This is a genomic window from Caldimonas hydrothermalis (assembly GCF_056746695.1).
In genome coordinates, this window is sequence record NZ_JBWQXA010000001.1 from 501,603 (window position 1) to 554,698 (window position 53,096).

A 53,096-nucleotide genomic window follows, 5' to 3' on the forward strand; every position below is an offset into this window, starting at 1 on the left:
CGGGCATCGACCCACAGGCCGTCGGGGTTGGCGAAGGCGTCGCCGCGGAGATTGCCTTGCGCTTCGGCCCGCGCATTCGCCGGGTCGCCGGCCAGGAGGAAGACGTCCCAGGTGAAGGTCTCGCCGTCGAAGTCACCCTCCTCGCGCCAGCGGATGATGTGGCCCATGCTGTTGCGTGCACGCGGGTGCGCGGCGTCCACGCCGGGGTGACCCTCGGTACCGCGGCGGGTGTTGTTGGTGAGCGAGCAGAAGACCTCGCGCGTGGCGGGGTTCACCGCCACCCATTCGGGACGGTCCATCGGCGTGGCCTGCAAAGCGTCGCTGGCCTGGCGCGCCTGGATGAGCACCTGACCCTGGTCGGCGAAGCCATGAGCCGGCGTCAAGGGTGCGCGGCCATGCACCAAGGGCAGCCAGCGGCCCCGGCCATCGGCATCGAAGCGGGCGACGTAGAGGATGCCGTGGTCGAGCAGTTCGGCATTGGCCTTGGCGCCACCGGGACGGATCGCGTCGCGCGAGACGAACTTGTAGAGGTATTCGAAGCGGGCGTCCTCGCCGCTGTAGACGACGGCACGGCCGTCGCGGGTGACCGCCACGGTGGCACCTTCGTGTGCGGCGCGGCCCAAGGCCGTGCGCTTGACCGGGGTGGACTGCGGGTCGAAGGGGTCCACCTCGACGATCCAGCCGAAGCGGTTCGGTTCGTGGGGGTGGCGCGCGGCATCGAAGCGTTCGTCGAACTCATGCCAGCGGTAGCCCCAATTGGCACCCAGGCCCCAGCGGCGCTGGTGGGCATCGAGCCGTTCTGGTGCGGCGAAGTAACCGATGAAGTTCTCTTCGCCGCTGAGATAGGTGCCCCAGGGCGTGAGGCCGGCGGCGCAGTTGTTCAGGGTGCCCCGCACGGTGAGGCCGGCCGGGTCGGCCGCGGTGCGCATCATCGGGTGGCCGGCGGCCGGGCCGCGCAGCGTGAAGGGCGAGAACACCGTGAGGCGGCGCGCATACCGTGAGGGGCGCATCAGTTGCCATCGGCCATCACGCATTGCCACCTCCACCACCGAGATGCCGTGCGCGGCCTGGCTCTTGCGCACCTTCTCGGCTGACCAGTTCGCCATGCCGTCGGGATGCAGCAGGCCTTCATCGGTGTATTCGTGGTTCATCACCAGCAGACCCCGGTCGCTGCGGCCGTCGAGCGGGAAGAAGTGCAGGCCGTCGTGGTGCATGCCCAGTTGTGCGGCCTGGTCGTCGGCGCTGTGGCTCGCATCAGGCCGCCAAGGGGGCATGTTCCCCACCAGGCCCACCGGCTCGCCCCACCGTGCGATCACCTGGGCCACGTAGCCCTCGGGCACCACCACGGCATCGGCGGTGGAGGGCGGCACGCCCCGAAAGCCCAACAGCGGCGATGACGACACCGCCGAAGCCGGCGCGAGGCCCAGAGAGACCAAGGCCGCCACCGTACTGCCTTGCAGCACACGACGCCGCGAAAGATCGCACAACGAACGCAGGTCCGCACGCTCGCTGCGGTTCGACCACTCCATCCGTTCGTAGTCCTTGGGCATGGTGATGAGGCTTGCTGAATATGTCCTGAAGAAGTGCACGGCCGTCCGAAAACCTAGGGTGGACCCTGGGATTGTCTCGTGCGTGACTGACCCTGATGTGCGGCCTGCCTACCTTGCGAACCCAGTATCAGAAGGAGACAGCGGATGAAGCTTTTCCGCCTCGACAACAAGGTGGCCATTGTGACCGGCTCCAGCCGCGGCATTGGCCGATCCATCGCCGAAAACCTCGCGCGCAGTGGGGCCCGCGTAGTGATCTCCAGCCGCAAGGCCGACGCCTGCGAAGCCGTGGCCCAGGCCATCCGCGACGACGGCGGCCAGGCCCTCGCGATCCCGGCCAACATCTCGTCCAGGGACCAGCTCGAAGCCCTGGTGAGACGCACCCGCGAGCACTGGGGACCGATCGACATCCTCGTGTGCAATGCCGCGAGCAACCCCTACTACGGCCCCAGCACCGGCATGAGCGATGAGGTCTTCGACAAGATCATGCACAACAACGTGCTGAGCAATCATTGGCTGTGTCAGATGGTGCGCGAGGACATGGCCGCCAGGAAGGACGGCGCCATCGTCATCGTCTCGTCGATCGGCGGGCTGCACGGCTCGGCAACCATCGGCGCCTACAACATCTCCAAGGCGGCCGACATGCAGTTGGCGCGCAACCTGGCCGTCGAGTGGGGGCCGGACAACATCCGCGTCAACTGCATCGCCCCTGGCGTGATCCGCACCGACTTCGCCAAGGCCTTGGTGGACGACCCGCGCGTGCGCGCGCTGATCGAAAGCCAGTTGCCGCTGCGCCGCTTCGGCGAGCCTGATGACATCGGCGGCATCGCGGTGATGCTGGCCTCGGCCGCCGGCCGCTACATCACCGGCCAGACGATCGTGGCCGATGGCGGCTACATGATCCGCTGAGCCTGTGCCGTTGCCTCTCACACGGAGTTTCGCCTTGGACTTGTTCTTCCAACAAGTGCTCAACGGGCTCACGCTCGGCGGCATCTACAGCCTCGTGGCCTTGGGTCTCACACTCGTCTACGGCATCTTGCACGTGCCCAATTTCGCGCATGGCGCCTTCTACATGGCCGGCGCCTACGCGGCCTTTTGGCTCATCACCGCCCAGGGCTTCAACTACTGGGTGGGCATGGCGGGGGCCGCAGTGGCCGTGGCGCTCATTGCCGTGCTGGCCGAGCGGCTGGTGTTCCACCCGCTGCGCGATGCGCCGGGGCTGCACCACATGATCGCGGCCATCGGCCTGCTGCTCTTCCTCGAAGCCGGCGCCCAGGCGGTATGGGGGGCCGACTTCCACCGCCTGCCCACGCCCTACACCGGCATCGTCGAGATCGGCGGTGCCACCGCGCCGGTGCAGCGGCTGATGATCGTGGGGGCGGCTTTTGCGCTGATGGTGGCGTTGCACCTCTTCCTGAAAAAGACGGTGATGGGCTCGACCATCATCGCGATGGCACAGAACCGCCAGGGCGCGGCGCTGGTGGGCATCGACCCCAATCGCGTGGCGATGCTGACGTTCGCCATCTCGGGCGTGCTCGCTGCAGTGGCCGCCACGCTGTATGCGCCCATCAACCTCATCTACCCCGCGATGGGCCACCTGGTCATCACCAAGGCCTTCGTGATCATCATCCTGGGCGGCATGGGCAGCGTGCCCGGCGCGATCGTGGGCGGGCTGATCATCGGCTTCGCCGAGAGCTTCGGCGCCTTCTACATCTCGCCCGACTACAAGGACATCATCGCCTTTGCGCTGCTGGTCGTGATCCTGTCGTTCCGCCCCGAGGGCCTGTTCACCAAGGGAGTGCGCTGATATGGACCGCGTCTTCGACCTTCTGCATGGCAAGTTCGGCTGGAGTCTGCTGCTGGCCGCCGGCATCGCTTTCCCCTTCGTGGCGGGCAACGACTACCACCTCACGGTGATGTCCACCGCCTACATCTTTGCGCTGGCCACCGTGGGGCTGAACCTCATCACCGGCTACACGGGCCAGTTCAACCTCGCGCACGCGGGCTTCATGGCGGTGGGCGCCTACACGGTGGGCATCCTCACGGTGGACCACGGCGTGCCCTTCTGGGTGGCGTTTGCGCTGTCGGGCGGGGTGGCCGCGGTGCTGGGCTTGTTCATCGGCATCGTCTCGCTGCGGCTCAAGGGCCACTACTTCTCGATCTTCACGCTGTGCGTGGGTTACATCATGTACCTGGTGATCGAGAAGTGGGAAAGCCTCACCCACGGGACCGTGGGCATCATCGGCATCCCCTCGCCCTCGCCCATCGGCCCGTTGCAGTTCGAGTCGCCGCGCGAGCTGTACTACCTGGTGCTGTTCTTTCTGGCGGTGGGCATGTGGGCCATGCACCGCATCGTCAACTCGCTGATGGGCCGCAGCTTCGTGGCCGTGCGCAACAGCGAGGACCTGGCCGAGGCGCTGGGCATCAACCTGATGCGCACCAAGGTGACGGCCTTCGTGCTGTCGGTGGTCTATGCCGGCCTGGCCGGCGGCCTGTACGCCGGCTTCGTGCGCTTCCTGGGCCCCAGCGTGGCCGGCGTGGAGCACACCTTCGACATGACGATGTACATGCTCATCGGCGGTATCGGCACGATGTTCGGCCCGCTGCTGGGGGCACTGGCCATGCCCTGGCTCACGCAGTACCTGCAGTTCCTGCAGGAGTACCGTTTCGTGGTGTTCGGTCCGCTGCTCATCGTGCTGGTCATCTTCCTCCCGCACGGCCTGGTGGGCAGCTTGCTGCAGTGGCGCGCGCGGCGCCTGTCGCGGCGTGCGGCGGCCGCCTCACACGCGGCCGGCCAGCGGGCCACCGGCACCTTGTCCACCCAGGAGGGCGGCCATGCTTGAGATCCAGCAACTGACCAAACGCTTCGGCGGCCTGGCGGCCGTGCGCGAGGTGAGCACCACCATCGAGGCCGGCAAGATCAACGCGATCATCGGCCCCAACGGCGCGGGCAAGACCACCTTCTTCAACCTGATCAGCGGAGCGCTGGCACCCACCAGCGGGCGCATCGTCTACGAAGGCCGCGACGTGGCCGGCCTGCGCGCCGACCAGATGGCCGCGCTGGGTGTGGCGCGCACCTTCCAGACCACCGCGCTCTTCGACCGCGCCACGGTGCTGGACAACCTCATCGTGGGCCACCGCCTGCGCACGCGCTCGGGCCTGTGGGACGTGCTGGCGCGCACGCGCCGCCTGCACGAAGAGGAAAAGCGCTGCCGCCGCAAGGCCGAGGAGGTCTTGGAGTTCGTGGGGTTGGCCCACGCCGCCCACCGCATGGCCGGCGACATCTCGCAGGAAGAGCGCAAGCGCGTGGCCTTTGCGCTGGCGCTGGCCACCGAACCCAAGGTGGTGCTGCTCGACGAACCCGCCGGCGGCGTGAACCCCGAAGAGACCGTGGGCCTGGCCGCACTGATCCGCAAGATGCGCGACAGCGGCCTGACCGTGTGCCTGATCGAACACAAGATGGACATGATCATGAGCCTGGCTGACAAGATCATGGTGCTGAACTACGGCGAGAAGATCGCCGAGGGCAGCCCGGCCGAGATCCGCAGCAACCCTCAGGTGATCGAGGCCTACCTGGGCAGCGACGGCGCCCACGACATCAAGGAGGCCGCCGATGCTGCAGCTTGAGAAGGTGAGCCTGCAGTACGGCTCGTTCCGCGCCCTGCACGAGGTGTCGCTGCACGCGGACGACGGCGAGTTGGTGGTGCTGCTGGGTGCCAACGGCGCGGGCAAGAGCTCGATCTTCCTCACTGCCAGCGGACTGCTCAGGGCGGCCGGCGGACGCATCCGCCTGCGTGGCCAGGAGGTGACGGGAGCCAAGCCGGCCCGCCTGGTCGAGCAGGGCCTGGTGCTGTGCCCGGAGGGCCGCAAGCTCTTTCCCGGCATGTCGGTGCTGAAGAACCTGATGCTGGGCGCCTACGTGCACCGGCGCGACCGCCAGGGCAATGCCAGGCGGCTCGAAGAGGTCTTCGAGATGTTCCCCATCCTGCGCGAGAAGAAGGACGACGCGGCCGGCTCGCTGTCGGGCGGGCAGCAGCAGATGGTGGCCATCGGCCGCGCGCTGATGGGCCGGCCCAAGGCCTTGCTGCTCGACGAGCCCTCGCTGGGCCTGGCGCCGCTGGTGGTCAAGCAGGTGCTGGAGGTGATCCAGCGCATCAACCGCGCCGGCACCACCGTGCTGCTGGCCGAGCAAAACGCCTATGCGGCGCTGCAGATCGCCCACCGTGCCTACGTGCTCGAAGGCGGGCGCATCGTGATGGAAGGCCGCCGCGACGAGCTGCTCAACAACGACACGGTGCGTCGGGCCTACATCGGGGCCTGATCGCGAGGCGGTTTCCTTTTCTTTCTTTGGTTCCACCACACGCCGGCCCTGTGCAGGTCGGCTTCACTCAGGAGAGCACAGACATGTTGCATTCATCCTCTTCGCGCCGCTTCGTGCTGCGCAGCATGGCCGCCGCCGTGGCCCTGGCGGGCCTGGGCAGCACCGCCTTCGCCCAGGAGGTCGTCAAGATCGGCTTTTCCGGCCCGCTGAGCGGCGGCGCTGCGCTGTACGGCAAGAACGTGCTGTCGGGCATGGAAATGGCAATCGCCGAGATCAATGCCGATGGCCTGGACGTGGGTGGCAGAAAGTACAAACTCGAGCTGGTGGCGCTGGACGACAAGTACAACCCCAGCGAAAGCGCCATCAACACCCAGCGCCTGGTGCAGGAGCACAAGACACCGGCCGTGCTGATCCCGCATTCGGGCGGCAGCTTCGCGGTGCAGACCACCAACGAGCGCCTGGGCGTGCTGCTGCTGTCGTACACCAGCGTGCCCACCATCACCGCACGCGGCAATCAGCTCACGCTGCGCATCCCGCCGGAGTTCACCGGCTACGTCGAGCCCTTCACCCGCTATGCGATGGGCAAGTACGGCAAGAACCTGGCCATTGCGAATGCCGACCACGACTACGCCAAGGCCTGGACCGCGGCCTTCAAGCCCGCCTGGGAAAAGGCGGGCGGCAAAGTCGTGGCCGAGAACCCGATGTCGTACAACCGCTCGACCGACTTCTACAGCGGCGTGAGCCGCGTGCTGGCGGCCAAGCCCGACGTGATGTTCATCGGCGGCGCCTCCGAGCCCACCGGCCTCGTGATCAAGCAGGCGCGTGAGCTGGGCTTCAAGGGCGGCTTCGTGATCATCGACCAGGCCAAGATGGACGAGATCGCGAAGGTGACGGGGGGCTATGGCCCGCTGGAAGGCTCGATCGGCGTGCTGCCGCTGGTGGAGGACACGCGAGCCCATGCCCGTGACTTCGTCGAGCGCTTCCGCAAGCTCAACCCGGGGCGCGATCCGAGCTCGGAGGTCTCGCTGAACTACACCGCCGTGCACGCCACCGCGCAGGCCATGCGCCTGGCCGGCACCGTCAGCGATGCCAAGGCCATCCGGGCCAAGCTCAACGAAGCCTTCAAGGCCCTGCCCGACAAGTACAACCCCAACGACATCGAGGGGGTGGACGAAAAGGGCGGCTCGATCGCGAACACCTACGTGGCCGTGGTCGAGGGCGGCAAGGTCCGGCAGGTGACGCTGCGCGAGCTCGGCAGCAAGTAAGCGCCGTGCCCGCCAACGCACCAGGGGCCTTGCGGCCCCATTTTTGCCTGGCGGGCGCTCAGCGCCAGTGGGCCCCCGGCATGATGCGCTTCATGAACTGATCGAACATCGGCACGGTGAAGGCCGTGTCGCCATGGTTGGGACTCCAGATCATGCCCTTCTTGATGAGTGAGCTGCGCACGGGCGCAAGCGTCGTGACTTTCTCGCCCAGGGTGTCGGCAATGTCGCCAGAACGATGGGGCCCCGCCCCCAGTTCAGCCATGGCGCGCAGGTAGCGCTTTTCCTTTGGGGTGCAGCGGTCGAAGCGCACGCGGAAGAAGCTCTCGTCCAGCTCCGCCCGCGCTGTGATGGACGCCCGCTCCACGTCGGCCAGGGTGATGGGCGATTGCGAGGCGGCATTCCAGGCATGGCTGCCCCAGGTCTGCAGGAAGTAGGCGTAGCCCTGGGTCACGTCCAAGATGCGTTGCACCGCGTCGGGCCTGATGGCCGCGCCCTCGTCCTCGATGGGTTTGACGATGGCCAGGCGTGCCGCATCGGGTGGCAGGGCCCCGATCTCGGGGAAGTCGAACATCCGTTCGGCATAGGACTTCGCATTGCCCATGCGGCCGCGCAACTGCGGCAAGCCCGCCCCCACCAGCACCACCGGGAGCTGGCGCTGCGAGGTGCGATGCAAGGCGGTGATCAGCGCGGCCAGCTGGGCTTCTTCGACATACTGCAGTTCGTCGATGAACAGGGCCAGCGCTGTGCCCGCGGCCTTGGCCGCCAGGCCGGCCTGCTCCATGAGGGCCAGCAGGTCGTGCTCGAGATCGCCGTTGTCGGCCAGGCCGGGCTCGGGCTCATAGTCGAGGCCCACCTCGATGTCCTTGTAGGTGACCTTCAGCTTGCGGGCAAAACCCGCCAGGGCGCGCAGGCCGCGGATGGCCAGGTCCTTGGCGTTGTCCAGCGCGCTCAGGCGCAGCAGGGCCTGGCGCAACTGCGGCGCCAGCAGGGCCGGCAGGGACCGCTCCTCGGGCGCTTCGACGCGGATGGTGTGGATGCCTGCGGCCTCGGCGTCCTCGCGCATGCGGTCGAGCAGCACGGTCTTGCCCACACCGCGCAGGCCCACGAGCATCACGCTCTTGGCGGGCCGCCCCAGGCGCACACGCTCCATCGCAATGTGCACCTCCTGGCGCAAGGCATCGCGGCCCGCCAGTTCGGGCGGGGGCGCGCCCGCCCCGGGCGCAAAGGGGTTGCGGATGGGGTCCATGGCGCAAATATACAGGAATTAGCAGGTTTACATCATCCGAATAAGCTCCCTAATTTGCTTGAGCTTGTGGCATCCGGACGTAGGCGCTTGGCGGGGAAAGGATGTAGGTCGCCGCCGCTACTTCTGTGTCTCATCCCGAACTTGGCTCACCGCGATCGTGTCATCGTACGGAAAAGCGTCCGCGTCAGCCCCTGACGTCCAGTGCGCCTTGGCGTCGAAGGGCTCGCCGTCAAGATACACGTTCATGATGTCGTGCCCAAATTGAGCAGCGGAGGATTTCACCTTCTCTATTTGCGTGCAGGCTTCCTCTGGATCAGTCACGTCCACAATGAATTGCCATGCCTCGCCAGGATCAAGCGGAAAATCACCGCTTGTATTGTTCTTGATAATATATTTCAGGATCATTATTTTTCTCCCAGAGGCTAACATTATTCAGCCAAATAGATGTTTCGGAAGTAGCCTTGGCTACTCCACTTCCCTGGTTGACCGATGGGATCCCAGCACGAGACTCTTACCCGATGGCCGATCAGACTTCTTGCCTTCCTAGTGACTTCTCCGTTCGGGTCAAACGTTGCCGTCTTCATGTGTCTACGACTTCCGTCACCCAACACCAGAATCGTGCAGAGAGAGCCCCTGTGCATTTGATTCTCAAGAACCTCGAGGAGGGTGTCCGCCGACGAAAGCGTCGCTTCGCTGCGCTCTTTCAGAGCGGCAGCCTTTTCCGCCTCAATACGTGCCTTCTCAGCCTCCAACTCTTCGACCTTTGATATCAGCACTTCAATCTCCTGTTCAAGCGCATCGCTGCGTTCAATGGCATTTTTGAGGGCTGCCTCCATAGCGGCAAGCTTTTCACCAGACAACTTTAAAGTCAGTTGATGAACCAGATCTGCGTGTGTTCGCACCTCTCCCCGATCGTAAAGAGGATGCATCTCAAGTAGCTGTTCAGAATCCAAAAACCCTTTTCTTCGCAATAGCATCATGACCTCAGACAGGTGAGTCTCTGTCTTCATGTCGTGACGCCAAACAGTGACGACAATTGGGTGCTGGTATCCAGGCTTGACCGCGAGGACAAAATGGCCAGCGGCTAGTCGCCCCGCTGGAGGTTCAAAGCAGGCCTCAACGTGGAATCGATCGGGATGCTGATGATCACGATGTAGAAACTCGACTCCGTTGAGCTTGAGTATAGTGTCCGCTCTGAAGTGCAGGCCGTACCGTAGGGGCATCGAGTCAGAGTTGGCATGCCCGTTAGCCTGCACCAAGACCTCGTATTGGCGCTCGTTGCGCAGAGTTGTTTCCAAAGAACTCAGTGAACCAGTCATGTAAAAGGTGCCTTTCGCCAAGTTTCTTGATTTACGCCAAAACTACAGCTTCTCCGTCTCTCCGCTCTTCGGCTGCCACTTCATCAGCTTCTTCTCGATCACGCCCACCAGGGCGTCGAGCACCAGCGCAAAGGCGGTGAGCACCAGGATGCCGGCCATCACGGTGTTGATGTCGAAGCTGCCCTCGGCCTGCAGGATGAGATAGCCCACACCACGGGCCGAGCCGAGGTATTCGCCCACCACCGCGCCCACGAAGGCCAGGCCCACCGAGGTGTGCAGCGAGCTGAAGACCCAGCTCATCGCGCTGGGCAGGTACACATGGCGCAGCAGCTGCTTCTGGCTGGCGCCCAGCATGCGGGCATTGGCCAGCACCACCGGGCTCACCTCCTTCACGCCCTGGTAGACGTTGAAGAAGACGATGAAGAAGACCAGCGTCACCCCCAGCGCCACCTTGGAGGCGATACCCAGCCCGAACCACACCGCAAAGATGGGCGCGAGGATCACCCGCGGCATCGAGTTGGCGGCCTTGATGTAGGGGTCGAGGATGGCCGCGGCCATGGGGCTGAGGGCCAGCCACAGGCCCATGGCCAGGCCCAGCACGGTGCCGATGCCGAAGGCCAGCAGGGTCTCCACCAAGGTGATCCACAGGTGCTGGTAGATGTCGGCCGCCACGAAGAACCAGTTCCAGATGCGGCCGAAGATCTTGAGCGGCTCGCCGAAGAAGAACGCGGCCTGCTGGTCGTTGTCGAAGATGAAGGTGGGCAGCAGGCCCGGCTTGGTCATCACGTGCCAGAAGCCGAAGACCACCACGAGCACACCCACCTGCCACACACGCAGGGTCCGGGGGCTGGGTTTGATGAGATGCCACATGTCGTTCATGCCGCCAGCTGCTGCCGGTAGCCCTTGAGCACTTCCTCGCGCAGCACGTCCCAGATGGCCTGGTGCAGCTCGATGAAGCGCGGGGTCACGCGCACTTCGGCCACGTCGCGCGGGCGGTCGAGGTCGATGGTGAATTCGCCGATGGGGTGCGAACCGGGGCCGGCGCTGAGCACGACCACGCGGTCGCTCATCGCGATGGCTTCGTCCAGGTCGTGGGTGATGAAGAGCACCGCTTTTTTCTTTTCGGCCCAGAGCTGCAGCACCTCGTTTTCCATCAGCTGGCGGGTCTGGATGTCCAGGGCCGAGAAGGGCTCGTCCATCAGGATGATGTCGGGGTCGAGCACCAGCGTCTGCGCGAGGCTGGTGCGCTTGCGCATGCCACCCGACAGCTGATGCGGGTAGCGGTCGCCGAAGCCGCCCAGGCCCACGCGCTTGAGCCAGAGCTCGGCCTGCTCGCGCGCGTCCGTCACGCCGCGGAACTCCAGCCCGGCCATCACGTTCTCGACCGCCGTACGCCAGGGCATCAGCGAGTCGGCCTGGAACATGTAGCCGGCGCGCGTGTTGATGCCGTCCAGGGGCTGGCCGAAGACCTCGACGCGCCCGCTGCTGGGCGCCAGCAGACCCGCCCCCACGTTCAAGAGCGTGCTCTTGCCGCAGCCCGTGGGGCCCACCACCGAGACGAACTCGCCAGGCGCGATGTTCAGCGTGACATCGCGCACCGCCGTGTAGCGCTGCGTCTTGTCGTCCCGGCTGACGAAGGTGCAGGTGATGTCCTGCAGCGAAAGCGCCGGCGCCGTCATGCCTTCGGGTACTTCGCGTTGGCCTTCTTCACGAAGTCGTTGGTGTAGACGGCCTTGAGGTCGAACTGCACGTTGTTGAGCGACTCGTCGATGCTGCGCAGCGCGCGCAGCGCGGTCTCGGCGCCGGCCTCAGGAATGCTGCCGTCGGGCGAGAGCGCCCCCTTGGCGGCCAGGAAGGCATCGATGTAGACCGCGCGGTCGCCCAGCAGGTAGCTCTCGGGCACGGCCTTGACGATGTCGGAGGGGCCGGCCTGCTGGATCCACTTGTTGGCGCGCACGATGGCATTGGTGAGCGCCTGGGCCGTGTTGGGGTGGCGGTCGAGGAAGGCCTGCGGCGCATAGAGGCACCCTGCGGGCATGGGGCCGCCGAAGACCTGGTCGGCTTCCTTCACGACGCGGGTGTCGGTGACGATTCTCAGGTCGCCCGAGCGCTGCAGCAGCGTGATCACCGGGTCGAGGTTGGAGATGGCGTCGATCTGGCCCGAGCGCATCGCCGCCACCGCGCCGCTGGACGCGCCCACGCCGATGATGGACACGTCGCTGGGCTTGAGACCGGCCTTGGCCAGCACGAAGTTGACCATCACGTTGGTGGACGAGCCCGGTGCGGTCACGCCGATCTTCTTGCCCTTGAGGTCGGCCACCGACTTGAAATTGGGCATCGTCTTGGGGTTCACGCCCAGCACGATCTGCGGCGCGCGACCCTGCAGCACGAAGGCGCGCATGCGCTGGCCCTTGGCCTGCATGTTGATGGTGTGCTCAAAGGCGCCCGAGACCACGTCGGCACTGCCGCCCACCACGGCCTGCAGGGCGCGCGAGCCGCCAGCGAAGTCGGCGATCGTCAGGTCCAGGCCCTCGTCCTTGAAGTAGCCCAGCGTCTCGGCCACCGTCAGCGGCAGGTAGTACAGCAGGTTCTTGCCGCCCACGGCGATGGTCATCCTGGGTTTTTCGAGGGCCTGGGCCTGCACCAGCGCGGGAAAGGCCAGGGCGGCCGCCGACGCGGTGGAGGCGGCGAGAAAACTGCGGCGCTTCATGGTGTGTCTCCTGTCGTTGGATCGTTCAGATCAGCAGAAGCCATCTGTCATGGTTCACTGTAACGGCCGCGTCCCGGCTGGGCTGTACGTGCTTGCCCGAAGGCCGCTGGGGCTGCTGCCCCCCCACCAGCAGCGCACGGACTGATTCCGCACGCCGTCCTTGGCAAAAGCCCGCAGCAGGCGCCAGAATGCCCCGCCATGGACCTGCTCAAGCCCCTGATCGCCCTGCTGGCCATCGTCAACCCGATCGGCGTGGTGCCTTTCTTCATCCACTTCACCCAGGGCTTCACCGAGGCGCAGCGGCGCCGCACGATCCGGGTGAGTGCCTTCACGGCCTTCCTCGTCGTCTCGATCAGTGCGCTGGCGGGCCTGCGCATCATCGAGTTCTTCGGCATTTCGATCGCCTCGTTCCAGGTGGGCGGCGGCATGCTGCTGCTGATCAGTGCGCTGCAGATGCTGCAAGCGCAACAGGCCGAGACGCGCAAGGAGGACGTGGACGAAGGAGAGACGAAAGCCGACGCAGGTGCCAGCATCGCCGTGGTGCCGCTGACCATCCCGCTGCTGACCGGCCCGGCCACGATCTCGACGATGGTGATCTACGCCCAGCAGACGCGCCACTGGTGGCAGTTGGCCGTGCTGGTGGGCTATGGGGTGGTGATCGGCGTGGCGGCCTTCCTGGCGCTGTCGGCCGCCGGACGCATCGCACGCCTGCTCGGGCGCACCGGCATCAACGTGATGACCCGGCTGATGGGGCTGATCCTGGCCGCACTGGCCGTGGAGATCATGGCCGAGGGGCTGCTCAAACTGTTCCCGGCCTTGGCTGGCGCTACTTGAGGCGCAGGCCCGCGGCGTCGTAGACCTGCACCTCGATGGGGATGCCCGCCCCCACGCTCTGGGTCACGGTGCAAAACGCCTCGAATTGCGACAGCGCACGCTCCAGATGATCGATCTGGGCGGCCGGCACGCCCAGATGCACGACGGCGCGCATCTTCAGCACGCGCAGCCGACCCTCGGCGTTGCGGCCCACGTCGGCCGTGACCTGCGCACGCAAAGGCTCGGGCGACTGCTTGTACTTGCGCAAGGCAAACAGCAGGGAATCGCTCAAGCAGTTGCCCACGGCCGCAGCCAGCAGCTGCACCGGCGAGGGCCCGGCGCCGCCGCCCAGCGGTGCGGGCTCATCGGCCACGAGTCCCGGCACACCGGCGCCGAACTCGATATGGAAGCGATAGTCCTGTTGCTGTTGCAGCGAGACGGTGATGACGGCATCGCTCATGCGGCCCTCACAGCGCATTGACCGGGATCTTGAGATACGACACGCCATTGGCCTCGGGCGGGGGCAGTTCGCCGGCACGGATGTTCACCTGCACCGACGGCAGGATCAGCGTGGGCATCTCCAACGTGGCGTCTCGCTTGGTGCGCATCTCGACGAAGGCCTCTTCGCTGACGCCATCGTGGATGTGGATGTTGTGCGCGCGCTGCTCGGCCACCGTGGACTCCCAGGCCGGCGCGCGACCCGGCGGGGGATAGTCGTGGCACATGTACAGGCGAGTGTGCGGCGGCAGGCTCAGCAGTTTGCGCACCGAGCGGTACAAGGCATGCGCATCACCGCCCGGGAAATCGCAACGGGCCGTGCCCACATCGGGCATGAACAAGGTGTCGCCGACGAACACGGCGTCGCCCACCTGGTAGGCCATGCACGCCGGGGTGTGACCCGGCACCGACAAGGCTCGGGCCTGCAGCTCGCCGATCGTGAAGGTCTCTTCGTCTTGCCACAGATGGTCGAACTGCGCCCCATCGGTGCGAAATTGGGGCTCCAAATGGAACACCCGCTTGAACACATCTTGCACCTTCGTGATGGCCGCACCGATGGCGATGCGTCCCCCAAGCTCGCGCCGGATGTACGGCGCGGCCGACAAATGATCGGCGTGGGCGTGGGTTTCGAGGATCCATTGCACCGTCAGGCCCTGCTCGCGCACGAAAGCTATCAGGCGGTCGGCTGAAACGGTACGGGTGCGTCCGGACTTCGGATCGAAATCCAGCACCGAGTCGATCACCGCCGCATGTCCGCCCGGGCGGTCATAGACGACATAGCTCACCGTCCAGGTGGCCGGGTCGAAGAAGGCTTGCACTTGGGGCTGCATCAGAAGGCTCCGCAAAGAAGTGTCGATGCGATCAATATATTGACTGATAGTTTGTTTGTCAATATACTATTGTCAACGAAACTGATAGGAGGTCCTGTGCACCCCGATCTCGCTTTGGACCCGCAGCGCGTGCGCGCCGCGGCCGATGCCGCCTGTCGCTTGATGAAGGTCTTGTCTAACCCCGACCGGCTCTTGCTGTTGTGCGAGCTGTCACAAGGCGAGCGCCGCGTCGGGGAATTGGAGGCCTTGTGCGGCATCACCCAGCCCACGCTGTCGCAGCAGCTGGGCGTGTTGCGCGACGAGGGCCTGGTGGCCACGCGCCGCGAGGGCAAGCACATCCATTACCGCATCGACAGCCCCCAGGCCCTGGCCGTGATGCGGGTGTTGTACGAACAGTTTTGCCAGTGAGGTTTGAATGATCACGATCGATTGGACGCATTTCACCCCGTGGATGTCTTTGGCCGGCGGCCTGTTGCTGGGCGTGGCGGCGGCTTTGTTCATCCTGCTCAATGGGCGGGTGCTGGGCATCAGCGGCATCGTGGCGGGCTTGCTGCGACCGCGCCGCGGCGACACGAGCTGGCGATGGGCTTTCGTGCTGGGCCTGTTGGCTGCGCCCGCCGTCTACGCCGGGCTGGCCCCGCTGCCCGAGGCGCGCATCGACGCCAGTTGGGGCGTGCTGGTGATCGCCGGCTTGCTCGTCGGTGTGGGCACCCGCTACGGCGCGGGCTGCACCAGCGGGCACGGCGTGTGCGGGCTGTCGCGCCTGTCGCCGCGCTCGCTGGTGGCCACGCTGGCCTTCATGGGCACCGGCTTTCTCACCGTGTATGTCGTTCGTCACCTGTTCGCCTGAGGCTGGAGGGACTCTCTCATGCAACGCTTGACTGAATTCGCCGTGGGCCTGCTGTTCGGGCTGGGCCTCATCCTGTCTGGCATGACCGATCCGGGCAAAGTGCTGGGCTTTCTGGATCTGTTCGGGGCCTGGGACCCCTCGCTCGCCTTCGTGATGGGCGGGGCCATCCTGGTGGGTGTGGGCGCCTTTGCCGTGGCCAAGCGCCGCACCACCAGCTTCCTGGGCGGCGCCATGCACCTGCCCCAGCGACGCGACATCGACCGCCGCCTCGTCGTGGGCAGCCTCACCTTCGGTGTGGGCTGGGGCCTGGCAGGCTTCTGCCCGGGCCCGGCGCTGGTGTCTCTGGGGGCGCTGCAGCCCAAGGCGGTGGTGTTCGTGCTGGCGATGCTGGCCGGCATGGCCCTCTACGAGTTCGCGCAGGCCGCCCGCGAGAAGCGGGCCGCGGCCGCCTGACACAGGCGGTCCATGCGCGCCCTGCCCGCCTGGCTGCGTGAGTACCGCCGCGAATGGCTGGCGGGCGATCTCACGGCCGGCCTCATCGTCACGGTGATGCTGATCCCGCAGAGCCTGGCCTATGCCTTGCTCGCCGGCCTGCCTGCGCAGGTGGGCCTCTACGCCAGCCTGCTGCCGCTGGTGGCCTATGCGCTGGTGGGCTCGAGCATGACCTTGGCCGTCGGCCCGGTGGCGGTGGCCTCGCTGATGACCGCCAGCGCCCTGCAGCCGCTGGCGGTCCCCGGCTCGCCCGAGTACGTGGCGCTGGCCATGCAGCTGGCCCTGCTGTCCGGGGTGATGCTACTGACTTTCGGCGCGCTGCGCCTGGGCTTCCTCGCGCACTTCCTCAGCCACCCGGTCATCAGCGGCTTCATCACCGGCTCGGCCGTGGTGATCGCCGTGGGGCAGCTGCCGCACCTGCTGGGCGTGAAGGTCCAGGCCCACGGGGTGTGGGAGACGCTCGCCGCGCTGGCGCAGGCCTTGCCGCAGACCCAGCCGGTCACCCTGGCCCTGGGTGGGGGCAGCGTGCTGTTCCTGTGGCTCGCGCGGCGCTTCCTGGCGCAGGGCCTGGCCCGGCTGGGCCTGCCTGCCGGTGCGGCAGAGCTGCTGGCCAAGCTGGCGCCGATGGCGGCCGTGCTCGTGACCACGGCCCTGGTGGCCGCGCTGGGCCTGGCCGAGACCGCCGGCGTGCGCATCGTGGGGGCCGTGCCCCAGGGCCTGCCCTCGCTGGCGGTGCCCCTGCCCCGCCTGGAAACCCTCGGGCCGCTGCTGCTGCCCGCGCTGCTGATCTCGCTGGTGGGTTTTGTCGAAAGCGTATCCGTGGCGCAGTCGCTGGCGCTCAAGCGGCAAGAGCGCATCCGGCCCGACCGCGAGCTGCTCGGCCTGGGCGCGGCCAACCTGGCCAGCGCCATCTCTGGGGGCTATCCGGTCACGGGCGGTTTCGCGCGCTCGGTGGTGAACTTCGCGGCCGGCGCCCGCACGCCGCTGGCCGGCGTGATCTCCGCAGCCCTGATGGCCCTGGTGGTGGCAGCCTTCACCGGCCTCTTCCACCACCTGCCCCAGGCCGTGCTGGCGGCCACCATCATCGTCGCCGTGACGTCGCTGATCGACACCCACACGCTGAAGGAGGCTTGGCACTATGACCGCGGCGACGTGCTGTCGCTCATCGCCACCGCCGCCGGGGTGATCGCCCTGGGCGTGGAAGCCGGCATTGCCATCGGCGTGGCCTGTTCGCTGGGGGTGCTGGTGTGGCGCAGCAGCCACCCGCACATCGCGGTGGTGGGCCGCGTGCCGGGCACCGAGCACTTCCGCAACGTCGAGCGCCACCGGGTCGAAACGGTGCCGGGCCTGCTGGCCCTGCGCGTGGACGAAAGCCTGTACTTCGCCAATGCCGCCGTGATCGAGGATCGCATCGAAGCCCATCTGGCCGCCGATCCCGGCATCCGCCAGGTGCTGCTGGTATGCCCGGCCGTGAACCTGATCGACACCACTGCGCTGGGCGTGCTCACCGAACTGCAGCGCAGCCTGGCGCGCCGCGGCATCGCGTTGTCGCTCTCGGAGGTCAAGGGCCCGGTGATGGACCGGCTGCGCGGCACGCCGCTGGGCCAGGCGCTCGAAGGGCGGATCCACCTGAGCACCCACGAGGCCTTCGAGCAGGCCCGGCGCACGCTGGGCGCCGTCTGAGCTTCAGCGTGCCACCGGCACCCAGGCCTGCAGGTGCGGCAGCATCGCGCGGTAGGGTGCCAGCAGCACCAGGGCCATCAGCCACTTCACGGCCAGATCGCCTGCGCCCAGCATGAGCCAGTCGAACTCGCTGCCGGCAAAGGCGATGTAGAAGAAGATCGCCGTGTCGATCACCGAGGCCAGCAGCGAGCCGATCAGCGGCGCCTTCCACCAGCTCGCCTGGCGCAGGCGGTTGAAGACGGCGATGTCCAGCGCCTGGGCCGCCAGGAAAGCCGTGCCCGAGGCCAGCGCGATACGCCAAGGCGCCAGCGCCAGCGACACACCCACGGCGATCACGAAGCCCACGGCCGCCACCTTGCGCGCGGCCGCCGGGCCCACGGCTCGGTTGGTCAGGTCGGTGACGAGAAAGATCAGCGGATAGGTGAAGGCACCCCAGGTGAGCCAGTCGTTGATGACGAACTGGACCAGCACGTTGGAGAGCACGATCACCGCCGCCATCGCAAGGATGGGGCGCCAGAGAGGGCGGAGGTCTTGGACGAGAGACATAGCGGGCGTGATTGTCGCGCGGCGCAAGTGGTCCTGGCGCGATTCACCCATTGTTCATTCAGATGAACAATGAGGTCAGCCATCCGCACCGCCCAGGGCCGCCGCCGCGGCGTGTCGCGCTCTAGACTAGGGCTGCTGCGACAGGAGGTGGAGCATGAGGCCAACGACGAACGGTCTGCAGTTCGACTACGTCATCGTCGGCGCCGGCACGGCGGGCTGCCTGCTGGCCAACCGGCTCAGCGCCGATGCGTCCAAGCGCGTGCTGCTGCTCGAAGCCGGCGGGCGCGACAACTACCACTGGATCCACATCCCGGTGGGCTACCTCTACTGCATCGGCAACCCGCGCACCGACTGGCTCTATCAGACCGAGCCCGATGCCGGTCTGAACGGCCGCCGGCTGCGCTACCCGCGCGGCAAGGTGCTGGGCGGCTGCTCCAGCATCAACGGCATGATCTACATGCGCGGCCAGTCGCGCGACTACGACCTGTGGGCCCGTCTCACCCGTGACGACGCCTGGCGCTGGGAGGTCTGCCTGCCCTTCTTCAAGCTGCACGAGGACCACTGGCGCCTGGACCAGCCCGACCCTGGCAACCCCGGGTTCCGGCAACTGCACGGCCACGGCGGCGAATGGCGCGTGGAAAGACAGCGCCTGCGCTGGGAGGTGCTCGACGCTTTCGCGCAGGCCGCGCAGCAGGCCGGCATCCCGGCCACCGACGACTTCAACCGTGGCACCAACGAGGGCGTGGGCTACTTCGAGGTGAACCAGCGCCGCGGCTGGCGCTGGAACACCACCAAGGCCTTCCTGCGCCCGGCGCTGCGCCGCCCCAACCTGACGGTGTGGACGCACGCCCAGGCCAGCCGCCTGCTGCTGCAGCGCAGGCCCGACGGCCGCTGGCACGCCCGGGGCGTCGAGGTGCACACCCGTCATGGCGTGCAGCAGGTGCAGGCCGCGCGCGAGGTGCTGCTCACCGCCGGCGCCATCGGCACGCCGCAACTGCTGCAACTCTCGGGCATCGGGCCCGGCGCCTTGCTGCGCGACCTTGGCATCGAGCTGCGCCACGAGCTCCCCGGCGTGGGCGAGAACCTGCAGGACCACCTGCAGATCCGCGCGGTGTACTCGGTGCAAGGCGTGACCACGCTGAACACCCTGGCGAACTCGCTGTGGGGCAGGCTGCGCATTGGCCTGGAATACGCCTTCAAGCGCAGCGGGCCGATGAGCATGGCGCCCTCGCAACTGGGCGCGTTCACGCGCTCGTCACCGGCGCACGACTGGCCCAATGTGGAATACCATGTGCAGCCGCTCTCGCTCGAGGCCTTCGGCGAGCCGCTGCATCGCTTCGATGCCTTCACCGCCAGCGTGTGCAACCTCAACCCCACCAGCCGCGGGCATGTGCGCATCTGCTCGCCGCGCTTCGAGGACGCCCCGCGCATCGCGCCGAACTATCTTTCCACGCCCGAAGACCGCCAGGTGGCCGCCGACTCGCTGCGCCTGACGCGGCGCATCGTGGCTCAGCCGGCGCTGGCGAAGTACCGTCCGCAGGAAGTCAAGCCCGGCGTTCAGTTCCAAAGCGATGAAGAACTGGCCCGCCTGGCCGGCGACATCGCCACCACCATCTTCCACCCGGTGGGCACCTGCCGCATGGGCACGGCCGACGACTCCGGCGCCGTGGTCGATACCCGCTTGCGCGTGCGCGGTGTGGCCGGCCTGCGCGTGGTGGACGCGAGCGTGATGCCCACCATCACCAGCGGCAACACCAATGCGCCCACGTTGATGATCGCCGAGCGTGCCGCGCAGTGGATCGCCGAGGCCCACCGCTAACATTCCCCTATGTTCACGCTGTTTGCCGCTGCCTTCGTGCTGGGCCTGGTCTTCAACGCCGCGCCCGGCGCCGTCTTTGCCGAAACCGTGCGCCAGGGCCTGCGCGGCGGCTTCCGTCCGGCCTTTGCGGTGCAGGTGGGCTCGCTGGTGGGCGACGGGGTGTGGGCCGTGCTGGGCCTGGCCGGCGTGGGCGTGCTGCTGCAGGTGCAGGCGCTGCGCTGGCCCATCGGCCTGGCCGGCGTGGCTTATCTGGCCTGGCTGTCGTGGGACGCCTGGCGCTCGGCCAGCCACGAGCTCCACCTCGACGTGGCCGGCGCGCCGCGTGCCAGCACCTCGCGGGCGCTGCGCTCGGGTGTGACGCTGTCGCTCACCAACCCCCACAACATCGCCTTCTGGGCGGCCCTGGGCAGCGCGTTGGGCGCCGTGGGCGTGCAGCAACCCACGGCGGCCGACTATGGCCTTTTCCTCGCCGGCTTCATGGCCTCGTCGGTGCTGTGGTGCTTCGTCTGCGCCGCCATCGTCGACCGGCTGTTCCGTCGGGCCGGGGCCCGCTGGGCGCGCATCACCTACCGGCTGTGCGCGCTGGCCTTCCTGGCGCTGGCCCTGGCCTCGCTGCGCGATCTGCTGGCATCGCCCGCTCAACCGCCGGCCGCCTCGCCCGCCGCACTGGAGCGTCGGCTGTAGCCCCCCTGGGGAACCACGCTCGCCCGCCCCCCCAAGGCCGGCCCGCCAGGGTGTGACATATTGCACACTTGGTCACTCTGGTGCACGATGAGGCCCGGAACCAGGCCACCGCCCCAGGAGACAAGGCGACATGCTCGGCCGGATCATCGTCAACATCGCACTGGCGCTCGCCCTCGGCGGAGCCGGGGGCTATCTGCTGGCCCAGGATGCCCTGTTCCTGCCGGCCAAGGTGCACCCCACGGCCGGCACGCTCTTTGCCGGCTGGTCGCTGTGGTCCTTGGCGGTGACGCTGTTTGCGCTGGCCGGCTTTGCCGCGCTCGCCGCCCGCGACTGGTGGGCCGTGCGCCGCCGGCGCGCGCCACTGCCCACGCGCCTGAGCCGCCTGATGCGCTATGCCTTGACCCTGGTGCTGGCCGCATCGAGCCTGGCCCTGGCCTTCGCAACGGCCGAGGACTTCCAAGCCCCGCCCGGCACGGTGCAGCCCCTGCCGGTGCGCGGGGTCGTGACCTGAGGGCGCCGCGTACCGATCAGCGCGCCGCTGCGTTCGTCCCCGAACGGGTCGGCCACCGACATCATCACCTGGGCCCCTTCGGCCATAGCGCGCGCCATCACCACCACCACGTCGGGCACGCAGATCGGCGCCGTGAAGCCCGGGCCACCGGGGATCCCAAGCGGTCGGCTGCGGGAGGGGGGCGCTGACACCCGCCTACCTCGACACGATCAACCGCAGCCCCAGCCCCACGAAAACGACGCCGGCGATGCGGTCGAGCCACAGGCCGATGCGCGGGGTTTTCTGCAGCCGCTGGCCGATGGTGCCCGAGAACAGCCCCAGCAGCGAAAACAGGATCGCGGCCTGCACCGTGAACACAAGGCCCAGCTGCGCCATCTGCCAGCCCACCTGGCCGTTCGCCGGCACCACGAACTGCGGCAGGAAGGACAGGAAGAACAGCACCACCTTGGGGTTGATGGCGTTGGCCAACACGCCCTTGAAAAAGAGCCGCGCCAGCGATCCGTCACCCAGGCCGCCACGCGCCACCTGCGCCCCGCCGCGGCTGCGCAGCGCCTGGAGGCCCAGCCAGATCAGGTACAGCCCGCCGCCGATTCGCAGCGCCAGGAAGGCCGTCGGCGAGGCCGCGATGACCGCGCTCACGCCGATGACGGCCAGCGCCGTGTGGCTCAGGCAGCCCAGTGCACAGCCCAGGCCAAACGCCACCCCGTGGCGCCGCCCTTTCGACAGGCCCATGCCCAGCACCATGAGATTGTCCGGGCCCGGCGAGGCGGTGATGAGGACGGCGGCCAGGAGGAAGCCGAAAAACTGTTCGGGGGTGAGCATGGTGGGGTGAGCTTACTTCACCCTGTGCAGTGCGCAGAGCTTGTTGCCGTCCGGGTCCCGGACGTAGGCCAGGTACAAGGCGCCCAGCTTGTCGTCCCGCAGCCCCGGCGGGTCTTCGATCGATGTGCCGCCATGCGCGACGGCCGTATCGTGGAACAAGCGCACCTGCTCGGGCGACTCGCACTTGAACCCAATGGTCCCGCCATTGGCGGCAGTGGCCGGCTGCCCGTCGATCGGCTCACTCACACAGAAGGTCGCGCCGTTGTGCCGGTAGAACAAGCGCGTCTGTCCGGTGCGGTTCTGGTGCCGCAAGGGCTCTGCTGCGCCCAGCACACCCAATACGGCGTCATAGAACCTCTTCGAACGTTCGATGTCGTTGGATCCGACCATCACGTGGCTGAACATGGGCTGTCTCCTGAATCGTCCTGGGGTGGAAGGTGGCCGGCCGCACGAGTGGCCGACACTTCAAGATTGTCGCCCGACTGCCGCCGCGAGATCAGGAAGTCGATCCGCACACCCCCCCCCGAAGGGGCGCCTGCGGATGCGCGCGCGCTTGCGGCGCTTGGTCGGGTTGCGCTGCCGTTTTGGGCCTCGTCCTCGCCCCAGGGCCGGCGCTCGCGCCGATGATGGCGTTCTTGGTCGAACTCGGCGCTGCGATGAGGGTGGCGTTCGAGCAGGTGGCGGAACTTGCAGATCGTGGTGGCGTCGGGGGACGATCATCAGCTCGAACACCCTGGCCGCGGGAGCGGATCGCCCATGGCCCTTTCCCGGCGGGATTCAGCGTTCGGCGGTGGCTCGCGCCGCACGGGCGCGTGCCATCACCTCGGCCCGCAAAGGGTCATCTTCCTTGATCGTGGCGGCCAGTCTTTCCCAGAACTGCGCCGCCTGCGCGGGCTGGCCGCGCTGCTGCGCGGCCATGGCGGCGAGCGTGAGGGCCACGGGTTGGGTGGGCTCCAGGGCCAGGGCACGCTGCACCAGCGCATGGATCGCGTCGTCGATGCGGCCGCCGTGCAAGCGGGCCAGGAAGTCGGCGTGGTGGGCGAGCAGGGCCGCGTCGCGCGGGCGCAGGCGGGCTGCGGTCTCCAGCGCGTCCTGCGCTTCGGTGTCACGGCCCAGCGCAGCGCGGGCGCGGGCGAGCTGGGCCCAGGCGTGGGCATCGGTGGGATCGTGCTGCACACGCTCGCTGAACTGGGCGATGGCCTGCATCAGGGGTGGGGCTTGGGCAGGCGCCGCAGCCGGTGGGGGGGCCAGGTGCTGCGGCGAACCCAGCCAGGCATAGCCCCCGGCGGTGAGGGCCAGGGTGAAGGTGCCAACGCCCACGAGTGTGGCAAAGCCGTGCGAGCGCAGGGGCCACAACAGAGCCATCAAGGTGAGCGCCGCCAGCATGCCCGCGAAGACGAGGAAGAGGCTCATCGGGTGGCCTCCTCGGCATCGTCGGCGTCTGGCTCGAAGGCCGCGGCCGGCAGGCGCTGGCGGCGGCGCAGGGTGAGGCCGAGCACGAGCAGGCCCACGGCCAGGAGCAGCGCCGGGCCGAACCACAGTGCGGCGGTGCTGCGCTTGAGCGGCGGGCGGTAGTGCACGACGTCGCCATAGCGTTCGCTGAAGAAGGCGCGCACTTCGGCGTCGCTGCGGCCTTCGGCCAACAGGCGGCGCAGTTCGGCGCGCAGGTCCTGCGCCAGCGCGGCGGACGATTCGGCCAGGGTCTCGTTGCGGCACACCAGGCAGCGCAGTTCGCGGGCCAGGGCGCGGGCGCGCGCATCGAGCGCGGCCTCGTCGGCGGTTTGTGCACTCGTCATCGAAGCCGCGGCGAGCAGCAGCACGGCAAGGCAGCGGCGCCCTTCAGCCATCGGCCAGCTCCTGGAGCAGCGGCTCGATGCGCATGCGAAGGAACTCGGGCGAGACGATGCCCACATGCTTGAGGCGCACGTGACCGCGGCGGTCGATGACATAGGTCTCGGGCACGCCGTACACGCCGAAGTCGATGCCGGCGCGGCCGTCGGCATCGACCAGCACGAGGCGGTAGGGGTCGCCATGGCGTTGCAGCCAGGCGCGCGCGTGGTCGTCGCGGTCCTTGTGGTTCAGGCCCACCAGCGCCACGGGGTGGCGCCGCGCAAAGTCGACCCACACCGAGTGCTCCACCGTGCAGGGGCCGCACCACGAGGCCCACACGTTGAGCACCCAGGGCTGGCCCAGCAGGTCGCGGCCGGTGACGCGTTCGGTGGGGTTGTCCAGCCGCGGCAGCGAAAAGGCCGGGGCGGGTTTGTCGATGAGGGGCGAAGGCACTTCCAGCGGGTCGAGCCAGAGGCCACGCCAGAGCAGCGCGATCAAGGCCAGGAAGATCAGGAGCGGTGCGAGCGCGCGCAGCATCGGGCCGAGGCTGGGCTTCATGCGGGCTCCTGCACGGCACGCGCAGCCGCCTGGCGCTGGGCCGCGCGGTAGCGGCGGTCGCTGGCGGCCAGGCCGCCGCCCAGGGCCATCAGCGCCGTGCCGGCCCAGATCCAGCTCACGAAGGGCTTCACATGCAGGCGCAGCGTCCAGGTGGCGCGGTCGGCCTGCACCTCGCCCAGCGACACGTAGAAGTCGCGCAACGGGCCGTGCACGATGGCGGGTTCGGTGAACGGGGTGTCCTGGCTGGCGTAGAGGCGCTTCTCGGGATAAAGCTGGGCGACGGGCTCGCCGTTGCGCGTGACTTCCACCCAGGCCTGGGCGGCGCGGTAGTTGGGGCCGAGCACTTCGCGCACGCCACGGAAGTGAAAGGTGTAGGGGCCCAGTTCGGCCTGTTGGCCGGCCGAGAGCGCGGCATCACGCTCCAGCGCGTAGCTGCCCACCATGGTGACGCCCACCGCAAACACGGCCACGCCGGCGTGTGCGAGCCACATGCCCCACAGCGCGCGCGGGGCCTGCCCGAGCCGGCGGCCGTGGCCCCACAGGTCGGTGGCGATGGTGCACAGGATCCACGCCCCCATCCACAGGCCCAGCACGGCACCGAAGGACAGCTGCCCCGCCCACCAAGCCAGCACGAGGGCGCTGCCCACCGACAACCCCGCGGCCCAGCGCAGGCGGCGGGCCAACGCGGGCAGCTCGGTCTCCTTCCAGCGTGCCAGCGGGCCGAGGCCCAGCAGGAAGACGAGCGGCAGCATCAGCGGCACGAAGACCCTTTCGAAATAGGGCGGGCCCACCGAGATCTTGGCGCCCGTGAGCGCGTCGAGCACCAGCGGGTAGAGCGTGCCCAGGCCCACCGAGGCCACGGCCACCACCAGCAGCACGTTGTTGAGCAGCAGTGCGGTTTCCCGCGAGACGGGGGCGAAGCGCCCGCCCAGGCCCAGCGTGGTCGCGCGCCAGGCATACACCGCCAGCGCCACGCCCACCACCACGGCCAGGAACAGCAGCAGCGCCAGGCCGCGCTGCGGGTCGGTGGCAAAGGCATGGACCGAACTCAAGACGCCCGAACGCACGAGGAAGGTGCCCAGCAGCGAGAGCGAAAGCGTGAGCAGCGCCAGCAGCACCGTCCAGGCACGGAAGGCGCCGCGCTTGTCGGTGACGGCCAGCGAGTGGATGAGCGCGGTGCCCGCGAGCCACGGCAGGAAGGAGGCGTTTTCCACCGGGTCCCAGAACCACCAGCCGCCCCAGCCCAGCACCTGGTAGGCCCACAGGCTGCCCACCGCGATGCCCAGCGTGAGGAAGAGCCAGGCCACCGTCGTCCACGGGCGCATCCAGCGCGCCCAGGCGGCATCGAGCCGGCCGCCCAGCAAGGCGCCCAGCGCCAGCGCAAAGGCCACCGCAAAGCCCACGTAGCCCATGTAGAGCAGCGGCGGGTGCACGACCATGCCCGGGTCCTGCAGCAGGGGGTTGAGGTCGTGGCCATCGAGCGGCACGGGGCTCAGGCGCGTGAAGGGGTTGGAGGTGATCAGCACGAAGAGCGCAAAGCCCGTGGCGATCCAGCCCAGCACGGCCAGGCTGCGCGCCACCAGCGGCAAAGGCAGCGAACGGCTGAAGCGCGCCAGTGCGGCCATCCACGCGGCCTGGATGAGCTGCCACAGCAGGAGCGAACCTTCATGCCCGCCCCACACGCCCACCACCCGGTACACCAGGGGCAGCTGGCGGTGGGTGTTCTCGGCCACATAGGCCACGGACAAATCGAGCTGCACGAAGCTGGCCGTGAGCAGGGCATAGGCCACGGCGATGAGCGCCAGGTGCACATAGGCGGCCGGCCGCGCCAGCGCCATCCATGGCGCATGGCCACGCGCAGCCCCCCACAGCGGCAGCACGCCCAGCACGGCCGAGGTGGCCAAGGCGAGCAGCAGGGCGATCTGGCCAAGCTCGGGGATCATCGTGCGCCTTCTTCCACGGCAGGCCGCACCGCGCGCGACACGGCCTCGCTCGCCTCGGGCGGCATGTAGTTCTCGTCGTGCTTGGCCAGCACCTGCTGCGCGTGGAAGAGGCCCTGCGCATCGAGCCGACCCTGGGCCACCACGCCCTGGCCTTCGCGGAAGAGGTCGGGCAGCAGTCCCTGGTAGACCACGCTCACGCGCTGCGCGGTGTCGGTGATGGCAAAGCGCACCTGCAGGCCGTCGCGCTGCACGCTGCCCTCCTCTACCAGGCCGCCGAGGCGGAAGGCCTGGCCCAGCGGCGCTTCGCCGGCCAGCACCTGGGTGGGCGTGCGGAAGAAGACGATCTGGCTGCGCAGGGCATAGAGCACCAGCGCCGAGGCCGCAACCACGGTGAGCAGCACGGCCACGACCACGGCCAAGCGGCGTTGGCGAGGAGTCATGCGCCCTCCTCTTCGTCGGCCTGCAGCGCCTGCGCGCGGGAACGCTGCAGCGCACGCCACAGGCGCACGATCTCGATCAGCAGCATCACGCCGGCTGCGCCGTAGGCGCCCCAGAGGAAGGGGGTGGGGTCGCTCATGCGGCCTTCTCCGTGAGATGCGCCTTCAGCCAGGCGGCGCCGGCTTCGCGTTGCATCAGCAGGGCGCGGGCGCGTGTGAGACTGGCCGCGGCGGCGTAGGCCCAGTAGGCCCCCACCATGATCAAGAGCGGCGAAAGCATGGCCGCGGCCATGCGCGGGCTGTCGCCCAGCGGCAGCGTGGCGCCCTGGTGCAGCGTGGACCACCAGCGCACCGAGAAGTAGAGGACCGGCACGTTGACCACGCCCACCACGGCCAGCAGCGCGCCGGCTGCATCACCGCGCTGCACATCCTCGATGGCCGAGGTGAGCGCGATGACACCCAGGTAGAGCAGCAGCAACAGGAGCATGGAGGTGAGCCGCGCATCCCACACCCACCAGGTGCCCCAGGTGGGCTGGCCCCAGATCGCGCCGGTGACCAGGCACACAGCCGCCGCCCAGGCCCCGGTGGGCGCCACGGCACGCGCCAGCACACCGGCCGTGCGCACCTGGGCCACCCAGCCCACTGCGGCCCAGAAGGCCATCACGAGGTAGAGCAGCATGGCCACCCAGGCCGAGGGCACGTGCAGGTAGACGATGCGATAGACCTCGCCCTGCTGCGCATCGGTAGGCGCCAGGCCCAGGCCCCACACGAGGCCCACGCTGCCCAGCACGGCGGCCAGGGCCCACAGCGCCGGCAGCAGCCGGCCGGTGAAGGCGAACAAGCGCGGCGGCGCGGCCAAGCCCGTCCAGCGCACCGGCACATCGCCGCCAGCCTCCAGCCCCAGGCGCAGGGCCGCGCCGGCCAGCGGCAGGGCCACGACGGCGCTCACCAGCATCCAGGCCGCCAGCAGCGCCAGGTGCGGCAGCGGCGAGAGGCCGCCCAGCGCCGCCGATACGGCACCCGTGCCCAGCACCAGCGCCGGGACGGCCAGCGGCAGCACGATGAGCATCACCAGCAGGCCCGCCTGGCGCAGGCCCACGGTGAGCGCGGCCGCCACCGTGCCCCACAGGCTGAAGATCACCGTGCCCAAGGCCAGGCCAGCGAAAAGCACCGCCAGCGCCACGCCTTGCAGGCCCAGGCCCGCGGCCAGCAGCGGGGACAGCCCCACGAGGGGCGCGCCGTGCAGCAGCCAGTGGCCCGCCGCGCGTGCGGCTGCGATGACCGCCGGACTGGGCGTGGCCAGCAGCAACTGATCGAGCGTGCCGTCGGCAGCATCGCCCGCAAAGAGCGTGCTCACCGACATCAGCGCCGAGAGCAAGGCGCAGGCCCAGACCACCCCCGCAGCGATCTGGCGCAGCAGGGCCGTCTCGGGCCCCACGGCCAGCGGGAACAGGCTCACGGCCGCGACGGCAAAGCCCAGCGGCAGCAGCAGATCCACCCGCCGCCGCCAAGCCAGGCGCAGGTCGCGTTGAACCAGGCTCCAGAACAGCGAGCGCATGGGCCGACCCTAGTGAGCGTCGAGATCGAGCACGCGAGCGGGCAGCGACGGCGCCTGGTGGCTGGCCATCAGCACACTGCCACCCGCTTGCAGGTGTTCGGCGAGCAGGGCGTCGAGCACCTGCGCGCCGTCGGCATCGAGCCCCTCGTGTGGCTCATCCAGCAGCCACAGCGGCTGGGTGCGGCTGGCCGCCAGGCGGGCCAGGGCCACGCGGCGGCGCTGGCCCTGCGAGAGTTGCCCGATGCGCTGGTGGCGGCGTGGGGCGAGGCCGAAGCGGTCGAGCGCGGCCTCGACGGTCGTGGCTTGCTGTGGCAGCGCATGCACCCCCAGCAGGAAGTGCAGCGACTCGGCCACGGTGAGCTCATCCTTCAGCGCGTGGGCGTGGCCCAGCAGCACCGGGGGGCCGCCGCTGCGCAGCACCGTGCCCTGCGCCGGGCGGCCCAGGCCCGCGGCCAGGCGCAAGAGGCTGGTCTTGCCGCTGCCGTTGCGACCGCGCAGCCACACCAGATCGCCCGCGCCCAGCGTCAGGTTCACGCCGCGAAACAGCAGCCGCGTGCCCCGCCGGCACGCCAGAGCCTGCAGCCGAAGGAGAGGTGGGGCATTCATGTCAGCAGCCTCCATCGAAGGTGCCAGCGACCGCCGTGGATCCGGCTTCGCCGGTCCACCAGCGGTGCCCCCTCGAGGGGGCGCGCGAAGCGCGTAGGGGGTGGGTCATCACGAAGGCAGGAAGTCCACGGGCCAGGTGACGACCATTTGCTCGACTTCTTTTGCACCGAAGTCGAACTGCCGCACGCGGGCGAGCAGGCGGTTCTCGAGGTCGGGCGCGTTGAGCTCGGTGGAGACGATGCGCACATCGGTCACCTCGCCCGAGGGCGCGATGGTCAGGCGCAGCACCACCTTGCCCTGCAGCGACGGGTCCTCACGCAGTGCGCGGTTGTAGATGGCGTAGATGGCGCCCTTGTGGCGCTCGAAGACGAGCTTGATCTCCTCGATGGAGCGCGAGGCCTTGCCCGAGCCGGCGCGCTGCAGCGTGCCGCCCGCCCCGCCCTGGCCTGAGCCCACGCCGGTGCCCGTGCCGTCGCCGCGCACGCCGCCGCCCCCCGGGCCCCCACCGCCCCCGCCACCGGCCACGCCTTCCACCAGCGTGGTGGCGCGGCCCGCCAGGCCGCCGCCGCCGGTGTGACGGCTGTAGGCCGCCGTGTTGATGCCCCCGCTGCCACGGGTGGCGTTGGAGGTGATCATCGATCGATCCGGCAGGCCGGGTTCGGTGCCGGCCCCCACGCCCACGCCGGGGCCGGGCTGGATGTCTTTGCGCAACTGCACGGCCACCGGGGCGCCGCGCAGCTCGGCCAGCTCGTCCTTCATCGCGAGCAACCCCACGCCCGCGGCGCGCCGGCGCGCTTCACCCACCTCACCGGGCGGGCGGCCTTCGATGGGGTTGCGCGCCTCGGGCACGGGGTTGCGCACCGTGGCGGGCTTGGACGGATCGGGCCGGCGGTTGTCGCGCGGCACGCTGGTGGAGGCCGCCGGGGGCTTCGAAGCCGTGATGGATTCAGCCTCGGGCTTGGGGGCCGTCTCACGCTGCACCGCCGGCGGCGGGGGCGGCGGTGGCGGCGTGGCCTCGCGTTCGATCATCAGCCGCGCCAGCCGCTCGGGCACGGGCGGCGCCTGGCGCGGATCAGGCTTCGGTGTGGGCCACAGCAGGAAGAGCAGGCACAGCAGCGCCGTGAGGCCCAGTACCCAGCGCAGCACGCGCCGGAAGCGGGCGATGTCCTCGGGCGGGATGGACCAGGCGAGGACCGGGCCGCGGAAGGATATGGCCGTGGCCGCGCTCATGACGACACCTCGTACTTTCGGGTCACCGCGAAGGACACGTCGGCAAAGTGGGCCCGTGCCGCGGTGGCCATCACCTTGCGCAGCAGCGCGTAGGGAATGTTCTTGTCCCCCATGATGGTGAGCGTGCGGCCCTGAGCGGCGTTTTCGGCGCGGATGACCTGGCGGCGGGCGATCCCGTCGAGTTCGTCCTTCAGCGGGGCGATCAGATCGCCGGGGGTGGCCATGGCCTGGGCCACGGTCGCCACGCGGCGGCCCTCGACGAGGATGTCCTCGGGGCTGATGACGACCACCACGGTTTCACGCGGCGCGGTTTCGGCGGTGGACTGCGGCAGCTTCACGCCCTTGGGCACCGACAGGATCTCGATGCCCGAGGCGGCCGAGAGCAGGAAGAACAGCAAGATGGTGAAGATGTCGATCAGCGCCACCAGGTTCAGGTCGACGTTCGACTGGTTGCGGGCCTTGCGCTGCGCGCGTTTCTGCAAAGGCGTGAGTTTCATGGCAGGCCCTCAGCGCTTGATCACCGGGGCGTCGCCAATGGCCACGTCGGGGAAGAGATCGGTGCGCACCAGGTTCGCGCCCTCGGCGGTGTAGGTGGCGCGGGTCACGTCCATCACCTGCACCAGCAGGTCGTAGGAGGTGTCGGGCTCGGCCAGGATGCTGGCGGTGGTGGTGCCGGGGAAACGGCGCTTGATCTCGAGCATCAGGGCCGAGAGTGTGCGCAGGTCCTGCGTGCCGTTCACCGCCGGGATGCGCTGGATCAGGCCGCCGATGCGGTCACCCACTTCGATGGCGTCGCGGCGGATCACGATCTCCAGCTTCAAGTCGTTGGCCTGGAGCTGCTCGATGCCGCCGGTGTGGCGCGCCGGCAGGCTCAGCTCCAGCACCGACATGCGCGTGAACACCGCGGTGGACAGCAAAAAGGGCAGCAGCACCACGATGAGGTTGATGAAGGCGGTGACTTCCAGCTCCGCCGGATGCTTGCGCAGACGTCTGACGCGCATGATGGTTCCTTCACGGGGCCCGGCGAGCGTTCACTTCGTGGCTGACGCGGCGGCTTCGGCCTTCGCGCGCTGCACGAGGTTGAGAAAGCTGATCTTGGCGGCTTCCAGGCCGTCGACGATCTCGCTGGTGCGTGCCTGCAAGAAGGCGTGGATGAGCAGGAAGGGGATGGCCACCATCAGCGCGAACGCGGTGTTGTTCATCGCGATCGAGATCGAGGCCGACAGCATCTCGGCCTTTTCGGCCGGGTTCACCTGGGCCACCGCGGTGAAGCCCTTGATCAGGCCCACGATGGTGCCCAGCAGGCCCACCAGCGTGATGACGTTGGCGAAGGTGGCGATGTAGTGCGTGCGCTTTTCCAGGCGCGGCACGATCTCCATCATGCCCTCTTCCATCGCGGCGTCGATGTCTTCGCGGCGGCCGGGGCTTTGCATGCGCTGCAGGCCGTTGGCCACGATCTTGCCGATGGCGGCATCCGATTCGGCCGCGAGCTGGTAGACCTCCTTGAACCGGCCGCTTTGCAGCATCGGCAGCAACTGGGCCCACAGCTTCTTGTTCTGCGCACGGGCACGGCGCAGGAAGGCGTAGCGCTCGATGGCGATGGACAGCCCCACGGCCATGATCAGCATGCTGATGTAGATGAAGGCACCGCTGTCCTGCACGAACTTGACGATGAATTCGAAGGTGTTCATGGACGTCTCTCCGGGGTACGACTGAAAAATGGGTGAGGGTATGGAAGGGTCAGCGCTGCGGTGCCGCCGCCGGGGCCTGGAGCACGCGCTCGTAGTGGAGCTGACGGCGCAAGACATCGCGGTCCAGCGGCACCAGCGCCTCGTCGAGCACGCCTTCGACCGGGCGGCCGGCCCGCTCGCCAGGCACCGGCTTCTTCCAGGGCACGATGTAGAGCACCTTGGGCAGTTCGCGGTGGCCGATGATCTGGGTGCGGTCGAGCTCGGCCCGGTCCTGGGCCTGTACCGGGGCGGCCAGCAGCCCCCCCATCAGCACCAGACCGAACGCGAAGGTCAGCATCTTCATGGCTGCTCCTTGCGGTGGGCGGCCACGGGGGCCGGCCTGCGGTTCTTCAGGTCGATGACCCACTTGTTCACCTCGGCGTCGCCTCCGGGCACGAGGCTCAGGTAGCGCTCGTACAGGCCCAGGGCCTGGGTGGGGTTGCCAAGATAAAGGTCGTGCAGGATGCCCAGGTTGAGCACCGCGGGGGCGTAGTCGTCCCGGGCCTGCAGCGCTCGCTCGTAGGCCTGGCGCGCCTGCTCGAAGCGACCCTGCTGGCGGTAGGTGATGCCCAACTGGTTCCAGTAGGACGGCTGCCTGGGGCCGAGACGCGTGGCGGTTTCGAGCGCCTTGGCTGCGTCATCCAGGCGGCCGGCCTGGCGGGCGATGAGACCCAGGTTGGCGTGCGGGCCGGGCAGGTCGGGGTGGCTGCGCGTGAGGGCCTCGAAGCCGCGCTGCGCCAGGTCGGCACGACCGGCCACGAGCTGTCGACGGGCGTCGTCGAAGGCCCGCTGCGCGGCCGGGTCCACGGCCGGCGGTGCTGGCGGGGCCGCCGGAGCAGGGGCCGCAACGGCCGCAGTGGCAGGGGCCGGAGCAGGCGCAGGTGGCGTGTCCAAGCGGACCGTGGCACAGCCTCCCAGCAAAGCCGCCCACGCCAGCAAGGTGCCAGCGAACACCGCGGAACCGGCTGCGCCGGGGCGTGGGTGTTGCGCCGTCGAGGGTGCACGCGCAGCGCTTCGGGCATGAGCGACATCAACGGATCGCATCGATCGCTCCTTCGCTCTTTTCACTCTTGCCATAGCGCACCGGCCGCAGCTTGGCCAGCGCGGCGAAACTGCGTTGCACCCATTCGTCGTAGAGGCCCGACGTTGCACGCTGGGCGTTGATCTCGTGCAGCTCCATGGCCTTTTCCTCGAAGGGGTAGGCCTGCTCTTCCAGCATCACCTCGTACTGCTCCAGTTCCAGTTTGGACAGGCGGCGCGGGCGCTGCGACTTGAGCATCGCTTGGGCGAAATCGGCGTAGATCTCAGCGATGCGGTAGGTGGCTGCCGTGGTGACACCGGCCACGCCGTAGTCGGCTGCCACGGCATAGGCTTGGAGGGCCGCTTGCATGCGCTGCTTCTTCAGGCGCAGGTGGCGCTCCAGCGGCTCCACCAGGCTCACCTCGCGGTAGGCCTCGTCGGCCGGCCGGGCCAGGGCCAGCGCCGCGGTGGCGCCCAGAAAGCGGGTGCGGTCGGTGCGGGCGTTGCCTGCGCGCTGGTCGGCCAGCATCACCTCGCGCAGCCAGTGCTGCTCGCGCGCGGCGTTGCCGTCGGCCTGGGCGAGCTGGGCCAGGCGATGGCGGGCTTCCACGGCCCGCTCCAACGGCTGCGGGTGCTGCTGCAGGTAGCGCTCGTAGGCGCGTGTGGCGGCCCCGCGCGAGGCGCCGCGTTCGGCGGCCTTGTGGTGCAGCTCGGCCGCTTGCCATTGGGCCTCGCGGGCGACAGCCGGGTCGCGGTGGGTGGCGGCCACCCGTTCGAATTCGCCGGCCGCCTGGGCCCAGTGGCCCTGCTCCAGGTACACCGTGGCGAGCTTGGCGGGCACCTCGGCCTGCAGCGGGTGCTTCGGATGCTGCTGGCGGAAGGCCTCCAGGGAGCGGGCCGCCGCATCCCAGTCCTTCAGGCCGATGAGCACGGCCGCGGCGTCGTACTGGGCCGTGGCGCGCACCGCCGATTGCGGCGCCACCTGGGCGATGCGCTCGAAGTGGCCCACGGCCTCGCGAGCCCGGCCGGCGTCGCGCGCGGCTTCACCCTGCTTGTAGATGGCCGCGGCCTGGCGCTCGACCAGCTCGTGGCGGCCGGCCGCCTGCGCCGGCGTGAGCGCCAGCACCTCGCCATAGGCGCGCTCGGCGAGGTCGAAACGGCCGCCGTCGAAGGCGGTGTGGGCCAGCACCGTCCAGGCCACCCGGCGCTGCGCGTCGGTGGCCGGCGGCTGCAAGGCCAGCACCTGCCGGGCGACGGCTTGGGCGCGCTCGGCGTCGTTCAGCGCGAACAGGGTGTCGGCGGCGTTCGTGAGCACGGCGCCGGTGCGCGGGTCGGTGGGGAAGGCCTGGGCAAAGCGCAGGCTGCTGTCCACGGCCTGCCGCTTGAGCGCGGCGGCCTGCTCGGGCCGTGCGGCCTTGTGCAGCTCGGCATAGCTCAGCAAGGCGGAGTAGCCGGCGTCGGCGCTGCGCGCATGGAGCGGGTAGCCGTAAGCGGTCTTTTCGTACTCGGCCGCGGCTTCAGCGTGGCGCTGGTCCTCGAAGAGCAGCTCGGCCAGCAGGAAATGGTTCTGCGGTGCCTGCGGGTCGTCGGGGAAGGACGTGAGGTACTGGCGGTACCAGCGCACGGCCTCCTGGTAGTCGGCCGAGGCCTTGGTCTTTTGCGCGCTGGCGTGGTGATGGCGGGCCAGCTCGCTCAGGTGGGTCTTGACCAGCGGCTGCGCGCGCGCCCAGCCCTCGGGGTTGGCGCGGCGGAACTCGCTGTCCACGCCATAGCGGCCCACGTACTCCTTCTTGGCTTCGAGAGCCAGCGTGGCAAAGCCGTTGGCCTGGTAGATGTCGATGACGCGGGCCTGCAGCACCGGTGCCTGCGCATGCAGCGGCTGGCGGCGCGCGAAGGCGCCCAGGGTGTCGGCGGCGTCCTTCACCCGTTCTTGTTGCAGGTACAGCCCGGCGAGCTGCTCGTAGACGCGGAACTCGTAGCCTTGGCGCAGCTCGCTGTCGATGTAGGGGGGGATGGAATCCGCGCCCTGCAGGTTGGCCAGCGAGAGGCTGGCCACGCGGAAGGTGTCTTCGATCAGCTCGCGTTCGGCGCGGGTGAGGCCCTCGATGCCGTCGAGCCCGGCCTCGCCGCCGCGGCCTGCGAGCATGAGGTCGAGCACGCCGAAGAAGGACGCGAGGGCTTCGTCCAGGCGCGATTGCTTGAAGCGCGACCAGCCCTGCATGTACAGCGCACGCTCGCGGTAGGGGGTGTCGTTGCCGCTGGCCAGCACCGCGGTGTAGGCGGCCTCGGCCTGCGGGTAGCGCGTGGCCGCAAAGAGAATCTCGCCGCGGCGGAAGTGGGCCTCGTCGCGTGTGGCAGCGTCGGGGTAGGCGGCGACCAGGCGGTCGAGCACGGCCAGCGCCTGTTCGAGCTGGCCGCTTTGCTCATGGGCGCGGGCGAGCTGGTAGAGCACGCGGTCGGTGTCGGGCGCCTTCGGGTAGGTGCGCAGGTAGTCCTGGTAGCGGGCGATGGCGGCCCGGAAGTCGGCCGGCGTCCCCGTGGCCGAGCCCTCGGCCATGCGACGGTCGGCCAGGGCCATCTCCAGGTCGCCCAGGCGGCGCATCGCTTCGGCACGCTGCGGCGCCTTCGGGGCGACCTCGAGGAATTTCTGGTAGGCCGCGATGGTCTGCTCTTCGGTGCTGCGGATGCCCGGGTCGGCGGGCAACTCGATCTTGCGCCCGGCCAGGCTCTTGAGCGTGGGCTCGTTGTCGGGGCTGCCCTTGCGCAGCCCCGAGCAGGCCGCCAGCGCGGCGGCCAGGATCAGCAGCGGGGGCAGGAGGCTAGCGCGGAGCCGCATCGGATCGCTCCTGCGTACCACCCGCCGCGCGGGTGGCGTGGTCATACAGCTGGGCCACGGCAAAGCGGGCCTGCGTGGCATACACCGCCAGGCGTTGCTGCTGGCGCGTGAGTTCGGCCACGGCCAGGGCCTCGACGGCCTGCTGCTGCTCGCGGCTGAGTTCGGCCACGCGCGGGGCCAGGGCCTCGATGCGCGCCCCCAGGGCCGGGATGCGGCCTTCGAAGGCGGCAAAGCGCGCGGGTTCGTCGCGTTGGGCCTGGGCCAGGGCCGCCTCGCGCGCCTGCGCCTGAGCGAGCTGCTCATCGACGCTGCGCTGGGCCTTGCGCGCTTCCCACAAGTGCACGGGGTAGTCTTCGTCCAGCCGCCAGCGCAAGACCCCTTCGGCCAGGCGATGGCGCTCGCGCAAGGATGCAGCCTCGGGCGCATCGCCCACCCGCGCGAGGGTCTCGCGCACGCGGGCCAGACGCTCCAGCAACTGGCGCTCCTTGGGCGTGGCCAGCGCGGCGGCATCGCGTTGCGCGATCACGCGCTCGAGCTCGGCCTGTGCGGCCTCGCGCCGGCGCGCCAGCGCAGCCACACCGGTTTCGCTTTCGCGGGCGGCGGCGCGGATGCGCGGCAACCGGTGGGCAAAGGCCTGTTGGCGGTGTTCGAGGATGTCGCGGAAGGCGGCGAGCTTGTCGCGCCACTGGGCCAGTTGGTGGGCCAGGAACTGCAGGTCGCGGTAGTTCTTGAAGGCTTCCTGGAACTCGTGGCGGGCCAGCACCCGGGCCAGGTGGCGACCATGCGGCATCTGCGGCAGCTCGCGCAGTTGCCAGAACCAGCCCATCTCGACGCCGGGGTTGAGCGACATCAGCCCTTCGACGAGCTTGCCGGCGCGGATGGCGGCGATGGATTCGTCCAGCGCGGCGTGCTCGCGCTCGTAGGCGGCGATCGCGTCCTGGTAGCCCTGCAGCGCCAGGCCAAAGGCGCCGAGCTCGGCCTGGGCATGGGGCACGGCGATGCGCGCTTCGAGCACGGCCGCATCGTCGCTCTCGCGGCCGGCCAACTCCATCCAGGGCACCAGGGCCTCGCGGGGCTGGCCGAGCGCGGCGGCGGCCCAGCCGAAACCCAGCAAGGCCTGGTTCGACTGCGGGCCGTGCAGGCGCACGCGCTCCAGGTACTGGCGCGCCTGCCGGGGCTGCTCGGCCTGCAGCGCGGCCAAGCCCAGGGCGACGTTGGCGCGGTCGCGCAGCACGCGGTATTCCTCGCTGTAGGCGCCGGCCTGGCCGATCTCATCCAGCCAGGGGGTGCCGGCCTCGACCTCGTGGTTGCGGATGAGGGCCACGCCGAGGTTGTAGCGCGCATAGGCCCCACGCATCGCGGGCTCGGGGTCGTTGCGGCGGGCCCGGGCGCGGCTTTCCTCGACCTGCGCGCGCAGCAGCGCGGCGGCCTGCGCGTAGTGCCCGCGGGCCATCAGCACCTGGGCGCGCAGCAGGGCATGGTCTTCGTGGAACTCGGCGGGCAGCTCGCTGCCGATGCGATCCAACGCGGCCTGGGCCTGGTCGAGGTGACCGCGCTGGTAACGGATCTTGGCCAGGTAGTACCAGGCGCGGTCGCGCACCGCAGGGCGGGCGCCTTGTGCGATGAGGGTGTCGAAGATGCGCCCGGCCTCGCGGTGCAGACCATACGACAACAGCAGGCCGCCGCGCAGGATCTCGGCCTCGTCGGCGTGCTGGGGCATCCGCCCGAAATGCTGCGAGACCATCAGCGAGCCCAGCGCGCTGAAGTACCGGTCCTGGAAGAAATGGAAGAGCCCGTCACCGTAATGCGGGTCTTTCACCGGGCCGGGGCCGCGGGTGGTCTGCGCGGCGGCCCCCAGGCTGAGCATGGCCGCCGCCAGGCCGGTGCACAGCACGCGGCGCCAGGAACGGGAGGCCAGAGGTCGAAGACGCATGGACCGGTCCTTACTGCCAGACCTTCACATGGAACTCGGGCTGCAGCTTGCCGGCGGAATCCTGGATGCGCAGCTCGATGTAGGTCGGGTCGGCGCCCTTGTCGAACTTCACGGTGGCGCCGCGCCGGTAGTCGCGCTGGTGCGGGCCGCCGCCGGTGAAGATGGCCACCAGTTCATGGGTGCCGGTGCGCAGGTTGCCCAGGTACAGGCGCTGCACGCCGCCGCGGTGCAGAGCCTGCACTTCGGCCGGCGTGTACAGATGGCTGGCCACGAGCTTGTCGCCCAGCCGGATCTGCACCGACTCCAGCTCGAAGAGCTTGCCCACGTCCATCGAGACGAACACCGCCACCTGGGTGCTGGCCGGGAAGAGCAGCTCCTCCTCCAGCACCAGCAGGTCGCGGTTCAGTTGGATGAGGTCGTTTTTGAGCGTCTGCACGCGCTCGTCCAGCGAGGCAGCCGGGGCAGGAGCGGCGCTGGGGTTGGCCCAGGCCAGGCCGGCTGCCAGGCCCAGGGCAGCGACCAGCAAGCGAAGGAGGTGTCGGTACGGCAGGGTGGCTCTCATGGGCGCGCTCGGTCAGAAGGTGGCCGACAGGTAGACCTGGAAGACATTGGCGCCGTAGGAATACGGACGGCCGTTGCGGATGTCGGTGAAGTCCTTGAAGTCGTACAGCTTGTACTCGTAGGCCGCATGGGCCTTGAGCTCGTACTGTCCGGGAACCCGTCTGGCGCGGTAGCTCAGCTTCACTCCCACGGACGGCGAGGTGAAGGTGCTGAGCTGGCGGTTGCGCGAGATGTAGGTGGTCTCGGCCGTGGCGTTGTCGCTGTAGAACAGGGCCTTGGACTGGCTGTGGTAGCGCACGAAGCCGTCCACCAGGGTGTCCTCGCGCACGTAGCGGCTGTAGCCCACTTCCACGGTGTGGGCCGTGATGTCCCAGGTGTCCCAGAAGTAGCGGTATTCCGCATGCACGGCGGCCTCGCTGCCGATGGCGCCGGTGAGGCGGCCCTTGATCGCGCGGCTGGTGCGCGTGCGCGGGTGGCGCTCGGGCACGGCCGCGCCGAAGACGCGCGCCACGCGATACGGGTTGCCGAGAAAGCCGCTGTCGGACACCGCCTCGGCGTTGAGGCTGGCCATCCAGCGCGGCGAGAGGATCTGGGTGACGCCCAGCCGGTAGCGCCAGTGCAGGGCCTCGTCGAAGAAGCCCACGTCGGAGCGGCCCACCTTGTCCCAGGCGCGGGTGAAGCCCAGGCTCACGGTGGTCATGCCGCCGAACACGTCCTGCGACACGTCGATCCCCAGCGAGTTGGCCTCGTAGTCGGGCTCGGTGCTGCGCGTGGTGGACAGCGACATCAGCGAGTCGCGGTAGACGTAGTCCAGGCCCAGGCCGTACTCGGTGCGGCGCTCGGAGTAGGGGCTGGCGGTGGTGACCACGTCGATGGAGGCATTGCTCACCGCATCGACGTTGTAGAAGGCCGAGAACGAGTAGCGGTCGGCCAGGCTCTTGCGCACCAGCAGCGCCGGGCCGTAGGCGCGGGTGCCGCCGCCGTCGTAGAGGTGGTACAGGGCCTCGGCCTTGTCCTCGGGCAGGGTCGCGGCCTGGGCCGTGCCGGCCGCCAGAGCCAGCCCGGCGGCTGCCCGCAGCGCGCGCGGGCTGCGCGTGCGCCAGCGGGCCATGAAGCCGCGCAGCCAACGGGCGCTGCGCAGGGCGGCGTCAGTTGCAGCCACAACCGCCTCCTTGCACGCCATTGGCGCCACGGCCGCCTTCGCGCACCTCGCGCACGTGTTCGGTGTGGCGGGCCGACAGCGCATCACGGTTCACCTGCATGATCGGATCGGCCAGCCGCTCGCGTTCATAGGGCTTGACCCAGGGCTCGGTGGCGCAGGCCGGCAGGAGGGCCGCCAGGGCAAAGACATGAAGGCAGCGCATCGTCATCACTCCTTCAGCAAGGCGCGGATCTGCTGGTCGTAGGTGTTCTCGACGCCGCTGCGGTAGCCGTGGTGCAGGTGGCGCACACGGCCGTCGCGGTCGACGATCACGGTGTAGGGCATGGCCTTGAGGTCGTACTGGCGGCTGACCTTCTTCTCGGCGTCGAAGAGCACGGGGAAGTTCAGGCCCAGCTTGGAGGCCATGCTCGCGGCCTTGGCCGGGTCGTCGTCGATGCTCACGGCCAGCACCGTGAAGCCCGAGGCGCGGTACTTGTCGTACAGGCGGTTCAGGTGCGGCATCTCCTCGCGGCAAGGGCCGCACCAGGTGGCCCAGAAGTTCACGAGCACCACGTTGCCGCGCTGCTCCTGCAGGCGCAGGTTGGGGCCCTGGAGCGTGCCCAGCGTGAAGTCGGGCGCGGGTGCATGGGGCTGGGTGGCAAAGGCCGGTGCGGCCAGCAAGAACGCGGCCAGGGCCACCAGGCGGCGGAAGCTGGGGAGGGGGTGCATGCAGGACTCCAAGGCGTACACGAAGCGCAGGTCAGAAGAACAAGCTCAGGCCCAGCGTGAGCTCGAGGTTGTGGGTGCTGCGGCGCTCGCCCAGCAGGTCGAAAGAGAAGATGTGGTCGCGCAAGTCGAGTTGCAGGGCCGAGCGCTGGCCGAGCAGGAAGCGCGTGCCCAGGCCGATGTTGATGGTCTGGTTGCGCTGGTCGTCGAGTTCGGTGCTGCCGATGCCGGCGATCAGGTAGGTGACGGTGGCCTTGGCGCGCCTGGCGCCGAGGAAGACCTCTCCGGGCAGGAGGTTGTAGCCCAGCGAGACGTTGTAGTAGCTGAGCGTGGACTTTTCGCTGGAGAACACGCCGCCGGGCAGGATCTGCCGGAAGGACTCGTCGCTGACACGGGCCCGGCCATAGGCCGCCTCGAAGAAGAAGTCTTCAGTGAGGTGGTAGCCCAGGCGCAGGCCCACCACGGGGCTAGCGCCGAAACTGTCGGTGGAATAGATGCCGGCAAACAGCCCGGCGATGAGGTCCTTGGAGGGGATGCGGGGCAGGCGCACTTCGCGGCGCTCGACCTCGGGGACGATGACCTGCTCGTTGGCCGGCCGCTGGGGCTCGCTGGCCTGCGCGGCGGCCAGCAGCGGGGTGAGCAGCAGGGCGGCGGCCAGCAACGCCACGGTGAGCCAGGGATGGAGGGTGGGCTTGGAAGGCATGGGGCGTCCGTTCAGAAGAAGAAGGCCAGGCCCGCGCCGAGGGCGCGGTATTCGATGGAGCGCTCGTCGGCCACGAAGGCGGTGTAGAGGCTGTAGTCGGCCGTGAGCACGAAGCGCTCGCTCAGGTGCCAGCGCAGTCCCAGCGTGGCCTGGCCGAGGTTGGCATCGGTGCGGATGGCACTGACCAGGCTGCTGTTGGGCACGTTCGAGAAACGCCCCACGCCCACGCTGAAGAAGGGCGAGAGCCGCCGGTCGGACCAGGGCTCGGCGGCCAGGCCCACATGCCAGAAGCTCGTGCCCGAGAAACGGCCCTGCACTTGGCCCACGTGGGCGTCCACGCTCAGCGAGGTCGACAGCCGGTAGCCGGCGGTGAGCTTGAGCATGGGCTCGCCGTCGAAGCGCCCCCAACTGCCGCCGGCCAGCATGCGGCGGCTGAGGTAGTCGTCGAGCACGATGTCGCGGAAGGTCCGTGCGCTGCCCGCGGCCGTGAGCGTGCGCTCGAGCTGGCGGCGATGCACCCAGCCTTCCTTGCCGTTGTCCGCACGCACCTGGTACCAGTCGGTGTGGCGCAGCGTGATGGCGACCCACTGATGCCGGTCCACCACATGGAAGATGGGGTAGCCGCGCCCGGGGCCGGTGCGCAACTCGAGGTAGGGGTCGGCCACCTGCACGCGCTCGTAGCCGTCGTCGGCCGCCACGGCGCTGACTTGCGCCGCCGCAGGCACGGCGCAGGCCAGGCACAGCAGGGAGGTCAGAAGGCACTGCGCACGCATCCGGCGCCCAGGTACTGCGAAAGGCATCGGTCGTTTCATTCGGTGTTGCAGGTGCCGGTCTCGGGGTCGGGCGGGGTGAACATGGTGTGGGCCGCGGCGCTGAACTCGTCCTGGCCGGCCGGCATCGGGCGGCTGATCCAGTAGCGGATCAGGCGGGCGTTGGGGTCGTTCTCGTTCTGGAAGATCAGGCCGCCGCCATGCAGCACATTGAGCACCATGGGCTTGGTCAGCAGGCGGCTTTGCAGCGGCGCACCGAAGACCACCTCGCCCTGGGCGGAGTAGAAGTTGCGGTACATCGGCGTGGCGCGCACCGCCTCGGGCGTGTTGGACGGGTCGCTCAGGTCGACCGTCTGCGCTTCGGGCAGCACGCGGAAGGCCCCCCCGGTGCCGGCGCGGTCGTCATGGCAGCCGGCGCTGGCACAGGTGTTGGTCGAGACCACCCCGTTCTGGTCGACCGGCAGCGGCGCCAGGAAGATGGGGTTGATGCACTTCTGGAAGTAGACGAACGACAAACGCTGGCCCGAGGCCCCCGGAGGGTTGGTCACCACGGGGGGGTTGTCCAGCGGGTTGGAGCCGCCGCCGCAGGCCACCAGCAGCGCAGCGGCCGCCGGCGGCAGCCACCGCGGCAACATCGGCCAGGACATCGCAAAGCGCTTCATGGGGTGCAGCCCGATCGGATCCAGTCGGCGATCGCCGTGTAGCCCGCGCTGCCCACCGGCAACACCGCCGGGCCGCTGGCACCAGCCGGATGGGGCGCGGTGGACGGGCGCGACAGCAGCAGGTTGTTCGCGGGGTTGCAGGTGTCATTGATCAGCGTGAGCGTGACGTTGAAGTCGCCCTCGGGATCGCCGGTGAGCACGTAGCGGTTGCCCGCGAAGCTCACCGCCAGGGCCTCGCCCAGCGTCGCGCCGGTGTTGTTGCCGCCGGCCTGGTGGCAGCTCGCACACTGGGCGCGCAGCACGGGGTGGACGCTGGCCTCGAAGGCGCTTTGGCTGAGGATGCGCACCGTGCGCACACCGCTGGCTCCGTTGAAGGGGTCGTTGTAGTACTGGGCGCCCAGGTCCATCCACTCGGCCAGCAGGCGTTTCTCGGCCGCGTTGAGCATCGTGGCGTGGTTCGGGGCCCCCGCCGGCGGGTCGGGGTAGACCGCGCGCGGGCCGGCACCGGCCAGCAGCGTGTGGCCCCATAGGATCTCGGTGAGCCGGCTCTTGCGCGCGATGCCAGCCGTGTTGGCCGCGCTGGAGCTGGCCTGCACGCGCGGCGGCTGGCGCTCCAGCATGGGCACGCCATCGCGGATGCGCGTGACGGGCTGGCCGTTGCCATCGAGCAGCGGGTCGCCCACCAGCAGCTCCTCGTAGGAGGTCATGCGGCCGGTGCCGCCCAGCGTGCCGCGCAGGTCCAGGCGCGTCGGGTCGTTGTGGCAGGACACGCAGGCGCCGGCCGCTCGGGCGCGCTCCCACAGCGGCTGGATGTGCTCGGGATAGTTGATGACCCCGTTGACCGGCGCCGGCGTGGCCAGGTCGTCGGCCGGGTCGGTGTTGCCGGTGTAGCGCACGAGGATGGAAGGACGGGCCGTGTAGCCCCGCGAGGTGTCGGCCCACACGTCGGTGTAGAGCATGTCGGCGACGAGCTGCAGAGCCGTCGGGTCGAGGAAGGTGCGGGTGGAGGACATCGTCTGGCCGCTTTGGTGGGCCGCGACCATGGCCTGACGCAAAGCCTGCGGCTGGTGGTCGACGATGGCGCCCGAGTTCAGCGAGGCACCGCGGCGCGGGCTGTGGCAGCCGTTGCAGGTGCGGCGTTCACCCGGGCGCACCTGGATCCAGTTGGCGTGCGTCTGGAAGGCGCGGCCCTGGGCATCGACCACCGCGAGCGCCAGCGGGATGTCGGCCGGAATCTCGAGCTTGAAGGAGCCGTCGGGCTCGATGGGTGCATAGCCCAGGATCTGCTGCTGTTCGAACTCGGTCTCGCCGATGGCCTGGCGCAGGCCCATCGAGGCCGAGGGCGGCGCAATGGCCCGCGTGGCACGCACGAAGCGCACCGGCGTGCAGTGGTAGGCCGGATCGGCCGGGTCCTTGATGCGGCGCAGGTCGGCCACCTGGGTGGCGGTGCTGGTCGGGTCGGTGTTGGCCGTCATCGCAATGCCGCGCGCGCACCCGGGCGGCAGGTCGTCGGGGACCAGCATCTGCTCGGCCATGCGGCCCAGTCCATCGGTGTTGTAGATGCTGCGCACCTCGATCAGGGCCATGCCGCGGTTGGCCAATGCGGGGTCGATGTTGGTCGGGTCGGCGGCCTGGGGCTCGGGGCGGGCCTGCAGGGCGATCGGGTCGGTGTACATGAAGCCCGGCGGCGGCGCGGCGACGATGCGCCAGGTCTGGTTGGCCGGGTTGAACATGTAGATCGCATAGTTGGGCGGCACGTTGTCCTGCAGCTCGTCGGACTGCACCGCCTCCATCGTGCGGCTGCGGTCGGACAGGCGCGCAATCTCCTCGCTCGTGAGGGTGCTGCACGACACCGTGCGGCCGGCGCGCGTGACCTCGCAGGGGCGGTAGGCCAGCAGCACGCGGTCGGTGCCGTCCCACAGCGGGTAGGGCGTGGTGATGCGGCCATGCAGCGACAGGCCGCGGTCCATGTTCAGTTCCTGCGCCGTCACCTGCACCTGCCCGCCGCGGGTGGGCACGGTGGTGTTGGCCGGGGTGTTCTGTTCGGAATAGTTGGCCGCGTCGATGAACATCAGCGCGCCGCCTTCGTCGGTGCGCTGCAGCGGCATCAGCGAAGAGGCCAGGAAGCCGGCATAGCGGCCGCGCGGGTCCATGTCGCGCGGGTGCAGGAAGCTGTTGCCCGGGCTGTGGGCGCCGTAGAGCACGAAGGTGTCGGTGCCATCGGGCTTGGAGCGGAAGATCGCGAAGCGGTTGCGGTCGGCCATGTGCTCCCAGCGCGAGTACATGATGTCGCCGTTGGGGCGCACCACCGGGTTGCGGTCGTGGCTCTGGTTGAAAGTGATCTGCTCGATGCCGCTGCCGTCGGCCTTCATCGTGTGCAGGTTGAGCACCCGCTCGCGCTCGTATTCGTCAAGAGCAAAATAGGGGCGGCCCAGAGCCTGGTCCTGCGAGGACTTGTGCTGGCGGTTCGACGCGAACACGAAGCCGCGGCCGGCCGGCAGGTAGTAAGGGTCGACGTCGTCGTGATCGGGGGAATCGGTGATGCGCCGGAAGCTGCCGCCCGCCAGCCCCCCGGTCGTCATGTCGTATTCCCAGATGTTCCAGCGGCCCGTGCAAGCAGGCTGGCCGTCGATCGTGGACGTGTTGCTGCGCGGGCAGCGCATCGAGAAGACGATCTTCTTGCCGTCGTAGGACACCTCGGGGTCGGACACATCGCCCTGCCCCTGCGTGAAGCGGCGCGTGAGGTTGATCTCGCGCGCACTCGGCGAGGAACGCTCGCGCAGCATCAGATCGCCGCCGGGGGCGAAGGGGCTGCCGTTGGTGGGGTCCATGCGCACGCTGCTGGAGCGCATCACGTAGGCGATGGGCACGTCGCCCTCGACCGTGACGTCGTCACCGTCACCGCCGCTGCCGCTGCAGGCGGCCAGGGCCAGCAGCGCCAGGGCCAGGACCGGGGTCTTGCGTTTCATCAGGTGCTCGTGGGTGTGCATGTTCTTCTCCTGAGAAGCGGCCTCATGAGCCGTCGGACGCTTCGATCGGTGGCGCGACGGGGTCCCAGCCTTGCAGGCCGGCCGACACCTGCAGATGGCCCCGCGCATCGACGACCACCGCATCGGCGCCAGGCTGGGCCTGCACGAGCGCGAGTCCGCGCTCGACGCCCATCACGAACACACATTTCGACAGCGCCTCGGCGCTCAGCCCGTCCGGGGCGATCACCGTGACGCTGTGCACGCCGTCGGGTGAGCGGCCCGAGGCCGGGTCGATCAGGTGATGGTGGCGCCGGCCCTGCGCGTCGATGAAGTAGCGCTCGTAATCGCCCGAGGTGGAGATCGAGACGTCCTGCAGCGGCAGCACCGCCGCGGGGACGTCGGTGCGGCGCGGATGGCGGATCGCCACCGTCCAGGGGCGGCCGCGGCGGTCGCCCAGCACCCGGCTGTCGCCGCCGGCGGCCACCATCGCATGCCCGATGCCCAAGGCACGCAGGCGGGCCACCGCGCCGTCGACTGCATGGCCCTTGGCAAAGCCGCCCAGGTCGATACACATGTCGGGGCGGGCAAAGCGCAGCGTGCGCCGCGCCGGGTCGAGGTCGAGGTATTGCCAGCCCACCGCCTGGCGGGCCCGCGCCAGCGCCGCCTCGTCGGGGCGGCGGCCGAGGCGGTAGTCGTAGAGCCGGCCCACGGCGGCATAGCTGATGTCGAAAGCCCCCCCGGAGCGCGCCGACCAGGCCAGCGCCTGTTCGATCAGCCGGTACATCTCCTCGCTCAGCGGCACGGCCCGTCGGCCGGCCTCGCGGTTGATGCGCGAGAGCTCCGAATCCGCCCGGTGCGGGCTCATCGCAGCGTCGATGCGATGCATCTCGGCCATCACGGCCGCCAGCGCCGCCTGGGCCTGGCGCTCGTCATCCGCCCACAGCTCGGCGCGGATGCGCGTGCCCATGATGGCGGCCTCGCGCACCCACCAGCGGCCGCTGGCGATGCGGCGCGGCGCGCGCGTGTAGGCGCCCAGGCGTTGGCGATGGCTGGCGCTGAGCAAGCCGACAGACATGACTCCCCTCCTCGTGATCGCGCTGCGACGCAAACGGCATGCCACCGTTGCGTTGCGGCCCGCGCGACGCCCCCCCGGCAGCCCCCGTGAACAGCCCTGGGGCGCCTGGAATTCAGCGGATCTTAGGGAGCGCCACGACGGCGATGTAGGCGAAACCGGGCCGCCTGAGACAAGCCTTACAAGCTGTCACACCTTCGACGGGCCGGGCGTGAACGGCTCGGCAGCTCGTTGCAATTGGCAACAAGATCGACGGCAGTGGTCGGTGTCGATGGGTGCGCCTCCTGCCGAAGCAAGGAGAGCGCCGAAGGCTGTCAAGGCGAGGAGGGAAAATCCTCCATGTCGTGCGGACTCAATCGATCTGAAAGCCGGTGGCCTGGACCACCGCCGCCCAGCGCCGGGCTTCCGCATCCATCAGGGCCTGGGCTTCCAGCCGGCTCGTGCCGCGCACGGTGAAACCGGCTTCTTCCAAGCTCTTGCGCACCGCAGGCGTTTGCAGCGCCGCCACGACCTCGCGGTTGAGTGTGTCGAGCACGGCCGGGGCAGTACCCGCCGGCGCGAGAACGGCGAACCAGGCCGAAAAGTTCAGCTCGGGCCACCCAGCTTCGGCCAAGGTGGGCACCTGCGGCAGTAAGGCCGAACGCTGGGCCGCCGTGGTGCCCAGCGCACGCAGCTTGCCCGCCTTGACCTGGGCCGCGGCCAAGGCCGTGCTGACGAAGGCCGCCTGCACCGAGCCGTTGAGCAGCGCGCTCATCGCATCGCCGGTGGCGCGAAAGTGCACGGGCTCGATCGCAAAGCCCGCCTGACGCGCGAACATCTCGGCGCCGAAATGACCGGGCGTGCCTGCGCCGAAGGTGGCGAAGTTGAACTTATTCTTGTCCGCACGCGCAGCGCCAACCAGGGAGGCCACATCGGCATGGGGCGATGCCGCTGGCACCACCAGCACGAAATCCGCGCGCACGACCTCCGACACCGGCGTCAACTCCTTGGCCGGCTGATACGGCAGCTTGCGATGCGTGGCCGGCGCAATGCTGATCGACCCCACCTCGCCCAGCAGCAAGGTGTGTCCATCCGGCGCGCTCTTGGCCACTTGCTGGGCGGCGATCTGCCCGCCGGCGCCGGCCACGTTGTCGATCACGACGCTTTGTTTGAGGGTCTCGGCCAGGCGCTGCCCGAGGGCGCGGGCGACGATGTCCGGCCCCGTGCCCGGCGGAAAGCCGACGACCAGCCGCACAGGCCGTTGCGGATAGCTTTGCGCCCAGGCCGCGGGTGCCCAGGCGAACAGGGCGGTGGTCAGCAGCGGGGCCAACAGCGTGGCCTGCCAGACAGTGCGGCGCAGCATGGCAGTCGTCTCCTCTCGTGATATGGGGCCGCCAGTGTGCGCCGCGCCGTGCTTTGCCCTTGTCATCCCTGAAGACGACAAAGCACGCCAGCGGCCTCAGTCGCGCAGGGCGGCGAACAGCTCGCTCTTGAAATGCAGCCCCAGGCGCGCAAAGGCGCGCGCCCGGTAGGTTTTGACGGTGGCCACCGACACCCCCAAGTCGGCAGCGATGCCCTCGTAGCTCCAGCCGCGCAACAGGCGCTCCAGCACATCGAGCTCGCGCGCCGTCAGCCCCGGACAGCGGGCCTGCAAGCGCTCGCGCGGGCTGTCGGCGCGCGACTCGGCGCGCCATTGGAGATGCCGCTTGACGCAGGCCAGCAGACACGGCGCCGCGTCGATAAAGTGATCGAGCTCCCGGCCATCGAAGCAGCCTTGGCCTTGATGGTGATAAACATTGAGCGCCAGCACCGAGCCGTCGGGCTGCCGCTCGGCAACCGACAAGCGTTCGACCATGCCGTGGCGGCGGTAAATGGCCTCGCGGTGCAAAGCGCTGGGCGCCTCGTCGGCATGCATGCACAGTACCGCCGCGCCAAAGCCGTGGCGGGCGCGCACCGCATCGAAGCTGCCGTCGGCGCGGTACAAGCCCAGGTCGCGGTACAACGCAAAACACTCGCCCGTGTGGTCCTGCGCCTGGCGGCTGGCCGAAAGATGCAGGCGCGGCGCACGCCCAGGCCACAGCTGATACACCGCCCAGGACCCAGCCACCAAGCCGGCCTGGATCGCCTCCAAGGCCACACGCGCAAAGTCCGGGCGGCCCAAAGCCGAGATCATCGGCTCGATCATCGCCGGTCCCGCGCGTGGCGTGGCCGCCAGCGACGGCAGCGCCCAGACCTTCATCGCGGTGGCGCCGTCATCCTCACGGATGACGAGCCTGGGGACACTGCGGCCCTATCGTGACCGGCTCTCAGACTTCGCGCGCGCCCCCTATGTCCATGACGCCCGCTCCATTGGCCCCTGCTGGCGCCCGCCCCGGACTGATCTTCATGGCCCAAGTGGCATGTGAGGTCGGCCCCCTCACCAGCTTGGGCCCGTGCCCCAGCGGCGAACGCCGCTTCGTTCCCTTGCACGGCGGCACCGTGCAAGGCCCCGAGCTCAATGGCCAGATCGTGCCCGGCGGCGTGGATTGGCAATGGGCCCGCGCCGACGGCGTGCTGGAGATCGCCGCCCATTACGCCTTGCGACTGCACGATGGCGCTTTGGTCGAAGTGCGCAGCGAAGGCTTGCGCCACGGCCCGCCTGAGGTCATGGCCCGGCTGGCGCAAGGACAAGATGTGCCGGCCGACGCCTATTTCTTTCGCACGCTGATGCGCTTCACCACGGGCGCGCCGCACTGGGCGCACCTCAACGCGGTGATGGCCGTGGCGAGCGGACAGCGGCAGGCGCATCGGGTCGTGCTGGACGTGTACCGATTGACGTGACAGGAGGCCGCGCCCCCGCACGGCCCAATGCTTATGTTATGTAAGCATTGGGCCGTCCCCATCGGCGCTTACCCGCATGCGCCCGGCCCCAGGTTCGGCGGCCGGCTGCGCGCTTCAGCGCAAACGCCCGACGTAGCGCTGCTCGATCGGTGCCGCACGCCGATGGGCCAGCGCACTGGGCGCAGACAAAGCCACCTCTTCGGACGCCGGGGGTTTGGGTCGCACACCGGGCACCGCGCGTTCGAGCTTGTCAGCCCAGGCCTGCAGTTCGGCATCGGCCTGCGCGCGGCACAGGCGGACGATCTCTTGGGCGTAGCTCGCGTCGACGGCCATCCACTCGGTGTCTGTCACGCGCCCCAATTTGCGGCGCAACAGCACATGCAAGTGCGCGGCAATGGCCAGACGATCATTTTCCGAAGGGCTTGCGTTCACGCTCGGACTCCTGCATGGGGATACGCCCACCCTGTCTAGCAAGCGGCGCGCCAGCCCCCTTCAGGCACCAGCCCCCCCCGCCGGGCACCTGCCCGGCGCCCTGGGCATCAGCGCCGGTCCATCGGGCAGGTGTTCACGCCCAGCAGGCTGTACAGCGGACACACCCGGAACAAGCCCGTCAACAAGGGCACCACGCCGATGTAGCCCCACAGCCCCACGGTGTTCGTCGCCGCCAAGGCGATCAACACCAATCCCACGGCGATCCGCGCGATGCGGTCGATCCCGCCTACATTGGCTTTCATGCGGCACGCTCCTTTACACCCTGCCGAGGGTGTTCCTTGGACGAAGGCTTTCAGTGTGCCCGGCGCTTCGCGGCGAACCTTGATCGACGTCAAAACCGGCTGCTGCCAGACGGAATGCACACCGCGCCGCGGGGCTGGGGCTCGCCCTGCCCCACAGATCCGCCGGCTCTGTTTACATTTAAAGGCACAAGCCAGCTGTTCGTTCACTCATTGCGCCTTGAGCCCCCGTCCCGCCAGTCCTGCCCCCTCGATGACGGCCGAGGCTTTGCTGGCGGCCATCGAACAGGTACAGCGGCAATTCATTGAAGAAGCCAATCTGCGCTGCGCCTTCGATCGCTTGCTGGAGGTCTTGTTGCGCATGACCGACAGCGGGTATGGCTTCATCGGCGAGCTCTGGCACGAGCCGGGCCAGGCCACGCCCGCCTTGCGCATGCTGGCGATCTCCGATATCGCCTGGGACGACGCCTCGCGGCAGATGATGGCCTTGCATCACGAGGGCCGACTGGTCTTCCGCGCCCTCGACTCCCTGTTCGGGCGGGTGATCCAAAGCGGCCAGCCGGTGCTGTCCAACGATCCCCGCCAGGATCCGCGCTCGGGCGGGCTGCCGCCCGGGCACCGGGTGATGGACAACTTCCTGGGCCTGCCCTTCTTCCGCGGCGACGAACTGCTGGGCATGGTCGGCGTGGCCAACCGGCCCGGCGGCTACGACGATGGCCTCGTCCAGACCCTGCAACCGCTGCTGTCCACCTGCGCGGCACTGACCGTGGCCGCCCGCAGCGAGGCGGGCCGGCGCCAGGCCGAGGACGCCCTGCGCCTGAGCGAGGCGCGCTGGCAGTTCGCCCTGGAAAGCGCCGGCGACGGCGTGTGGGACTGGGACCACGAGCACGACCGCGTGTACTACTCGCGCGTGGGCCTGGCGGTGCTCGGCTATGCCGAGGGCGATGTCGGCCCCGGCATCGCCGACTGGGAGGCGCTGATCCATCCCGACGATCTGCCTGGCTGCCGCGCGGCGATCCGGCGCCACCTGCGCGGCGACGCCCCGATGATGCTCAGCCGGCACCGGGTGCGCGCGGCCGATGGCAGCTACCGCTGGGTGCTCCTGCGCGGCAAGGTGATCGACCGCGGGCCCGACGGCCGCGCCCGCCGCTCGGTGGGCATCATCACCGACATGAGCGCCACGTTGGCGCAGCAGGCAGCCACCGATGAGGCGCTGTCCAAGCTGCGCAAGCTTGCACGCCAGGCCCCCGGCGTGCTCTACCAGTTCCGGCTCCACCCGGACGCTCGCATGAGCTTCCCCTATGCCAGCGACAACTTCGAAGCCCTGTTCGGCGTGCCTCTGGCCGAGGTGCAAGACGATGTGATGAAGCTCATCGAGCGCGTGCACGACGAGGACCGCCCGGGCCTGATCGCGTCCATCTTCGAAGCCGGCGCTGGTGTGCAGCCCTGGATGTACGAGTTCCGCTACCTGCACCACGACGGCTCGGTGCGCTGGGTGCTGGGGCATTCGAGCCCGGAGCGCGAGGAGGACGGCAGCGTGCTCTTTCACGGCTTCCTCACCGACACCACCGAGCGCAAGCACATGCAGGCCGAACTGGCCCGGCTGGAGGACGCACGGCGCGCCCGCGCGGCGGCCGAGGCGGCCAATCGGGCCAAGACGCTCTTTCTGTCGCACATGAGCCATGAACTGCGCACCCCGCTCAATGCGGTGCTGGGTTTTGCGCAGCTCCTGCGCGACGACCCGGGCCTGAACCTGCCGCCGTCACGGCGCCAATGGGTGGAGCACATCCATGCGGCCGGCCAGCACCTGCTGGGCATGATCACCGACCTGCTCGACCTCACCCGCATCGAAGCCGGGGCCTTGCTGGTGCGCCGGGAGCTCGTGCCGCTGGACGATGTGCTCGACGAATGCCTGAGCATGCTGCGGCCCCAGGCCGGCGCGGCGCGCGTCCTGTTGCACGCCCCGCCCCCCGGCGGCCTGAGGGTGCAGGGCGACCGCCAGCGCCTGCGCCAGGTGCTGCTCAACCTGGTGGGCAATGCCATCAAGTACAACCAGCCCGGGGGCCAAGTCTGGGTGCACGCGCAGGCCGGGCCCCACCGCGTCACCGTGTCCGTGCGCGACACCGGGCCGGGCATCGCGCCCGAGCGCCAGGGCGAACTCTTCACCCCCTTCAACCGCCTGGGCCGTGAGCACGGTCGCATCGACGGCGCCGGTGTGGGCCTGGCGCTGTCCCAGGGCCTGGCCCGGTTGATGGATGGGGAGATCCGGGTGGACAGCCAGCCCGGCCAAGGCAGCACGTTCACCCTGGACTTGCCGACTGCGCCCTATCCTGAAAATTGATTCGATCAATTGGAATCAGAACTCCAACAGCGTCAGACTATTCAATAAGACGCATTCGCAACGGAGTTCCTCATGGTCAAGACTGTTTGTTTCGGTCTGATGCATTTGTCCATCGCCTTCGGGATCGGCTATGCGCTCACCGGCGACGTGGCCATTGCCGGGGCGATCAGCCTGCTGGAGCCGCTGGCCAATACCGTGGCCTTTTACTTCTTCGACCGCTACTGGGGTCATCCCGTGTGGGGAAGGCTATGCGGCTGTGCGGGCGCTCACTTTTCTCGCGGCCGCCAACCCGATAAGCTCTGCTCCCGCCCAGCACCGGCGCGCTGAGCCTGGGGGCCGCCCGCCCCCCCTTGGCGGCGGCGGACCGAGACCGTCGCTGTCAGCCACTGACTGACGGCACGGTCGGGCGGACTCTGCTAAGGTCGGGCCGATGCATTGGCCTCAATGTAACGGGCGTCCGATCGCCCTCTTTCTCGATTTCGACGGCACGCTGGCCGACCTGGCCGCCCAGCCGCAGGACGTGCGCATCGAACCCGGCTTGGTGGAGCTGCTCGGCCGGCTGCACGAACAGCTCGACGGCGCGTTGGCCATCGTCACCGGCCGCCCGGTGGACGACATCGACCGTTTCCTGGCCCCGCTGCGCCTGCCGGTGGCCGGCATCCACGGGGCCCAGGGCCGGCAGCCCGATGGCCGGCGCTGGCAACTGGCCGCCCCGGCGCTGGCCCCAGTCGAGGCGGCTGCGCGGGCCTTGCAGGCCGAGCACCCCGGCCTGCAGCTCGAACGCAAGGCGGTGGCCTTGGCCTTGCACTACCGTCATGCGCCCGAAGCGGCCGACGCCTGCCGGCAGCGCCTGGCCGAGCTGGTTGCCGCGCAGCCGGGGCTGGAGCTGCTGCACGGCAAGTGCGTGTTCGAGGTCAAGCCCGCGGGCGTCCACAAGGGCCATGCGATCGAGCGCTTCCTGGCCGAACGGCCCTTTGCCGGCCG

59 protein-coding genes (2 of these 59 cut by a window edge) are annotated in these 53,096 nt (G+C 69.2%); 18 read left to right on the forward strand and 41 right to left on the reverse strand.

The features are described 5' to 3' along the window. Positions 1–1,550, reverse strand: the 5' portion of a protein-coding gene (locus AC1ECW_RS02460) for a PhoX family protein (RefSeq protein ID WP_481201105.1). It extends 334 nt beyond the left edge of the window; the window shows 1,550 of its 1,884 coding nt (coding positions 1–1,550); it begins with the start codon at positions 1,548–1,550; the stop codon falls past the left edge of the window. A gap of 144 nt (positions 1,551–1,694) precedes the next feature. On the opposite strand from AC1ECW_RS02460, the gene AC1ECW_RS02465 reads away from it, so the two are divergent. The 6 genes from AC1ECW_RS02465 (at position 1,695) to AC1ECW_RS02490 (ending at position 7,133) form a co-directional block, all read left to right on the forward strand. Then, positions 1,695–2,456 carry an SDR family NAD(P)-dependent oxidoreductase gene (locus AC1ECW_RS02465; protein WP_409705058.1) on the forward strand — a complete coding sequence of 254 codons (762 nt, stop codon included), beginning with the start codon at positions 1,695–1,697 and terminating at the stop codon, positions 2,454–2,456. 34 nt (positions 2,457–2,490) lie between these two features. Next, on the forward strand, positions 2,491–3,354 hold the full coding sequence (locus AC1ECW_RS02470) for a branched-chain amino acid ABC transporter permease (protein ID WP_409663898.1): 864 nt from the start codon (positions 2,491–2,493) through the stop codon (positions 3,352–3,354). A 1-nt stretch (position 3,355) separates the two neighbouring features. After that, positions 3,356–4,390 (forward strand): branched-chain amino acid ABC transporter permease, encoded by a 1,035-nt coding sequence (locus AC1ECW_RS02475; RefSeq protein ID WP_409663901.1) that lies wholly within the window; start codon positions 3,356–3,358, stop codon positions 4,388–4,390. Then, the gene (locus AC1ECW_RS02480) at positions 4,383–5,174 is read left to right on the forward strand and encodes an ABC transporter ATP-binding protein (protein WP_481201106.1); all 792 of its coding nucleotides are present in this window, start codon (positions 4,383–4,385) and stop codon (positions 5,172–5,174) included. The genes AC1ECW_RS02475 and AC1ECW_RS02480 overlap by 8 nt, the downstream gene beginning before the upstream one ends. Beyond that, the gene (locus AC1ECW_RS02485) at positions 5,161–5,868 is read left to right on the forward strand and encodes an ABC transporter ATP-binding protein (protein WP_409705048.1); all 708 of its coding nucleotides are present in this window, start codon (positions 5,161–5,163) and stop codon (positions 5,866–5,868) included. The genes AC1ECW_RS02480 and AC1ECW_RS02485 overlap by 14 nt, the downstream gene beginning before the upstream one ends. An 83-nt stretch (positions 5,869–5,951) precedes the next feature. Then, positions 5,952–7,133 carry an ABC transporter substrate-binding protein gene (locus AC1ECW_RS02490; protein ID WP_481201107.1) on the forward strand — a complete coding sequence of 394 codons (1,182 nt, stop codon included), beginning with the start codon at positions 5,952–5,954 and terminating at the stop codon, positions 7,131–7,133. A 58-nt stretch (positions 7,134–7,191) separates the two neighbouring features. On the opposite strand, the gene AC1ECW_RS02495 is transcribed toward AC1ECW_RS02490, so the two are convergent. From AC1ECW_RS02495 to AC1ECW_RS02520, 6 genes are all read right to left on the reverse strand, one after another. After that, complete coding sequence (locus tag AC1ECW_RS02495) at positions 7,192–8,379, reverse strand: AAA family ATPase (RefSeq protein WP_481201108.1); 1,188 nt, start codon at positions 8,377–8,379, stop codon at positions 7,192–7,194. 117 nt (positions 8,380–8,496) lie between these two features. Then, positions 8,497–8,784, reverse strand: coding sequence for a hypothetical protein (locus tag AC1ECW_RS02500; RefSeq protein ID WP_409661360.1), 288 nt, complete (start codon positions 8,782–8,784; stop codon positions 8,497–8,499). 23 nt (positions 8,785–8,807) lie between these two features. Continuing rightward, entirely contained in the window at positions 8,808–9,719 is a 912-nt protein-coding gene (locus AC1ECW_RS02505; protein ID WP_409661363.1) for a hypothetical protein, read from the reverse strand. A 21-nt stretch (positions 9,720–9,740) separates the two neighbouring features. Beyond that, complete coding sequence (locus tag AC1ECW_RS02510; protein WP_409661507.1) at positions 9,741–10,568, reverse strand: ABC transporter permease; 828 nt, start codon at positions 10,566–10,568, stop codon at positions 9,741–9,743. Positions 10,569–10,573: 5 nt separating this feature from the next. After that, positions 10,574–11,377, reverse strand: coding sequence for an ABC transporter ATP-binding protein (locus AC1ECW_RS02515; RefSeq protein ID WP_481201109.1), 804 nt, complete (start codon positions 11,375–11,377; stop codon positions 10,574–10,576). Further along, positions 11,374–12,408 (reverse strand): ABC transporter substrate-binding protein, encoded by a 1,035-nt coding sequence (locus AC1ECW_RS02520; protein WP_409706309.1) that lies wholly within the window; start codon positions 12,406–12,408, stop codon positions 11,374–11,376. The genes AC1ECW_RS02515 and AC1ECW_RS02520 overlap by 4 nt, the downstream gene beginning before the upstream one ends. A 198-nt stretch (positions 12,409–12,606) precedes the next feature. Here AC1ECW_RS02520 and AC1ECW_RS02525 point away from each other — a divergent pair, with 198 nt between their 5' ends. Continuing rightward, a complete protein-coding gene (locus AC1ECW_RS02525) occupies positions 12,607–13,242 on the forward strand; it encodes a MarC family protein (protein WP_409706316.1) in 636 nt (211 codons plus the stop codon). Here the strand turns inward: AC1ECW_RS02525 and AC1ECW_RS02530 are convergent. Both AC1ECW_RS02530 and AC1ECW_RS02535 read right to left on the reverse strand, forming a co-directional pair. Next, positions 13,235–13,681 (reverse strand): OsmC family protein, encoded by a 447-nt coding sequence (locus AC1ECW_RS02530; RefSeq protein WP_481201110.1) that lies wholly within the window; start codon positions 13,679–13,681, stop codon positions 13,235–13,237. The genes AC1ECW_RS02525 and AC1ECW_RS02530 overlap by 8 nt on opposite strands. Positions 13,682–13,688: 7 nt before the next feature. Continuing rightward, complete coding sequence (locus tag AC1ECW_RS02535) at positions 13,689–14,549, reverse strand: MBL fold metallo-hydrolase (protein ID WP_409706323.1); 861 nt, start codon at positions 14,547–14,549, stop codon at positions 13,689–13,691. A gap of 96 nt (positions 14,550–14,645) precedes the next feature. Here AC1ECW_RS02535 and AC1ECW_RS02540 point away from each other — a divergent pair, with 96 nt between their 5' ends. Genes AC1ECW_RS02540 through AC1ECW_RS02555 form a run of 4 tightly spaced genes read left to right on the forward strand, consistent with a single transcriptional unit; the run spans position 14,646 to position 17,574 of the window. Then, positions 14,646–14,957 carry an ArsR/SmtB family transcription factor gene (locus tag AC1ECW_RS02540; protein WP_481201111.1) on the forward strand — a complete coding sequence of 104 codons (312 nt, stop codon included), beginning with the start codon at positions 14,646–14,648 and terminating at the stop codon, positions 14,955–14,957. Positions 14,958–14,967: 10 nt separating this feature from the next. Continuing rightward, positions 14,968–15,399 (forward strand): YeeE/YedE family protein, encoded by a 432-nt coding sequence (locus tag AC1ECW_RS02545; RefSeq protein WP_481201209.1) that lies wholly within the window; start codon positions 14,968–14,970, stop codon positions 15,397–15,399. Positions 15,400–15,417: 18 nt separating this feature from the next. Continuing rightward, entirely contained in the window at positions 15,418–15,852 is a 435-nt protein-coding gene (locus AC1ECW_RS02550; RefSeq protein WP_481201112.1) for a DUF6691 family protein, read from the forward strand. A gap of 12 nt (positions 15,853–15,864) precedes the next feature. Beyond that, on the forward strand, positions 15,865–17,574 hold the full coding sequence (locus AC1ECW_RS02555) for a SulP family inorganic anion transporter (protein WP_481201113.1): 1,710 nt from the start codon (positions 15,865–15,867) through the stop codon (positions 17,572–17,574). Between the two features lie 3 nt (positions 17,575–17,577). Here AC1ECW_RS02555 and AC1ECW_RS02560 read toward each other — a convergent pair whose 3' ends face one another. After that, the gene (locus AC1ECW_RS02560) at positions 17,578–18,072 is read right to left on the reverse strand and encodes a VUT family protein (RefSeq protein ID WP_481201114.1); all 495 of its coding nucleotides are present in this window, start codon (positions 18,070–18,072) and stop codon (positions 17,578–17,580) included. 202 nt (positions 18,073–18,274) lie between these two features. Between AC1ECW_RS02560 and AC1ECW_RS02565 the strand changes: the two genes are divergently transcribed. From AC1ECW_RS02565 to AC1ECW_RS02575, 3 genes are all read left to right on the forward strand, one after another. After that, entirely contained in the window at positions 18,275–19,939 is a 1,665-nt protein-coding gene (locus AC1ECW_RS02565; protein ID WP_481201115.1) for a GMC family oxidoreductase, read from the forward strand. A gap of 9 nt (positions 19,940–19,948) precedes the next feature. Then, positions 19,949–20,623: a LysE family transporter gene (locus AC1ECW_RS02570; RefSeq protein WP_409706341.1), complete on the forward strand. Its 675-nt coding sequence runs from the start codon at positions 19,949–19,951 to the stop codon at positions 20,621–20,623. Positions 20,624–20,753: 130 nt separating this feature from the next. After that, entirely contained in the window at positions 20,754–21,134 is a 381-nt protein-coding gene (locus AC1ECW_RS02575) for a hypothetical protein (RefSeq protein ID WP_481201116.1), read from the forward strand. Between the two features lie 195 nt (positions 21,135–21,329). Here the strand turns inward: AC1ECW_RS02575 and AC1ECW_RS02580 are convergent, their stop codons facing one another. The 29 genes from AC1ECW_RS02580 to AC1ECW_RS02720 form a co-directional block, all read right to left on the reverse strand. Next, positions 21,330–21,956 (reverse strand): LysE family translocator, encoded by a 627-nt coding sequence (locus AC1ECW_RS02580; protein WP_481201117.1) that lies wholly within the window; start codon positions 21,954–21,956, stop codon positions 21,330–21,332. Positions 21,957–21,968: 12 nt separating this feature from the next. Further along, on the reverse strand, positions 21,969–22,361 hold the full coding sequence (locus AC1ECW_RS02585) for a VOC family protein (RefSeq protein WP_481201118.1): 393 nt from the start codon (positions 22,359–22,361) through the stop codon (positions 21,969–21,971). Between the two features lie 372 nt (positions 22,362–22,733). Beyond that, positions 22,734–23,369 (reverse strand): tetratricopeptide repeat protein, encoded by a 636-nt coding sequence (locus AC1ECW_RS02590; protein WP_481201119.1) that lies wholly within the window; start codon positions 23,367–23,369, stop codon positions 22,734–22,736. Next, positions 23,366–23,803: a cytochrome c-type biogenesis protein gene (locus AC1ECW_RS02595; protein WP_481201120.1), complete on the reverse strand. Its 438-nt coding sequence runs from the start codon at positions 23,801–23,803 to the stop codon at positions 23,366–23,368. The genes AC1ECW_RS02590 and AC1ECW_RS02595 overlap by 4 nt, the downstream gene beginning before the upstream one ends. After that, complete coding sequence (locus AC1ECW_RS02600) at positions 23,796–24,344, reverse strand: DsbE family thiol:disulfide interchange protein (RefSeq protein WP_481201121.1); 549 nt, start codon at positions 24,342–24,344, stop codon at positions 23,796–23,798. Before AC1ECW_RS02600 ends, AC1ECW_RS02595 begins: the two co-directional genes overlap by 8 nt. After that, a complete protein-coding gene (locus AC1ECW_RS02605; RefSeq protein WP_481201122.1) occupies positions 24,341–26,287 on the reverse strand; it encodes a heme lyase CcmF/NrfE family subunit in 1,947 nt (648 codons plus the stop codon). The genes AC1ECW_RS02600 and AC1ECW_RS02605 overlap by 4 nt, the downstream gene beginning before the upstream one ends. Next, positions 26,284–26,727 (reverse strand): cytochrome c maturation protein CcmE, encoded by a 444-nt coding sequence (gene ccmE / locus AC1ECW_RS02610; protein WP_481201123.1) that lies wholly within the window; start codon positions 26,725–26,727, stop codon positions 26,284–26,286. Before ccmE ends, AC1ECW_RS02605 begins: the two co-directional genes overlap by 4 nt. Then, positions 26,724–26,864: a hypothetical protein gene (locus tag AC1ECW_RS02615; RefSeq protein ID WP_481201124.1), complete on the reverse strand. Its 141-nt coding sequence runs from the start codon at positions 26,862–26,864 to the stop codon at positions 26,724–26,726. The genes ccmE and AC1ECW_RS02615 overlap by 4 nt, the downstream gene beginning before the upstream one ends. Continuing rightward, positions 26,861–28,282, reverse strand: coding sequence for a heme exporter protein CcmB (gene ccmB, locus AC1ECW_RS02620; protein ID WP_481201125.1), 1,422 nt, complete (start codon positions 28,280–28,282; stop codon positions 26,861–26,863). Before ccmB ends, AC1ECW_RS02615 begins: the two co-directional genes overlap by 4 nt. Positions 28,283–28,291: 9 nt before the next feature. Next, positions 28,292–28,888 (reverse strand): heme ABC exporter ATP-binding protein CcmA, encoded by a 597-nt coding sequence (ccmA, locus tag AC1ECW_RS02625; protein ID WP_481201126.1) that lies wholly within the window; start codon positions 28,886–28,888, stop codon positions 28,292–28,294. Positions 28,889–28,996: 108 nt separating this feature from the next. Continuing rightward, positions 28,997–30,118: a TonB family protein gene (locus AC1ECW_RS02630; RefSeq protein WP_481201127.1), complete on the reverse strand. Its 1,122-nt coding sequence runs from the start codon at positions 30,116–30,118 to the stop codon at positions 28,997–28,999. Further along, the gene (locus AC1ECW_RS02635) at positions 30,115–30,615 is read right to left on the reverse strand and encodes an ExbD/TolR family protein (RefSeq protein ID WP_481201128.1); all 501 of its coding nucleotides are present in this window, start codon (positions 30,613–30,615) and stop codon (positions 30,115–30,117) included. The genes AC1ECW_RS02630 and AC1ECW_RS02635 overlap by 4 nt, the downstream gene beginning before the upstream one ends. A gap of 9 nt (positions 30,616–30,624) precedes the next feature. Further along, positions 30,625–31,119, reverse strand: coding sequence for an ExbD/TolR family protein (locus tag AC1ECW_RS02640; protein WP_481201129.1), 495 nt, complete (start codon positions 31,117–31,119; stop codon positions 30,625–30,627). 30 nt (positions 31,120–31,149) lie between these two features. After that, the gene (locus tag AC1ECW_RS02645; RefSeq protein WP_481201130.1) at positions 31,150–31,809 is read right to left on the reverse strand and encodes a MotA/TolQ/ExbB proton channel family protein; all 660 of its coding nucleotides are present in this window, start codon (positions 31,807–31,809) and stop codon (positions 31,150–31,152) included. A gap of 49 nt (positions 31,810–31,858) precedes the next feature. Beyond that, positions 31,859–32,152, reverse strand: a complete 294-nt coding sequence (locus AC1ECW_RS02650; RefSeq protein ID WP_481201131.1) for a hypothetical protein — start codon at positions 32,150–32,152, stop codon at positions 31,859–31,861. Next, a complete protein-coding gene (locus AC1ECW_RS02655; protein ID WP_481201132.1) occupies positions 32,149–32,655 on the reverse strand; it encodes a tetratricopeptide repeat protein in 507 nt (168 codons plus the stop codon). Before AC1ECW_RS02655 ends, AC1ECW_RS02650 begins: the two co-directional genes overlap by 4 nt. A gap of 223 nt (positions 32,656–32,878) precedes the next feature. Further along, the gene (locus tag AC1ECW_RS02660; RefSeq protein WP_481201133.1) at positions 32,879–35,704 is read right to left on the reverse strand and encodes a tetratricopeptide repeat protein; all 2,826 of its coding nucleotides are present in this window, start codon (positions 35,702–35,704) and stop codon (positions 32,879–32,881) included. Further along, positions 35,688–37,637, reverse strand: a complete 1,950-nt coding sequence (locus tag AC1ECW_RS02665) for a tetratricopeptide repeat protein (RefSeq protein WP_481201134.1) — start codon at positions 37,635–37,637, stop codon at positions 35,688–35,690. The genes AC1ECW_RS02660 and AC1ECW_RS02665 overlap by 17 nt, the downstream gene beginning before the upstream one ends. A 10-nt stretch (positions 37,638–37,647) precedes the next feature. Next, complete coding sequence (locus AC1ECW_RS02670; RefSeq protein ID WP_481201135.1) at positions 37,648–38,199, reverse strand: AraC family transcriptional regulator; 552 nt, start codon at positions 38,197–38,199, stop codon at positions 37,648–37,650. Between the two features lie 12 nt (positions 38,200–38,211). Continuing rightward, the gene (locus AC1ECW_RS02675; RefSeq protein WP_481201136.1) at positions 38,212–39,360 is read right to left on the reverse strand and encodes a DUF3570 domain-containing protein; all 1,149 of its coding nucleotides are present in this window, start codon (positions 39,358–39,360) and stop codon (positions 38,212–38,214) included. Then, positions 39,347–39,562: a DUF4266 domain-containing protein gene (locus AC1ECW_RS02680; protein WP_409702633.1), complete on the reverse strand. Its 216-nt coding sequence runs from the start codon at positions 39,560–39,562 to the stop codon at positions 39,347–39,349. Before AC1ECW_RS02680 ends, AC1ECW_RS02675 begins: the two co-directional genes overlap by 14 nt. A gap of 5 nt (positions 39,563–39,567) precedes the next feature. Next, positions 39,568–40,068, reverse strand: coding sequence for a TlpA family protein disulfide reductase (locus AC1ECW_RS02685; protein WP_409702635.1), 501 nt, complete (start codon positions 40,066–40,068; stop codon positions 39,568–39,570). A gap of 31 nt (positions 40,069–40,099) precedes the next feature. Then, on the reverse strand, positions 40,100–40,768 hold the full coding sequence (locus tag AC1ECW_RS02690; RefSeq protein WP_409702637.1) for an outer membrane beta-barrel domain-containing protein: 669 nt from the start codon (positions 40,766–40,768) through the stop codon (positions 40,100–40,102). An 11-nt stretch (positions 40,769–40,779) separates the two neighbouring features. Beyond that, positions 40,780–41,568, reverse strand: a complete 789-nt coding sequence (locus tag AC1ECW_RS02695; protein WP_481201137.1) for an SH3 domain-containing protein — start codon at positions 41,566–41,568, stop codon at positions 40,780–40,782. Between the two features lie 8 nt (positions 41,569–41,576). Continuing rightward, on the reverse strand, positions 41,577–42,185 hold the full coding sequence (locus AC1ECW_RS02700; RefSeq protein ID WP_409702641.1) for a hypothetical protein: 609 nt from the start codon (positions 42,183–42,185) through the stop codon (positions 41,577–41,579). An 11-nt stretch (positions 42,186–42,196) separates the two neighbouring features. Continuing rightward, positions 42,197–45,190 (reverse strand): HzsA-related protein, encoded by a 2,994-nt coding sequence (locus AC1ECW_RS02705; RefSeq protein WP_409702643.1) that lies wholly within the window; start codon positions 45,188–45,190, stop codon positions 42,197–42,199. A gap of 22 nt (positions 45,191–45,212) precedes the next feature. Further along, positions 45,213–46,244: an FAD:protein FMN transferase gene (locus tag AC1ECW_RS02710; RefSeq protein WP_409702645.1), complete on the reverse strand. Its 1,032-nt coding sequence runs from the start codon at positions 46,242–46,244 to the stop codon at positions 45,213–45,215. A gap of 349 nt (positions 46,245–46,593) precedes the next feature. Continuing rightward, positions 46,594–47,583 carry a Bug family tripartite tricarboxylate transporter substrate binding protein gene (locus AC1ECW_RS02715; protein ID WP_409702647.1) on the reverse strand — a complete coding sequence of 330 codons (990 nt, stop codon included), beginning with the start codon at positions 47,581–47,583 and terminating at the stop codon, positions 46,594–46,596. Positions 47,584–47,679: 96 nt separating this feature from the next. After that, positions 47,680–48,459: a helix-turn-helix transcriptional regulator gene (locus tag AC1ECW_RS02720; RefSeq protein WP_481201138.1), complete on the reverse strand. Its 780-nt coding sequence runs from the start codon at positions 48,457–48,459 to the stop codon at positions 47,680–47,682. A 95-nt stretch (positions 48,460–48,554) separates the two neighbouring features. On the opposite strand from AC1ECW_RS02720, the gene AC1ECW_RS02725 reads away from it, so the two are divergent. Then, entirely contained in the window at positions 48,555–49,040 is a 486-nt protein-coding gene (locus AC1ECW_RS02725; protein ID WP_481201210.1) for a DUF3237 domain-containing protein, read from the forward strand. A 114-nt stretch (positions 49,041–49,154) separates the two neighbouring features. Here AC1ECW_RS02725 and AC1ECW_RS02730 read toward each other — a convergent pair whose 3' ends face one another. Together AC1ECW_RS02730 and AC1ECW_RS02735 are read right to left on the reverse strand one after the other, a co-directional pair. Further along, positions 49,155–49,472: a hypothetical protein gene (locus AC1ECW_RS02730; RefSeq protein ID WP_481201139.1), complete on the reverse strand. Its 318-nt coding sequence runs from the start codon at positions 49,470–49,472 to the stop codon at positions 49,155–49,157. A gap of 107 nt (positions 49,473–49,579) precedes the next feature. Then, positions 49,580–49,774, reverse strand: coding sequence for a YgaP family membrane protein (locus AC1ECW_RS02735; RefSeq protein WP_409702654.1), 195 nt, complete (start codon positions 49,772–49,774; stop codon positions 49,580–49,582). Positions 49,775–49,991: 217 nt separating this feature from the next. Between AC1ECW_RS02735 and AC1ECW_RS02740 the strand changes: the two genes are divergently transcribed. The 3 genes from AC1ECW_RS02740 to otsB form a co-directional block, all read left to right on the forward strand. Continuing rightward, positions 49,992–52,112: a sensor histidine kinase gene (locus AC1ECW_RS02740; protein WP_481201140.1), complete on the forward strand. Its 2,121-nt coding sequence runs from the start codon at positions 49,992–49,994 to the stop codon at positions 52,110–52,112. 72 nt (positions 52,113–52,184) lie between these two features. Continuing rightward, on the forward strand, positions 52,185–52,439 hold the full coding sequence (locus AC1ECW_RS02745; RefSeq protein WP_409702658.1) for a DUF2061 domain-containing protein: 255 nt from the start codon (positions 52,185–52,187) through the stop codon (positions 52,437–52,439). Between the two features lie 103 nt (positions 52,440–52,542). Then, positions 52,543–53,096 carry the 5' portion of a trehalose-phosphatase gene (gene otsB, locus AC1ECW_RS02750; RefSeq protein ID WP_481201141.1) on the forward strand. It continues 199 nt past the right edge of the window, so the window shows 554 of its 753 coding nt (coding positions 1–554); the start codon lies at positions 52,543–52,545; its stop codon lies beyond the right edge, outside the window.

What these genes read in the sequence shown, in the direction of transcription:
- ccmB (WP_481201125.1), bottom strand. Translation starts at nt 28,282, where the DNA reads ATGCGCTCGCTGTTCTGGAGCCTGGTTCAACGCGACCTGCGCCTGGCT.
- AC1ECW_RS02690 (WP_409702637.1), bottom strand. Translation starts at nt 40,768, where the DNA reads ATGCCTTCCAAGCCCACCCTCCATCCCTGGCTCACCGTGGCGTTGCTG.
- AC1ECW_RS02510 (WP_409661507.1), bottom strand. Translation starts at nt 10,568, where the DNA reads ATGTGGCATCTCATCAAACCCAGCCCCCGGACCCTGCGTGTGTGGCAG.
- AC1ECW_RS02555 (WP_481201113.1), top strand. Translation starts at nt 15,865, where the DNA reads ATGCGCGCCCTGCCCGCCTGGCTGCGTGAGTACCGCCGCGAATGGCTG.
- AC1ECW_RS02500 (WP_409661360.1), bottom strand. Translation starts at nt 8,784, where the DNA reads ATGATCCTGAAATATATTATCAAGAACAATACAAGCGGTGATTTTCCG.
- AC1ECW_RS02530 (WP_481201110.1), bottom strand. Translation starts at nt 13,681, where the DNA reads ATGAGCGATGCCGTCATCACCGTCTCGCTGCAACAGCAACAGGACTAT.
- AC1ECW_RS02515 (WP_481201109.1), bottom strand. Translation starts at nt 11,377, where the DNA reads ATGACGGCGCCGGCGCTTTCGCTGCAGGACATCACCTGCACCTTCGTC.
- AC1ECW_RS02605 (WP_481201122.1), bottom strand. Translation starts at nt 26,287, where the DNA reads ATGATCCCCGAGCTTGGCCAGATCGCCCTGCTGCTCGCCTTGGCCACC.
- AC1ECW_RS02580 (WP_481201117.1), bottom strand. Translation starts at nt 21,956, where the DNA reads ATGCTCACCCCCGAACAGTTTTTCGGCTTCCTCCTGGCCGCCGTCCTC.
- AC1ECW_RS02725 (WP_481201210.1), top strand. Translation starts at nt 48,555, where the DNA reads ATGACGCCCGCTCCATTGGCCCCTGCTGGCGCCCGCCCCGGACTGATC.
- AC1ECW_RS02570 (WP_409706341.1), top strand. Translation starts at nt 19,949, where the DNA reads ATGTTCACGCTGTTTGCCGCTGCCTTCGTGCTGGGCCTGGTCTTCAAC.
- AC1ECW_RS02585 (WP_481201118.1), bottom strand. Translation starts at nt 22,361, where the DNA reads ATGTTCAGCCACGTGATGGTCGGATCCAACGACATCGAACGTTCGAAG.
- AC1ECW_RS02700 (WP_409702641.1), bottom strand. Translation starts at nt 42,185, where the DNA reads ATGTCCTGGCCGATGTTGCCGCGGTGGCTGCCGCCGGCGGCCGCTGCG.
- AC1ECW_RS02685 (WP_409702635.1), bottom strand. Translation starts at nt 40,068, where the DNA reads ATGCACCCCCTCCCCAGCTTCCGCCGCCTGGTGGCCCTGGCCGCGTTC.
- AC1ECW_RS02615 (WP_481201124.1), bottom strand. Translation starts at nt 26,864, where the DNA reads ATGAGCGACCCCACCCCCTTCCTCTGGGGCGCCTACGGCGCAGCCGGC.
- AC1ECW_RS02495 (WP_481201108.1), bottom strand. Translation starts at nt 8,379, where the DNA reads ATGGACCCCATCCGCAACCCCTTTGCGCCCGGGGCGGGCGCGCCCCCG.
- AC1ECW_RS02720 (WP_481201138.1), bottom strand. Translation starts at nt 48,459, where the DNA reads ATGAAGGTCTGGGCGCTGCCGTCGCTGGCGGCCACGCCACGCGCGGGA.
- AC1ECW_RS02635 (WP_481201128.1), bottom strand. Translation starts at nt 30,615, where the DNA reads ATGAAACTCACGCCTTTGCAGAAACGCGCGCAGCGCAAGGCCCGCAAC.
- AC1ECW_RS02465 (WP_409705058.1), top strand. Translation starts at nt 1,695, where the DNA reads ATGAAGCTTTTCCGCCTCGACAACAAGGTGGCCATTGTGACCGGCTCC.
- AC1ECW_RS02480 (WP_481201106.1), top strand. Translation starts at nt 4,383, where the DNA reads ATGCTTGAGATCCAGCAACTGACCAAACGCTTCGGCGGCCTGGCGGCC.
- AC1ECW_RS02705 (WP_409702643.1), bottom strand. Translation starts at nt 45,190, where the DNA reads ATGCACACCCACGAGCACCTGATGAAACGCAAGACCCCGGTCCTGGCC.
- AC1ECW_RS02575 (WP_481201116.1), top strand. Translation starts at nt 20,754, where the DNA reads ATGCTCGGCCGGATCATCGTCAACATCGCACTGGCGCTCGCCCTCGGC.
- AC1ECW_RS02490 (WP_481201107.1), top strand. Translation starts at nt 5,952, where the DNA reads ATGTTGCATTCATCCTCTTCGCGCCGCTTCGTGCTGCGCAGCATGGCC.
- ccmA (WP_481201126.1), bottom strand. Translation starts at nt 28,888, where the DNA reads ATGAATGCCCCACCTCTCCTTCGGCTGCAGGCTCTGGCGTGCCGGCGG.
- AC1ECW_RS02640 (WP_481201129.1), bottom strand. Translation starts at nt 31,119, where the DNA reads ATGCGCGTCAGACGTCTGCGCAAGCATCCGGCGGAGCTGGAAGTCACC.
- AC1ECW_RS02485 (WP_409705048.1), top strand. Translation starts at nt 5,161, where the DNA reads ATGCTGCAGCTTGAGAAGGTGAGCCTGCAGTACGGCTCGTTCCGCGCC.
- AC1ECW_RS02695 (WP_481201137.1), bottom strand. Translation starts at nt 41,568, where the DNA reads ATGCCTTTCGCAGTACCTGGGCGCCGGATGCGTGCGCAGTGCCTTCTG.
- AC1ECW_RS02595 (WP_481201120.1), bottom strand. Translation starts at nt 23,803, where the DNA reads ATGGCTGAAGGGCGCCGCTGCCTTGCCGTGCTGCTGCTCGCCGCGGCT.
- AC1ECW_RS02565 (WP_481201115.1), top strand. Translation starts at nt 18,275, where the DNA reads ATGAGGCCAACGACGAACGGTCTGCAGTTCGACTACGTCATCGTCGGC.
- AC1ECW_RS02745 (WP_409702658.1), top strand. Translation starts at nt 52,185, where the DNA reads ATGGTCAAGACTGTTTGTTTCGGTCTGATGCATTTGTCCATCGCCTTC.
- AC1ECW_RS02710 (WP_409702645.1), bottom strand. Translation starts at nt 46,244, where the DNA reads ATGTCTGTCGGCTTGCTCAGCGCCAGCCATCGCCAACGCCTGGGCGCC.
- AC1ECW_RS02645 (WP_481201130.1), bottom strand. Translation starts at nt 31,809, where the DNA reads ATGAACACCTTCGAATTCATCGTCAAGTTCGTGCAGGACAGCGGTGCC.
- AC1ECW_RS02735 (WP_409702654.1), bottom strand. Translation starts at nt 49,774, where the DNA reads ATGAAAGCCAATGTAGGCGGGATCGACCGCATCGCGCGGATCGCCGTG.
- AC1ECW_RS02475 (WP_409663901.1), top strand. Translation starts at nt 3,356, where the DNA reads ATGGACCGCGTCTTCGACCTTCTGCATGGCAAGTTCGGCTGGAGTCTG.
- ccmE (WP_481201123.1), bottom strand. Translation starts at nt 26,727, where the DNA reads ATGACTCCTCGCCAACGCCGCTTGGCCGTGGTCGTGGCCGTGCTGCTC.
- AC1ECW_RS02535 (WP_409706323.1), bottom strand. Translation starts at nt 14,549, where the DNA reads ATGCAGCCCCAAGTGCAAGCCTTCTTCGACCCGGCCACCTGGACGGTG.
- AC1ECW_RS02630 (WP_481201127.1), bottom strand. Translation starts at nt 30,118, where the DNA reads ATGAGCGCGGCCACGGCCATATCCTTCCGCGGCCCGGTCCTCGCCTGG.
- AC1ECW_RS02520 (WP_409706309.1), bottom strand. Translation starts at nt 12,408, where the DNA reads ATGAAGCGCCGCAGTTTTCTCGCCGCCTCCACCGCGTCGGCGGCCGCC.
- AC1ECW_RS02600 (WP_481201121.1), bottom strand. Translation starts at nt 24,344, where the DNA reads ATGAAGCCCAGCCTCGGCCCGATGCTGCGCGCGCTCGCACCGCTCCTG.
- AC1ECW_RS02550 (WP_481201112.1), top strand. Translation starts at nt 15,418, where the DNA reads ATGCAACGCTTGACTGAATTCGCCGTGGGCCTGCTGTTCGGGCTGGGC.
- AC1ECW_RS02670 (WP_481201135.1), bottom strand. Translation starts at nt 38,199, where the DNA reads ATGAGAGCCACCCTGCCGTACCGACACCTCCTTCGCTTGCTGGTCGCT.
- AC1ECW_RS02525 (WP_409706316.1), top strand. Translation starts at nt 12,607, where the DNA reads ATGGACCTGCTCAAGCCCCTGATCGCCCTGCTGGCCATCGTCAACCCG.
- AC1ECW_RS02680 (WP_409702633.1), bottom strand. Translation starts at nt 39,562, where the DNA reads ATGCGCTGCCTTCATGTCTTTGCCCTGGCGGCCCTCCTGCCGGCCTGC.
- AC1ECW_RS02660 (WP_481201133.1), bottom strand. Translation starts at nt 35,704, where the DNA reads ATGCGGCTCCGCGCTAGCCTCCTGCCCCCGCTGCTGATCCTGGCCGCC.
- AC1ECW_RS02715 (WP_409702647.1), bottom strand. Translation starts at nt 47,583, where the DNA reads ATGCTGCGCCGCACTGTCTGGCAGGCCACGCTGTTGGCCCCGCTGCTG.
- AC1ECW_RS02650 (WP_481201131.1), bottom strand. Translation starts at nt 32,152, where the DNA reads ATGAAGATGCTGACCTTCGCGTTCGGTCTGGTGCTGATGGGGGGGCTG.
- AC1ECW_RS02665 (WP_481201134.1), bottom strand. Translation starts at nt 37,637, where the DNA reads ATGCGTCTTCGACCTCTGGCCTCCCGTTCCTGGCGCCGCGTGCTGTGC.
- AC1ECW_RS02590 (WP_481201119.1), bottom strand. Translation starts at nt 23,369, where the DNA reads ATGAGCCTCTTCCTCGTCTTCGCGGGCATGCTGGCGGCGCTCACCTTG.
- AC1ECW_RS02560 (WP_481201114.1), bottom strand. Translation starts at nt 18,072, where the DNA reads ATGGCGGCGGTGATCGTGCTCTCCAACGTGCTGGTCCAGTTCGTCATC.